Below are 57,671 nucleotides of genomic sequence, written 5' to 3'. Positions count from 1 at the left end.
GCGCGTACCCACAATAGCGAGAAAGACTATGGCTCAGTTTGCAGTAATCGGATTAGGACGTTTTGGCGTAACCGCCTGTTTAGAACTTTCAAAACAAGGTCATACAGTGTGTGCCGCCGATATTAGCGAAAGCACCGTTAATCACTATGCCGACCAACTCAGTTTTACCGTGGTGGTTGATGCCAGTGATGAAACACAATTAGCACGGCTCGATTTACCCAGTTGCCAAGCCGTATTGGTGGCCATTGGCGAGAATATTGAAGCCAGTATTTTATGTGTATTGCACTTAAAAAACTTAGGCGTAAAGCAAATTTGGGTAAAAGCCTGTACCAAAAGCCACCATCAAATACTAAGTAAACTTGGCGTTGACCGCATAATTCACCCTGAAGAAGAAATGGGCGTGAGGGTTGCGCAAGCGCTTAACTACCCAATGGTTAATCAATATTTCCCGCTTAACCAATCCACGTTTATTGTTGAACTAGGCATTGATCTGCAGCTTTCAGGTCGCAAAATTGGCTGGCTGCTCAAAGAACGTAATAGCGATATTAAACCACTCACACTACGACGTGATGATTACTTCAATACAGAGCTGACTAACGACACCGAACTGCGTCACGGCGATAGTCTGGTGCTACTGGGCTCTAAAACTTACTTAACTAAATTAGCAAAACGGTTTCGTGCATTATGATCAACTGGCAAGCCAACGTTTATCCAAAACAATTTAGCGGTGTAAAGTGCCGTAAGCGGCAAAAAATAAACCCACCTTTAGTGCTTACTATCGGCTTTATTGTGTTAATTATGCTCGGCACGGGCTTGCTTATGCTACCAATGGCAAGCACCCAACCGATCAGCTGGCTCGATGCATTATTTACGGCAACCTCTGCGGTTACAGTAACAGGGCTGGTGGTCATCGACACAGGTACTGATCTGACTGTATTTGGTCAAAGCGTGGTCATGCTGCTGATTCAAATAGGTGGCATTGGCTTTATGACCGTGGCGGTGATTTCAATTTTAAGTTTAGGAAAAACCCTAGGCTTACAACAACGCTTACTCGCCAGCCGCGCTTTTGACACTAACGATTTAACCTCGGTGATCAAAGTTGCTAAGTATGTTTTAGTGTATTCATTAGTGATTGAGTCGGTGGCATTTTGCTTACTCTTTATTAGTTGGTTCGATGACTATGGCGCACTAAAAAGCGCCTATCACAGTCTGTTTTATACGATTTCGGCGTTCAATAATGCGGGCTTTGCATTAAGTGGCGATAGCTTATCGGCATTCAAGGGCGATATAACCGTAAACGTAGTGATCACCGCTTTGTTTATCATCGGTGGTTTAGGGTTTACTGTACTGATTGATATCTACAAACAAAAGCGCTGGTCATTATTATCGACCAATACCCGCCTGGTGTTAATTGCCACCTTAGTGCTCAACTGCATCGCATTTATATTGATTTTTTTCTTTGAACACGCCAATCCCGCGACATTAGCGCCGCTATCAACGTCTGAGCAAATATTAACGGCTTGGTTTCAAGCAGTGACTCCTCGTACCGCAGGGTTCAATACCCTACCGATTGATGGCTTGAGTCAAGATTCAACGCTTTTGACTATGCTGCTGATGGTAATTGGCGGTGGTTCAGTCAGTACGGCGAGCGGCATAAAACTAGGCACCTTTGTGATCCTAATTTTAGCGATGCGCAGCTATTTAAAACAGCAAACCACGGTCACCGTGTTTAACCGTCAGCTGAGCGACAAGTTAGTGATCAAGGCATTAAGCGTCATGATACTGTACTTATTTATCGCTTTTACCAGCATTATGATCATCACCAAGCTTGAACAAGGGTCGTTACTTGATATCACCTTTGAGACAATTTCGGCACTCAGTACCGTAGGCCTTTCGCGGGGTATAACTGGGGATTTAAGTGCGCCTAGTCAGCTCATCATCATACTGCTGATGCTGATAGGTCGGGTTGGGCCATTAACCTTTGCTTATTGTTTTGCTCGCCAGCACAGCCAACCTTTAACCTACCCGACTACCAGTATTCAAATTGGTTAAGTGTACAGTTTTGACACTTTTTAGTGTTAAACCTGTGAACTTGAAAAGCACTAAAATAAGTCTACAATAATGACATATAAATATGCCATTAATCATTACTTGAGAAATAAATTGAAAAAGTCAGATGCAATCAAAAAGCTATCAGAATTTGATAAACAAGGACGTTATATTTTTACAATGTCTGATTTTGCAAAGATTTTTTTTGATGATACTAATAGGAGCTTGAGAGCGGGGATTTCTCGACTCATCGATGATGGCTTTTTAATTAGAGTTGCAAATGGCATTTTTATTTACGCTCTTGCTCAGTCAAAAGGAAGTGATACGCTGGAGCTAATTGCAAAAACAATCCGCCGTGGTGAGTACAATTACGTTAGTTTAGAGTCTGCACTTTCAGAGTATGGAATTATTTCACAAATCCCCGTTGGCAGATTGACCATTATGACAACAGGACGCTCGGGTGAATATAAAACGCCTTTTGGTACAATTGAATTTACTCACACTAAGCGAGACCGTTTAGACATTCTAAAAAACACAATGAAAACAGATCGCTCTTTGAGATTTGCAACGAAAAATACTGCTCTAAGGGATTTAAAAAGAGTTGGCCGAAATACTCATTTAATTGCAGAGGAAGCATAAGATGAAAACTGAACAAGAGAACTTTGCGCAACTGGTAAATCTCGCTATGCAAACCACAAATGTTTCTCATATGCGGGCTGTTATAGAAAAAGAGTTATTGCATTACGACATCCTATTTGCTCTCGAAAGAGGTGGATTTCTTGATAAGCTGGTATTTCAAGGAGGTACTTCTTTAAGATTATGTTACGGCGGAAATCGCTTTAGTGAAGATTTAGATTTTGCTGGTGGTAAAGAATTCAATTCACTCATTTTAAAAGATATCAAAGCATGTATTGAAAAGTATATTGGCGAAAGATATGGCCTTGAGGTGACAGTTAAAGAACCGAAAGAGTTAAAAAAAGACCCTAAATACTCAGAATTAAAAATTGATAAGTGGCAAGTTGCAGTAGTAACTGCACCACAAAGAAAGGATTTACCCAAACAAAAAATTAAGTTAGAAGTTGCCAATATTCCGGCCTACACAAAGCAGCCTTTACCACTGAATGTGAACTATGATTTTCTGCCTGATGGATACAGCGATACACTGATCTTAGCTGAAACACTCGATGAGGTGATGGCTGACAAAATAATTTCATTACCAGCCACAACAAAGTATGTGCGACATCGAGACATTTGGGATCTTGCTTGGTTGCAACAGCAAGGGGCTCAATTAGATATTGAACTAGTTAAAAATAAAGTTGCTGACTATCAACTTGAGCAATATCAGTCCATGCTCTCTCATTTAATTGATAGGTTACCCGAACTTACCACGAGCCCTGAGTTTATCGGTGAAATGAAACGCTTTTTAGATACCGAAGTATTCGATAGAACTCTCGGTAAAGAAAAGTTTCAGTTGTACTTACAAAACACCCTGACAGAGTTATTCAAGACAGTTCTGTCAAAAATGTTTACCGAAGCTACAGAGCCTGATTTTAAAATGTAAGACCTTACTACAACTGCTGTAGCAAGGCTTTAATGTCACTGTATCGTTGTTGCTCGCAAAGGCCAAAACCTGAAAGCTGTCTGACTTTATTACGAGTAAATAAAGGCACGCTCATGCCCGCTAAAAACCGGCACTGAGTATCGATGCTGACATCACTAATCCCTTTAGAGGCTAAGTGCTGTTTAAGCTCAGCAACTTTGCTGGCAATCACATTTTGCTCAGGCATTTGATGCACTAGTGAGTAACTAAGTTTTACCTGCTGGCCTCTACACACTGAACAATGGCCACATTGCTGGGGTGCATGTTGGTCATCAAAATAGCGAGCTAAGTTATAACTTAAGCAGCTATCTAGCTCAAAAAAGCGTACTAAAGTGGCGATACGTTTAATTTCGGCCTGCTCTTTTTCGATAAAATATTGGTGAAGTTGCGGTGCTAAATCAGCGTGATTTATTACCGAATTATTCACCTCATACACTTGCGTGATACGTTTAGTTTCAAGGGCAATATGACCTTTCTCGGCCAAATAATCGAGCGCTGCAACCACACGTTTTCTATCAACTTGAGTGGCACGGGTTAACGCATCAAAATTAAGTGTGCCCCAAATTTTCTTAAACTCAGTATGTTTGAATACCTGTTGTAAAAACGCTTGTCGGTCAGCATCAAACTGGCTAAGTAGCTCGTTTTGATCCGTTAAAAACTTATATTTAAAATCGGCGTAATAGGCATATAAAGGCGTAATAGCCCCTTGCATTTCTAACTGCACTAGTAAGGTTTTTAATGCTAAAGCACGAATATTACTTTCGCTCGATAAGCTGTACTCTTGCATTTCCCACTGGTTGTTCGTTTGTTCGTTGCGAATGTTATTAATGACATAGTCAATCCCACTTTGCTCGGGAGTGTCGGCATAAACAAAGTTCTCAACGGTATTCAAGCCATCAAGGTTTGCTAGGGTAAAACAGTTTGACGGCGCACCATCTCGCCCTGCGCGGCCAATCTCTTGGCTATAGTTCTCAATCGATTTTGGCAAATCATAGTGGATCACAAAGCGAATATCAGACTTATCAACGCCCATCCCAAAAGCAATTGTTGCCACGACAATATTGATTTTACCCGCCATAAAATCATCTTGAATTTGCCAGCGTTTATCATCCTCAAGGCCTGCATGATAGGCCACTGCATTAAAGCCCGCTCTTGCCAAGCCTTCGGCCACTTGCTCAGCGGTATGCTGTAAGGTGACATAGACAATCCCTGCCCCTTGTTGGCTGGCTATAATACTTGCTAATTGCTGAGGTTTTTCTTGGCTTGCAACACTGAGCACTGATAAATCGAGGTTGCTTCGGTAAAAGCCTGTTTGCACCACACATTCTGGGGCAATAGCAAAACGCTCACACATATCGCGCTTTACTTTTTTAGTGGCGGTGGCGGTAAGTAGCAATACCAGTGGAATATTAAGCTCTTCACGATAGCGCGGCAGTTTTAGATAATCAGGCCTAAAGTTATGACCCCATTCAGATATACAGTGCGCTTCATCAACCACCAGCATCGAAATAGGCACTTGTTTAATAAATTCACGAAAGCGCTCATTCTTAAAACGCTCAACTGAGACCATTAAAATTTTCACCTTCCCTGCTCGCACATCACTCATTACCGTATGGCTTTGCTCACTGGTTTGGCTTGAATCAAGGCTTGCCGCGTAAATACCTTTGCTATTTAAAAAGCTGATTTGATCTTTCATCAGTGCCAATAATGGCGATACCACTAAGGTCAAGTTGGGTAAGTGCAATGCGGTTAATTGATAGCACAAAGATTTACCTGAGCCAGTTGGAAAAATTGCCAACGACGATTGCTGATTTAATAACTGCTCAATGGTTTGTTGCTGACCTTGGCGAAACTCATTAAAGCCAAAGTATTGATTCAACGAAGTGTGTAGTGGTGTAGTCATCCTGATCCCTCACTTTCATTCCCTTTTCAGGTAATGATAGGTCTCTTACTGCGAATTAGCCATGTTAACCCGTTTAACTCAATCTCCCAAGGCCATTGATATAACTAAGCGCACTATATTGTTCTTAACAGGTACTGACAAAACCAGTAAAAAGGCGCACAATGGGCGCGTTGCCATGGGGTATTGATGGATGGACTTGCAATACCTAAGCGCTTTTTCGCAAGAGTGTTTAGGTATTATACTTTTGAGGGCAACGTAATGATTAACCAACCTCCTAAAATCGTGATAATCGGTGGTGGCGCTGGTGGCTTAGAGCTAGCAACACAATTAGGACACAAACTCGGGAAAAAACGCCAAGCAGAGATACTTTTAATCGATAAAAACCGCAGCCATATTTGGAAGCCGTTACTTCATGAAGTAGCGACGGGGTCGATTGATGCCGATTTAGACGGCGTTGTATACTCAGCTCATGCAGCAAAACATCATTATAATTTTCAACTCGGCAGCTTTTGCCACTTAGATCAAACCAACAAAACTATCACTTTAAGTGAGTTAAAAGACGAACTTGGCCACCGAATTTTACCCGAGCGCCAAGTCAGTTATGACTACCTTGTACTTGCTATAGGCAGTGTCAGTAACGACTTTAATACCCCTGGCGTTAACAAGCACTGTTTTTACCTTGATTCAAACCAGCAAGCTGAACGCTTTCAGCATGCTCTACTCGATAACTTCACCCGTTTACATCAAGATGACGACCCACAACATTCTTTAACCATTGCCATAGTGGGAGGTGGTGCAACCGGGGTTGAGCTGTCGGCAGAGCTTTATCATGTGTCAGACATGCTAAAAATGTATGGCCTTAATAAAATGACCGCGAAACGCTTACACATTGATTTAATTGAAGCAGGGCCGCGAATTTTACCCGCTTTACCCGAGCGCATTGCAAACTCGGCTAAACGAGAGCTAGTTAAGTTAGGAGTAACAGTACGCGAAGGCACGCAAGTAAAAGAGGCCACAGAAAACAGCTTTATCACCAGAAACGATGAACATATCAAAGCCGACATTATGGTTTGGGCTGCGGGTGTAAAAGCCCCTGATTTCATTAAAGATATTGGTATCTTTGAGCTTACCCGCAATAACCAAATTAAGGTGAACCAATATCTGCAAAGTAGCGTAAACGACAATATCTTTGTGATTGGTGATTGCTGTGCATTTACTCAAGAAGATGGCACACAAGTGCCACCCAGAGCGCAATCGGCTCATCAAATGGCACAATGTGTTGAAAAAAATCTAATAGCCACACTCAAAGGCCAGCCACTCAGTGCTTTTACCTACAGTGATCATGGCTCTTTAGTTAACTTGTCACGCTACAGCACGGTAGGCAGTTTAATGGGCAACCTAACCAGTAATAGCTTTTTTATAGAGGGTAAAATAGCGCGATTTATGTATATTTCGCTCTATCGTATGCATCAACGTGCTATCCATGGCAGTGCAAAAACTTTTGCACTGTGGATCAGCGAAAAAGTACTCCGCGTTGTTAGGCCAAAAATGAAACTGCATTAAGCTACGGCATAAAGCCGGCAAATTAGTTGTTTGTCGGCTATTTATGCACTTCGTCCCTAGGTAATTGACATCACTCTACAAAGTCATACACTTCAAGCAAGATAGCTCCATGGATTGAAGATGAAAAAAGGTATTTCGCTAACCGTTTTTGCAGTGCTTTGTGCCTGTGGGGCCTACCTGATATTAGATAAACCCACACCCATCGAAGCGATAAGCAATGAAGTCTCGACATCTTCTGCTACTGTCGCTGAACAAAAAAAGGCTACGAGCCTCTTTAAACCATCAAATCAGCCTAATACCAAAGCAACAGAGCTGGCTAAACTCAAGCTAGCCAAACGCCAGTGTAAGCAACAAAGTTTAAAAGCCACTCAAGCTGCAGCTGATCACAGTCAAATAGAAGCAGCGATTAAACAAGCACTAAAAGACGGCGACTCCCTTGAAGATATTTTAAGTTATTCAGAGCTGGTGAAAATATCTTACCGTTCATTTAATACCTTAGTTATTAACGCCATCAAACAAAATGCAGAACAGCAATTTCAATATGCCTTATCAGTTGGCATATTAAAAAACTGGCAAGGGCTTGAGGTCATTGATTATTTTGATATAGATACAATCAATCAACTAACGGCAATTGATGGACCCCTTAGTCAAAATACTGGCTCAATGATGTTTAATGTGCCATTACCTGAGCAAGTAAACAAAACAGCATTGTACAAACTATTGGATAACAACGATGATTTTAATACCTATTTAAAAACGCCGTTTAAAATCGGCCCATCAAGGCTCATTTCACCATCTATTTTGTTTCTTGTTAATGCTCATGCGCTTAGTTTAACTGAGTTTGAAAACGCAATATCTAGTAAAGAGTTTACTGTTAACGACATTGCTGTGGCTTTAAAAAGCAACTTACCTAATGATTACCTAGCAGCGCTCATCTCTCAAACAGCACAGCTAAACGGCTCGCCTACAGCAATGAGTGATGACTTTATCGATGAACAACTGTATTTAAACCTTGCTGATGTAGCCGTTAGTGAATTTAACGTACCAATTTTAAAGTTATTAGGTGAGCGAGGTATTGAGCCCACTAATCAGCCAAATGTATTTACAGCGATGGATATTGCCATTGTAAACCTAAAAGGCAGCTCAAATAGCGAAGTGCAGCCACTAGAGAGCAAACACATAGAAACACTAAGTTATCTAAAAAATAAAGGTTATCGAGCTCACGGCGAGCTTGTACGCGACACACCGAACGATAGACTACTGATGCTTAAATCTTCATTCTTACCGAGTAGCCTTTTATTTGCTGGCGACCAAGTTGCTAATGATGCTTTTTCTCAGTTTATAGATTTAAAGCTAATCCCAAATAACCTAGCATTTAAACGTAAAGAAAAAGATAACTCTGCAATATCAAAAGCACTCAGCGCCTATGAACTACAAAAACAGCAAGCCAAAAAAATAACTCCTGAGTGTGAAACGATCGATCAGCGGATTTATTCGCTAGAAGCGATAAAAACACGCTCTCAAGCACTCAAAGAATTAGAAACTCTCGAAGCGCAACAAGGCTTACTTACCCTCGACACCCTTCAAGCCATCGACCCTGTACAGGTTCATAATTGGCAATTTTTGCATTTAAATGATTATAAATATCAAACCTCAACGCAGTACCAAACCTACAAAGAAGCAATTATTGAAAAAGACTTTAATACCATTGCCAGTATCACCCAAACAGCAAAACTGAGTACCCACCAGACAAATATGTTGCTTGCAGCAACAATAGAAAACGCTCAACAATTGACGTCTATTTGGCAAAACAGAGTCGACCCAACTGCACCTAAGAATCTTTATGTTTTTACTAAATTGCCATTAGCACAATGGCAAATATTGGCAGATAACGGCTTTGATTTTTCATTAAAAGACATGCAAAACAACGACATGTATTTTTATGCAAGCATGCATTCAAGTGCAGCTGTTAAGTTTTTAATGAGCCTTGCAGTTGCGCATGATTTTTCTAAACCTGGGCTTGATATTCTCGACCAAGCACTGGAGCAAAGCTATAACACACAAACCCTCGCTGACTATATGCCAAGCGCATTAAAACTTGTTGATCAATATGAGCCTAACCACTTTCGTCGTGCCGAGCGTCTAAAAGTTTTTGTTCCTGATGTTTATGAAGAGCTTATTAAACTTGCGCCAAAACTTGCACCCAAAAATGGCACTGTAATGAATAACTATCTGTACAGCGCTTATTAAGCTCCTTACCTATTTGAGCCGTAAATTAACCTATCTGTTTTGAGCTTCGCCGCGTATAATGCCCACTTTTTGTGGGGCGCAAAAATTGAATATTATTACACTAAGCGTTTTATCGCTTGCTATGTCGACTGATGCTTTTGCAGCTTCAATCACCAAAGGCAGTACACTTAAAAATCCTCGTGTTCTGAGTGCAATCAAGCTTGGTTTATTGTTTGGCTGTATCGAAGCTATCGCACCGATTGTTGGCTGGCTGATTGGCAGTGCCGGTGCAGATTACGTTGAAGCCTTTGATCACTGGATTGCCTTTGTGTTGTTAGTGGGTTTGGGTATTCATATGTTGCTTGAGAGTCGTAAAGAAGATGACGACGATGAAGAGGAACTTGCACCGAATACCAAGCGCTCTTTCATTGCCACACTACTAACTGCCGTTGGCACCAGTATAGATGCTATGACAGTAGGTATCAGCCTTGCTTTCATGAAAGTGAATATTTACTTAGCTGCCGCCATGATAGGCCTAGCAACCACAATTATGGTTACCATCGGCGCGCTACTTGGTAACGTAATGAGTGGCTGGGTAGGCAAAAAAGCCGAAGCAATTGGCGGTGTTGCACTTATTTTTATCGGCTGTGGCATCCTATACAGCCATACCGTGACTTAAACTAATAGCTTATCAAACTCTTCTTTGGGCATGGGCTTATAAAAATAGTACCCCTGCCCAAGTTCACAGCCTAAATCGATCAACTTATTTAGGTGCTGTTTTTCTTCTACTCCCTCGGCAACAATTAATAGACTTAATGAATGAGCTAAGCTTGTTATTGTCTTGACTATATCCATACTCTGCGAATCAACCATCATGTCTCTAACAAATGATTGATCTACTTTTAAAACATCGACCGGAAAAAGCTTTAAATATGAAAGACTGGAATAACCCGTTCCAAAATCATCAATCGCAATAGTCAGGCCAAGCACCGCTAAATCATTCAGCATACTCTTAGTTACTTCAAAATCTTCCATTAACGCACTTTCTGTAACTTCTAATTCGAGCAATTCACTCGGTAAGCCCGACATTTGGAGAGTTTGCGCCACAAAGTTACAAAAGTTTTTATCCGTAAACTGCTTTGCTGAAATATTGACAGCAACCTTGATACGAAAGCCTTTATCTAACCACTCCTTTGCTGCGTAACAACTTTGCTTTAAAACTGACTCACCAAGAGCGTTAATAAGTCCAGTCTCTTCAGCTAAAGGAATAAATTCAACTGGCAATATAATTTGATTATTAGTATCTCGTAACCGAACAAGTGCTTCAACACCGACTATTTTTTGTGAACCCAGTGCGACCTTGGGTTGATAATAAACTTCTATCTTGTCGTTTTCTATCGAAGTACGAATCAGTTTTTCAACACTTTGGCGCTGTTTAAACTGATGCTCTAAATCATCTGAGTAATAACAAAAGCGATTACGTCCTTGTTCTTTCGCTTTATACATAGCGGCATCAGCATGAGTCATCATATCTTCTGCTGTCACTGATTCTCTAGGATAAATGCTAATACCTACACTCACTGACAAAATATAAGGTTGTTCATCAATTTTGAATGGTTCACTCATTGTATTAATGATGTCAGTAGCAATCACATCAATAATTGATGTTAGCTTTATTTCAGGGATTAATATCGCAAATTCATCACCGCCGATCCGCGCTAATGTGTAGTTTAAATCAATTAAAGATTCTAATCGCTTCGCAACAAGTTTAATTATTAAATCACCTTGTTGATGACCAAGTGTGTCATTCAAGTATTTAAAATGATCAATATCAATTAAAATTAAAGCAACTTGTTGCTCCTTGCTCTTGGCTACTTTGCAAGCATGGGAGACTCTATCATAAAGCAAGACTCGATTAGGCAAGTCGGTTAGTAAGTCATGATTAGCAAGGTGACTCATTTTAACTGCCATTGCCACTGACTCACTAACATCGTGAAAAACGATGATCCCACCACTGACACGACCATCATCATCACGAATTGGCGCAGCAGAATCTTCGACTCGATAAACACGGTTATCTAATGCTGTTAATTGGGTATTTAACGACATAGCAACAATACGATTTTCTCGCAAAGCAAGTAGGATAGGATTAACTAGGTTTTGTCCTGAATACGCATCAGTCAACTTCATCACGTCATCAATATGTTTTGCCTGAGCCTGCTGTGCTGAATAACCCGTTAGCTTTTCAGCAATGGGATTCATAAACGTAATATGGGCTTCGTTATCTGTTGCGATAACCGCATCACCAATCGAGTTGAGCATTACTCGCAATCGCTCAGACTCAGCAGCTAATAACTTTTTAGTGCGCTTAATTGATGTAATATCCGTAAGCGTCAATATAACGCCTACCGCTTGTCCTTCATGAAATTGTAAATTAATTTGTGCCCTAACATGCTCAATATTATCGCTCGGATCGACAAACGGTACATTTAACACTTCCTGCGGCTTTTGCTCTTCTAAACAGTTATGCAAAGCAAGGTATAGATCATCAGGAAGAATATCTTTAGCTCTTTGGCCAATCATCTCATTGCCACTTACGGCAAACCACTGACAAGTCATGTCATTATTAAAAAGGTTTAGCTCTTGCACTGACCAATAAGAAATAAATACCGGAACTTGAGCTATTAGTGCCGCAACGTCATCTTTTGCAGTATTTATTTGCGCTTCCTGTTGCTTCATTTTTAGATGATTTACTATTCTCAACCGACATAGATTTAAGTCGACAGGCTTATGAATTAAATCAACCCCACCATTCTCAAAACTCTGATATTCAAATATTTGTTCATTATGCGAGGTGACAAAAATAACGATTGATAGGGCTGTTAGTGGGTTTTGTTTAATTGCTTTGCATACTTCGAAGCCATTCATATTTGGCATTTCAATATCAAGTAAAATAATATCGGGCCTGAATGAAAATGCTACGCCTAAGGCTTCAACTCCTGACGCACATCCAATAACTTCACCTAAATCACCAAGAGCCTCAGTCATCACCAATAGGCTTGTAGGTTCATCATCAACAACGAGTATTTTACTCTGCCGATTATTTAGATGAGAAAAAAGCAAGACTATGACCTCAATTAATGTAACTAAAAAAACTCTAGTCCTATCTCATCAGTAGCGCCAATAAAAAATATAATTTTCCATTCTTTAGTTGTAGAAATTCTAAAAATTCAGTCTATGCTTAATCAACACTCAGGGAGAAGATAATTTGCAATCTAATGAAGTAAATAACAACAAACTGATTGATGATTCCATCATTTTGATAGTCGATGACGAGCCAATCAATGCGACTGTCATTGAAGGCCTACTAGCATCACATTTTAAAACCCACACGATTAATTGTGGTGAAGAAGTGATGTCTGTTTGTGACTCTATTAAACCCGATCTAATATTGTTAGATGTCATGTTAGGGTCTATGAGTGGTCTTGATGTGTGTAAAGAGCTAAAAGCTCACCCTTCTTATAAAGATATTCCGGTTATATTCATCACTGCAATTATGGATCAAGAAGATCAAAACCAATGCTGGCAAGCCGGCGCTGTGGATTTTGTAGCTAAGCCAGTCTATGGTGTAACCCTTCTAAACAGAGTGACTGCACACCTGACATTAAAGAAACAAGCAGATCTTTTAAAACAACAGACACAGCAAGACAGCCTAACGGGATTAAAAAACCGCCGTTCTTTAAATACGACTCTGACGCAAAATCTATTACTTGCGAAACGTCATAGTCAGGCACTATCTGTGCTGATGATCGATATAGACTGGTTTAAACAGTACAACGATCAGCTTGGACATCAACAAGGCGACAACTGCTTAATAAAAGTAGCTACAGAAATCAAAAATAGTATTAACCGACCAACAGACACAACTATTCGCTACGGTGGTGAAGAATTCCTCTGTATTTTACCTGATACCGATATTCAAGGAGCACAGTTTATTGCTCATAAGCTATTGGCCAACATTAAAAATCTAGCTATTAAACACCCAACTACAGAGTCAGGAATAGTCTCGATAAGCGTGGGAAGCGCAACACTGTCAGATGATAAAAATTTTACTCCAGAAAATTTAATCAACAGTGCAGATACAGCGCTATATCAGGCTAAACAACAAGGAAGAAATCGCTGCGTTTGTATTATCGCAACCAGTGAATAATTTAAATTTTTGTAGATTTTTTCAAAATGACATAACTATACAGGCAAATAAAAAATGAACAGTGAGATGTCAGGGAAGCAGCAAACAACAAACTCGAAAAGCGAAAGTTTAGAATTGAACCATTGGAATAAAAAAGCGGCACTTTACCGACTCATGAACAATGAGGTCTTGCTCATTAGAGTAAGCAAAATGTTTTTAGATAGTTCTCATGTCAAATTAGCGTCACTATCTCAGTCCATACAGAACAGAGACTTTAAAACAACTACATCAGCCAGTTATTCACTTAAAGGAGCCTGCGGCGATTTAGGTGCTACAAGATTAGATCAACACCTAAGCGAATTAATTGTATTAATCGCCAATGAGCGTCACCCTTTTGAGGAGATACAATCGAAATTATTTGAAATAAAAAAAGACTACCAAGTATTACTGACAATCTTACAAAAATACACCTCTTGATAAACCACTTAGTTTTAATTTAGCAACCACGTTAGCGTAGCATCAAAAATGCTTGTCTAGGTGAATCTTTGTCTTCAAATTTTCATAAAGTGGGAGTATGTTTATACAAACCACTAAAGGAATGACGCTATGACCGCTAAAACGCTGATTTTCAACTTTGATGGCACAGGCAGTGAGCCTCGTGATGCTGAACAATTCAGCGCCGCACATTTCAAAGAAGACGCCAGTATTTCTAATATTCTTAAACTTCATTTATTGTTTGGCGGCGCACTCAATAGCGAACCCGCAACACCATTTCCAACTCAACTTAGCTTTTATTATCAAGGTATAGGCACCCAAGGTAGTCGCTTTCGACGTTTATTCAATCAAGCCCTTGCGCCAAGAGGTGATGATGTTGCCAGCATTTTAAACCGGGCTATGGGCGACTTTAAAAGCTATTACAATGTAGGCGACAAGGTACTTCTAACTGGTTTTAGCCGCGGTGCTGCTCTTGCTAGGCGCTTTGCCAAATGTTTAGAGCCACTTATCAGTGATGATGTGTACTTATGTGTATTCGATACCGTTGCATCAATAGGCTTTTCGAAAGTAACAAAAGCAACCCGCGGTGCTGAGCATGTCATTTTTGAAAACTACACACTAGCAAGCAATATAAAAGCTGCCCTTCATTGCGTGGCACTTGATGAAAAACGCCGTGCATTTGAACCCACACTTATAAACAGTGCACCGCATGTGCAAGAGATCTGGTTTGCAGGCGCCCATTCTGATGTGGGTGGCGGCTATTATCGTGATGGCTTAGCAGACATTTGTCTGCGCTATGCGATTGAGTGGCTGATTGAACAAACCGTTGCATTAAACTTACTTACCAGCGCGGATATCAATTACAACACTCTGCTCCCAGAAGAGCATCGTAACCTCATTGCACAAGATGATGTAACCGTTACCCCAGATCCGCTGGCTCTTAGTCATCAGCAAAACTATTTTTGGTTTAACCCGTTGTTCAAACTGGTAGATCGCGAATGCTGTGTATTGGTTGATAACGAACAAAGCACGCTCGCACCAACCATTCATTACACAGTAGCAGAGCGCATTAATCGCCTAACGAGCTATCGTCCGGAGTCGTTAAAAAGCCTTCATTACGATGTACTTTATAGCGATGAAACCCGCTTGAAATTTAAAGGCTTAAGCCCACATATTGCGCTTGATAAACAAAATATGACGGTGTTGGGCATAGACGAAAGTAAAGATGTGTTTGTGTATGGCGCTGAAAAGTACAATCACACAGGCTTAATGTTAGAGCAAGGTGGCACGTACCGATTTACGCCTTACCCAGAGCAAACTTGGTATGACGACGGCATTAGTTGCGGACCTGCAGGTTGGCACCGCGACAATATCCAACTTGGGGTGAAAGAAATCCCAATGGCCGTGCTTGAACCGTTTAGACGTTTACCCCACGCACAATGGTTTGCGCTAATTGGTGCTATCGATAACAACGACGATCATTTATTTGAAATTGCTGAGGGTGCTGATATTCGTATTGCTAAATCAGGTGAGTTTTGTCCTTTTGCCAACGACCTAAACCGCTTTTATGGGGCAAATGCGGGGCGCATTAAATTGCGTGTGACTCGTTTAGGATAATTTAGTGATTAGGCTAGCTTAGTGCTTAACATAGCGAGCGATAATCTCGGTTATCGCTTGCTGGTTGTTTATAATTGCTGAGTTTATAGCTGCTCTGTCTTCTGCTAAAAGGGTTGTTTCACTCAGCATAAAATAAACGCTATCATTATTGACAATATACGGATGCAACTCGATCCCCTGCTGGTTATTTTTTTGAATTAAATATAAACCGGCTAATTCATCATCAACAAAAAAATCGACCCGCTTAGCAACCAACATAGCTAGCCGCTGGCGCAAAGAGGGTACAGTAACGAGTAGCTCTTTATACTTTGGTTCTTCTTTTAAATGAGTAAAGTCAGATCCAAAGTAGCTCCCGCTGTTAGTTAAAATAACTTGCTGATGTTCGAGCAAACCTTGCAAGTCTAAAGACTCTAACCGGCCATGAGGATACCAAAACAAGCGCATTACTTCATTTCGGTAAGGCTCTGAAAAGAAACTAAAAGAGTCACGCTCTGTGCTATAACTTGCGGCAGGTAGTAAATCGACTTTACCGTGTTTAAGCTCTGTAAACCCGCGTTTAGATGAAGGCATGACGACGTATGTTGCACAAAACCCTGCCTCATTTAGTACTAAGTTGACCACATCGATATCAATGCCGGTGAGTTCACCGTTTTGCGTAAACACATAAGGCGCCCACTGCTGACTAATTCCCACTTTTAAGGTTTTATCGCAGCTAAATACCGAGTTACTAAATACAAAAACGGTAAGTAAAAACAACGCACTTAACCTCATTTATCCACCTTAGCTTAAATACTTACAGATCATATTATTCAAGTATGGTTGATAATGCCTGAAAGATCAGTGTATGAAATGAGAAACAGAAAGTTAGTAAGTTTTAAGGGGAAAGTTCCGAAATGCGAGGTGGCAGCCCGTAGGACTGGCTTTAGCCGGGAAATGTCTTAAGTTAGCGAGTTTCAAGGGGAAAGAGTAAAGTTAAGAGATTCGAGGTGCGAGATACGAGTCTGTAGCAGAGTTTTTACATCACGCCCTAGCGCCTAAACCCCAGCGCCTATGTTTTCCCCCGTAGGCGTGAAACTTGTTTCGCGCGTCTGAAGATAAGAAATTTGAAAAGGTTTACATGGATTATATTGGGTTTCACTCCGTTCTACCCAACCTACTTCCCCCACAAAAAAGCAGCCATGCGGCTGCTTTAAAGGGAAATCACATTTTAATGATGGGCATTAAATGTGGTTATTACACTTAAAGTGCTTTCCATACTTCCGCGACGCCTGGCTCGTCTCCTTGAGTCCACCATTTCGCTTCGTATTTATTACCTTGGTGAGTGACTTGGTCACCACCGTTGTAGATACCCGCAGCTTGCCACACAACATCACCATTACCGTCGGTTGGTTGTGAGCTAGCTTCCCATGGGCCACCTAAATCAGGGCGGTCACCTTGTGTCCACCATTTAGCTGTGTACTCAACGCCGTTATAAATCACCGTATCACCACCAACATAAGTCGCTGCTGCATCCCATGTGGTTTCACCATCTGGCGGAGTTGTTGTACCAGAATCTGTCACGGTAACATTAAAGCTCACTGCTGTAGCAGTTTGACCATCGCTTACTGAAACCGACACAACATAACTTGTATCTGCATCAACGCTGCCCGCTTGTAAGCTCACATCAGCACCTGAGCCCACTAACGTTAAGCCTGCTGGCACACTCCAGTTGTATGAAAGTGCATCGCCATCAGCATCAGATGCCGAAACCGCCACAGCCACACTCGCGTCTTCTGCCACTGTTTTATCAGTAATTGCTGCAACCACTGGTGCTTGGTTCTCGCCTGTCGTTGGTGCAACTACATTCACTGTAACGTTACGGCTTACACTTGCCTCGCCATCGCTCACACTCACAGCAACCGTGTATTGCGTATCAGCAGTCACTGATGGCGCTGTGATAACTAGGGTATTTGAATTTTCACCGCTTACTGTTAACGCACTGTCAGCTGTCCAGCTAAAGCTTAGCGGATCGTTATCCGCATCTGTTGCTGATGCAGACACAGATACACTTTCGCCAGAGTTAACAGATACTGCGCTTGATACAGATAGAACCGGCGCTCTATTGCTAGGCTCAGTTACTGTGCCACCAAGCGCTTCGTGCATAGCGTTAAGAATATCGCCATTATCAGCGTCAATTTCCCATGCAAACAGACCACCTAGATTATATTGATTAACATAAGCACCTTTTGCCAAAACAGAACGACGGTTATCGTATGTAATTAATTTACCGTTACTGCGGTTCCATACATAAGCGGCTTCGGCTTGTTCGTCATAACCTGTTTCAAACCCATTGATGCCATTTTCTGCAGCGCCCAGCATGTAAGTTTTGATGCCTTTATAATCAATTACACCATCTTCCCATACGCCTTGCGCTGTAGTGCTTTTAAGTTTGCCGTTGCCCGGTGCTGTCATAGGGTTATCAGCGATAGTGGCATTTTCTGGATAAACGCCTTCCCAGCCACGGCCATACATAGCGGCACCTACCACGATTTTCTTCGATGGTACGTTTTGCGCAAGTAGATTTTGCACTGCGTTATCAGTTGTGTAAGCAGGGCCTTTATATGGAACGCCTTCTTCATCGACACCTGTGCCATCACACTGACCAACACGGAAATGCGATGAACAATAAAGCGCAGCCTGATGGCCAGTTACATTACTCCATGCACCATAATAGTCGTAGCTCATTAAGAAAATGTAATCCATATATTGTTGAGCTTGTGAGTAGTCGACATCTTCAATTTTGTCGTAACCCGCACCAATCGCTGATGTTAATTCATACTCACGGCCTGTCTCGGCTTCAAGCTTATCAAGCATCGCTCGCAGCTCTTGCATTAACGCAACGTATGCAGGGCCGTCAGCAACTGGGTCGCCTAAATTTGGATTAGCACCCTGACCACCCGGGTATTCCCAGTCAATATCAACACCGTCGTAGAACTTCCACGTTCTTAAAAACTCTTCCATTGATGCCACAAACGTGTCGCGATTTGCTTTATCGGTAAAATAAGCAAATGGGTCTGATAAAGTCCAACCACCCACTGATGGTAAAATTTTCAGATCAGGGTAACGCTGCTTTAACGCCATTAACTGCGAATACGTACCACGAATTGGGTCATTACTATCAACACCTGGTAGCGCTTTTTGAATCGCAGCCCATGGGTCGTGGATCACCACTTCAAAATCTTGCGAGCCTGCACACGCCGTATTTAGTGCGTTTTTAGGGCCCCCTGTTAACGAGTCATTAGGTCCACAAATTGGAATAAACCCATACAAGATATGACTGAGGTTTTGTGCTGGTATATTGGTTACGTCGAAATCGCGACCATAAATACCCCATTCAACAAAGTAGGCACCGGTTACAAGGCCATCTTTAGTGCCAATATCTTGGTTGTTTGGATCATAATCCATCGGCAATGGCGCTAAGTGACCGCCATCTGTATCGGCAATAACAATTGGCTTACCTTCACTGCGAGCACAGGTGGTACCGCCTTCACATAGTTCTACATATAATGTGTGACGACCTGCTTTATCATACGGGAAGCTAATAACACCACTTTTAGTGCCTGCTGCCAGCGAGCCTTCATTAACCAGCATATCATCGAAATACACTTTGTAGCTGTCGCCGCCGTCACCACTCCATGCGTTCCATTCAATGCTGATAGTGACTTCATCAACGCGGTTCACCAAGCTCTTGTATGAGCCTGTACCTTCAAGATCAACCTCAACAAATGAGTACTCTTGTGGTTCCCAAATAATGGTCGGTGTTGATGGTGCTGCATTTGCTGCACTTGCAAAGAGTGCAACACCAATGGCTGCGCTTAATTGTTTTATATTCATGATTCTCTCTTATCTGTTTTTATATAGCGTTACGCTGTTATTGATAAAGTTTGAACTACAAAACTTTAGATTTCTGTCCATACTTGGCTGGCACCCGGTACATCTCCTTGGGTCCACCACTGCGCTCGGTAGCGCTGTCCTTGATAGGTTACTTCGTCGCCGCCTTGATAGGCTTTGCCGCTGTTCCATTCGATTGATGCACTGCCAGATTCAAGCTGCCATGCATCACTACTGTCTGGTTGTGCGCCTTGGTTCCACCATTTCGCACTGTAAACTCCGCCGTTAAAACTCACTTTATCGCCCGTGTTGTATTGGCTTGTGCTATTCCAAGCAGGCACGCTCGGATCAACAGGATCAGGGTCGACAACAGTGCTATTAAGCACAGTCACGGTAAAACTTACTTGGCTTGTGAGCTCGCCATCTGACACAGATACACTTACGGTGTAACTTGCATCAGCATCCACAGCGGGGGCGTTTAACGTGATGTTGGCATCGCTACCCGTAAAGCTCAGTGGTGCCGGTACATCCCAGCTATAAGTTAAGGTGCTTTGCTGATCATCAAAGGCGTGCAGGTGTATCGCTGTGCTGCTCTCTTCTTCGAATTGAAGGTCATCTGGTTGATGAATAATTGGCGCGGTATTGTCAGGAGCCGCTTGTACGCTTAGTGCAAAGCTGTAGTTTGCATTCGTTGTAAAGACCTGATTAGTCATTAAATCAGACGCATCAAAGGCAATATCTCCGGCGCTATTTTGCACGCCAATATTAACTAAGTGCGCGTAATTAAGGTTTAACAGCGCTGCAAATTCAGCCTGCCAATTAGCTTGATTATCTGCTGTGATCTGCATTTGTTGAGTAAGTAACTCTTGGCCATTTTCATCAAATAACCGAGCTGACACACTACCGCCAACCTCAGCGTCTTGTCCTTGACGAACAAAGTAGCTGATTGCTGTCCAATCGCTTGGCTTTGTTGGGGTCGCATCGCTAACGATATTGATATCGCTACAGTTGTAGAAGCCTTCGCCACCGGCATCATCTCGTTGCCAACGCGTATATAATATGGCATCGCCACTGCGCCCTTGTGGAATAGACACGCTCATTTCATAGTAACGGTCGTTGTTAGCGTCAATGCTAAAATCAAGATTGCCGTACTCTTCAACAAGCTCTAGATCATCCCAAGTAAGCACTTGAGTCGCACTATCAAAGCCCGGTTTTGTTAAATAAAACTGCCAAAAACTCGGGTTATGCGGCGTACTCGCTAAAAAGCGCACTAAAATATCGCCATTTGCATTAGGAATAACCTCACTGCGTTGCCAATGCGCTGAAGGTAAATCCATACCGCGTTTTTCTGGGTCGCCTGCGGCACATAATCGGCCATCAGGTACACTTTGTTTTACTGCTTCAAGGTCTGTGTAGTTAACCGTATTTGCCGAGTATTCAATGTCTTGCACAAACTGCACATGTCCTGCTTCAACAAACGCTGCGCGACAAGCAAGATTAGGGATCCCTGTGCCATCAGCAGGCCACCAGTACCCGCCATCGGCATTACAAAATGCTTGGCGTGCCTTCGGGCTTTCTAAGAATCCGTGGGCATTCACATGGCTTGATGCACAGGCAAGCAGCATGCTGGTTGCCACTGCCGATAAAGACAATGCCTTTGATTTCATTACTTTCATTGTTGTTCTCGCTGTAGAAATGCGGAGCAAAGTCCTTGCTCCGCTTAGTTGGTTAAAGCGTGCAACTCACCGTCCAGTCAGCAGATGTGCCTGGCTCTGTGCTCGTCCACCACTTTGCTTCGTAAATCACGTTGTTGTGATTCATTAGGTCGCCGCCAACAGCATGGCTTGGATTACCAGCCCAATCAGTTTGCGGCCAATTTGGATACACAGGGATACTTGCTACATCAACACCATTACAACTTCCCTCGCCACCCGTATCACCACCGGTGTCACCGCCAGTATCACCACTGCCAGCTGTGCCATCTGGTAGCATTGGGTATTCGTATTTGAAGGCATAGGTTTTGCCATTTTTCTTAATGGTGAAGTTAGTTGGCCCCGTAATTGGCATGTAGTACATAACTTGCGCCTCAACGGTTTCACCTGTGTTAAATGACTTTTCGATACCGCCCCACTCATTCACTAAGGTGATTGAAAAACGATGGAACTCATTTTCAAAGCCGCCGATATTATCGCCAGCCGCATTAGAGCCATTTGCTTCAACAGCCATACCGAGCTTTTCTTGTGCATTCCAATTTGATTTGAAAATTGCCGAGGTAGAAACTGGCACATCAAAGCTGATTTTCGCGCCGCTTAAGTCGATATCTGAGTTATTGGTGAATGCGAATGTAGGTGCGATTGGGTAGTTATCATCACCAATTGGGAAGTCTTTCACTGTAAAGCTTACGTCAACCGCTTCGCTTGGCAGGGTGAAATCGACATTGCCTTGATGAGTATTGTAAGCCACACCACTTTGGTTAAATTTATCGTAAGCAAGTGTGGTTAAGCTTGAGCCCATGAAGTACTCACCTTTCGCTGAGTCATAATCATAGTCACCGGCAAGCTCCCAGAACATGATGCCGCCAAGACCATTGTTGATAACATAATCAACTTTAGTTGCCATTGATTGCTCATCTTCAATTGATAAGAATACCTTTTTCTCTGCATTCCAAAGCCATGGAGCAACCGCTACATCATCGTAAAAACGTGTATAAGTACCCGTTAATACATCATCTGCATCGGTTTCTGGCGTTAGACCATAGATTTCAAGGTAAGAAGGGTTAATGCCATTTTCAAGATTTTTCGCATGCCACAGTGGGTTAGAACCTGCAGGCATTTCTTCACCAACATCGTTCTTATCGTGCCATAGGTTATCAATGCCGAGTGCGCCATTACCGCATTGATTTTTCTCACCAACGCCAGTCCCTTTCGCACATTTTGATTGATCTGGTAGCGCTGCTTGGCCCCATAAACCATTAGTACCACCGGATACATCTTTAAAGCCACGGGTATAATATGGAATACCAATATTGATTCGACCTGCAGAGACCGCACCGCGGAAGTAACGAACAGCCCAATCCGTATTTAAGTAGCCAATACCTTCAAACTCAGCGGTGGTATAAACGCCCCATTGCGCTAATTCAGAATCAAGACCGGTATCAAACAAGGCTGCGTTATGGCCTACATGTGAATTCCATGCACCATGTAAGTCATAAGACATAATGTTAACGTAGTCGAGATACTTCACGCTTTGGAATGTTTCCATGCCACGTAATAAGTAACCTGAAGATGGCGAAGCAATCGTTAGTAAGTAATGTTTACCTGCCTTTTCACCTGCAATATCAAGCTCTTCACGTAGTTTTTGCATCAATACACGATAAGAGGCGTTAAGACCTGCGCGACGAGCATTAGAGATAGGAAAATCATCAGGGTGGCCTGAGTCATTCATTGACGATGGGTATTCGTAATCAATATCGACACCATCAAAACCGTAGGTTTCAATAAACTCAACGGCACTTTTCGCAAAGGCATCAATCCCCGCTTGGTTCACTGAGCCATCGGCATTGGTTGTCATCGTGTAGAAACCACCGCTGTTTACGCGAGTACCGTCTTCACCAAAATAACCACCTGTTTCAGCCCAGCCACCTACAGAGATTAAGGTTTTTACATCTGGGTGTTGTTTTTTGAATTTATTGAGTAAGTTAAAGTGACCTGTGTAACTAAAGCTTGGATCCATTTCAGCGCCTGTAACGCCCGGCCAAGTCATGTTTGTCGCTGGGTTGCCAGCTGCATTTGGATCACCTATCGAGACCTTGTTATTACCATCAACATGCGCAAAGGCATAGTTGATATGGGTGATCTTGTCCCAAGGAATATCGTTAACTAAGTAGCTTGGCTGACCATTGGCACCATTTCGCCAACTCGTAAAATAACCAATAACGCGGCGTGGATGATCTGGGCCCATTTTCTCGCGGCCATTTGCATCATACACGCTACAATATGGGGTATTTACACCCGGCGTTTGGTATAAACCTTGCGGTTTACAATCTGTGCCTGGCTCTGTTGCTTCAACAACATTCACAACTTTGCTTTGTGTATCCGTCGCGCCTTCGTTATCGGTCACCGTTAAGGTAAATGAAAATTGCCCAAGTGCTGGAGCCTGCCACGTGTAACTTGAAGAAGCAGCACTTGCTTGATGAACTTCAGTGCTGTTTTCAGTTAGCGATAACCCAGTCACTTGACCATCGCTATCAGTGCCAGAAAGCGCAAACACCACACTGTCACCCACCGTTACTTGTGACGGCAGTGAGCTAAATTCAATGCTTGCCACCGGTGCTTGGTTGACCGGCTCAACGTCATCAGACACATTCACTGAATGTGCAACCGCTGTAGAGGTTAACCCTAAATCATCCGTTGCGACCGCGCTGATTACATGGCTGCCTTGGGTTGCTTGCCAGCTCGCTGAATAAGGTGCGCTTGTCACAACACTCAGCGAAGTACCATCAACAAAAAACTCTACACTTGCCACACTACCATCAGGATCAGCAGCGATCGCACTTATGACAACGCTGTCACTTATGGTAAATAAAGAACCCTCTGCGGGTGTTAAGCTGCTAATTTGAGGTGCTTTATTTTCATTGACAACGCTGTCACAAACACCCAATAAACGCCACTCTTGATCGACACCAGAAGTCTCCACAGGGTTGGTTTGCGTCCACCATTTGGCTTCATAAGCGCTACCTTGTGCTTGAACCTGATCACCACCAACATGTGTTTGCCCTTGTTGCCACACTTCTAAGTTGCTGCAATCAATCGCAGCCTGTGCTGTAAAGCCGTATAAACCTAGTGACAGCGCACTCAGTTTAAAGGCATTTTTTATTAATTTATGCGAGCTCATTCGCTCCCTCCGCCCAAAGTTTCAATAACATTTATTTTACAAATCCAACTTTAAAGTAACACAAAGCACTGTTACGTCAAGCTTGCATTTACCCACAAAAGGTAAAATAAACACACTTTTTGATGCAAAATTTAAATATAGGCACTAAAAAAGAATTAATTATTTTTATTGAAAAGCAAAAACGAGGATGATTCTACAGAGTAAAAATGAACATGAAATTAACAATATTTTAACCACAAAAGTACGGTTTATCTGGTTTGCGCACAAAATAGTCAGAGGTTATGTGAGGTAAAACAAAAATAATTACCGTATCGATTCTGGGTATATAACGAATAAATTAGTTTTTAGGTAAAAATTTCTATTAAAATTGGGTGAAATTTATTCTTAACACGAATTTTAGTCATAAAAAAAGCAAACACTCAGTGTTTGCTTTTCACAAAAATCCTATTTGATCACAACTTAATTAAGCAGCGATTAAATAGGACTCTCGTCCTGCATGTTTAGCCTTACGTTGATATGCACCTTTACCTTTTTTAGGTTTCTCTACTTTTGCTGTGAACAGCTTAGATGTCACCATTGCGGCGTACACATTGTCGTTGATTACACCACGACCAGTATCAACTTGGCCTTGTGCGCGTTGTTTCTTTTTGCTCATTTTTTACTCCTATTAAACGTGCTGCGAGTATATACCTAGCCTAGCGCTACGCAAGTATTTTTAATAAAAAAACGATGATTTTTTACCCCTTATTTTGTCTTACTCGTTTTGACTAAACACCATTCCTTGTTGTCATTTTACTGACTAAATTCGCTTTTTGATTGCATTCACTACCTAACTACTGGCAAAACTAGCGAAACCAACCATAGTTAATTAAAAACAAACAGGATTACGATGACTGACTTTCTCTTAATCGCCTATATTTTCCTTATTGCAGGCATTATTGCCGTGCCTATTGCCAGCAAACTGGGGTTAGGTTCAGTACTTGGCTACTTACTCGCTGGTATTGTTATTGGGCCAACACTGACATTTTTAAATGTTGATGTGATTGCCATCCAGCATTTTGCTGAATTTGGTGTGGTAATGATGCTGTTCATTGTTGGCTTAGAGCTTGAACCCAAAGCGCTTTGGTCAATGCGAAAACAGCTTATTGGCCTTGGTGGCGGACAGGTGGTTTTATCAGCTGCCGCCTTTACGGGTATTGGTTTAGCATTTGGTCATGCTTGGCAAACAGCACTTACAATAGGCTTAATTTTATCACTTTCATCGACCGCGATTGTGCTGCAAACGCTTTCAGAGCGCGGGCTATTAAAGTCAGATGGTGGTCAAGCCTCATTTAGCGTATTACTTACTCAAGACATAGCCGTTATTCCTATGCTTGCGTTTATTCCCTTGCTTGCTTTACCTGAACTAGCGCCAGCCATTGCAGATACAGCCCATACAAGTGAAGACACTCATGCTAGTTTAAGCTTGGTGGCGGGTCTTGAGAGCTGGCAAGCAGCGCTGGTTACTTTAGGTATGATAGCGCTCGTTGTTTTTGGTGGTAACTACTTAACCGCACCCATTTTTAGATTTGTAGCACAAGCACGGCTTCGCGAATTATTTACTGCAACAGCCCTATTCTTTGTTATTGGTATCGCTTTGATGATGTCGTTAGTAGGCTTATCACCTGCACTTGGTACTTTTTTAGCGGGTGTTGTGCTTGCAAATTCACCTTATAAACACGAACTCGAAAGTAATATCGATCCCTTTAAAGGGCTGTTGCTAGGATTATTCTTTATCACCGTTGGCGCTAGTATCAATTTTCAATTACTCGCAGATAACCTAGCTACCATTGTGCTCTTAACCAGTGCATTGATTGTAACAAAAACAGCTGTACTGCTTATTTTAGGTCGTATTTTTGGTCTTAGAGGCGCCGCACTCTGGTTGCTAGCACTGGGGCTTGCTCAAGCTGGTGAGTTTGGTTTTGTACTACTTGCTTACAGTGTCTCTAATAATGTATTGGCAGACAACATCGCCGACCAACTTTTACTGGTTGTTACTTTATCCATGCTACTTTCACCTGGGTTATATATCCTTTATCAGCGTGTGATAGCACCCCGTTTCATTTGTGAGCAACCAGGAAAAGAAACAGACGAGTTTCCCGATGATAGCCATGTGATCATTGCAGGCTCAGGCAGAATGGGTGGGCTGGTTGACCGTATTTTACAAGCTGGCGGCTATAAAACGACTGTGATTGATTACAACTACAAGCAACTCGAAGCCTTAGAGCGTGTTGGTATTCGTAATTTCTTTGGTGATGCAACTCGACCAGACTTACTCAGTGCTGCAGGCATTGAAGATGCAAAACTGCTGGTTGTTGCGCTTGATGATGCCGAACAAATCACTAAATTAGTTCGTTATGCGATGCAAAATTACCCGCATTTACATGTGGTTGCCCGCGCTGTAGACCGCCATCATGTATACGATTTATGGGCTTACGGTTGTCGAGATATTATTCGCGAAACATACGACAGTACCATGCGTATGGGCCGCTCAGCTTTTGAAGCACTCGGTATTGAGCAAGAGAAAGCCCAAGAGATGGTCGATATTTTCAGTGAGTTCGATAAAGAAATGCTACGCGAAGCCGCCGATGTCTACGAAATCGGCGTGCCATTCGAAGAAAACCATGCCTATATCGAGCGGATCAACAAAATATTCGATGAAAAAGAACCCGAAATAAAACAACAAATGCGCGAGATTTGCGACCGAGTGGTTAATGGTTCGAAATAGCAAAAATATTACAATTATGGAGGAGGTGTTTTCACTTCCTCTTTTTCTTCTCATTAACTTCTCTTTGTGAAAATAATTTTAATCACAGACAACAAAAAGGCGCTTCGCGGTACACAGAGAAAACAAAAACTCTCAAAGAGGCTGCGCATTGAATAGGATAAAACGCGATATGAAATCGCTGCTACAAATTTGATGTCGTTCGTAGGAATGGCTTCAGCTATGAACTCTCAAACACCACACCTTTGTAAAACGACTAGACGTAGGCGTGAAATTTATTTCGCGCGCCATGCAAGCATAACGCCTACGTAGCAGCGGCTTTATGCCGCGACATTGGTGATGGATGCGAATTATAAGGTGCGAGATTAAAATCGCAGCTACAAGTTCGTTTCTCGTAACTTACCTGAATGTGAAGATATTAAATAATGTAATAAGGAGTATTACAGCATGGAAAGGCTTAATAAAAAGGAAAAGCTGCTATCAATTTTGTTCGGATTGGCAGCAATTATTAATTTAACTGTCGGTGTTTATTCGCTTATATTACAAGGCCTAGACTGGTTAGAGTTCATTAGTTGTCTAGCAATTTCACTTATAATTTTAGCGGGTAGCTTAAACCCAAAGCTATTCTTTAAACCGGTAAAAAAATTATTTTCACCACGCTTCACTTTAGAGCCAATAATTAATTCGACTTTCTACTACACAATTATAGTTGCAGGTTGGATTTTGTTATTTGGAAGCATTCTACTAAATAGATTTTGGAGTGCTTAAATGAAGATGAAAACTCAAAAAAGCGAAATAAAACGCGATATGAAATCGCTGCTACAGACTCGCATCTCGTATCTCGTATCTCGAAACTCGCAAACTTTCCCCTTGCAACTCTCTAATTAAAGACAAATGTCGGACACTACAATTAAGCAAAAAAATAGCGCCGTAAGGCGCTATTTAAGTTTCATATCAACTTAGGAATTAAAAACTAAAACTTAATTTTGCGTAGTAGGTCATACCATCAAAACCATAAGGTAGTGCTCGAACAGGGTATTTGAATGCTTTATTCGTTATAAAATCAAGCGCTTCATCTTCACCTAGCTCGTCTGGCGTTACATCAAAGATATTATCAATACCCGCCGATAGCATGAGTTCGTCAGTTAGCTGATAGCCCATGTTAACATCAACTAATACCGCCGATTCTACCGTACTTGTGTCTTTAAATTCACCGGTAGGTGATAACTCATCAGGCAAACCAATGTGGTCATTACCAAAGTATTTAACGTCTGTTTCACCATAGTAGTTAAAGCGTAGCATGCTGTTGAAATCGCCACGATCGTATTCAAACGTTAGCGTTGCACGCTCACCTGGTTGACCGTCTGTTAAGAAACTACGTTGTAAATCATCAAGGGCGATTGATTCAGGAATACCCTCAGGTGCATTTACATCATCAATTTCAGTTTCGTTAATGTTACCCGCGAAGGTTGCTGAGAAATTACCGTCGTATAAATCAGTGCGGTACGAAGCAATAATATCAACCCCTTTAGTGGTTGAATCGACTGAGTTTGAGAAGTAGTTGGCTTGCTGTGCCCCTGTTGCATTAAGCGCAGCCACGGCCTCGGCACTAAATGCCACATCGTCCGCCGACATTAAGCTGCCAAGGGTAATTCTGTCTTTGATCTCTACATGATAAAAATCAACAGTTAATGATAAATCGCTGGTTACGTTATAAACAAAACCTGCACTTAAGTTTTCAGAGCTTTCAAGGCCTAGACTATCAACGCCAAGTGCTGATGGGAAATCAGAGCCCGCAGTTGCTGTGAATGATTGCAATAACACACCACCAGCACCTAGGTTTGTAGTGTAAGCAGTGTACGCACTTTGTTGCAATGATGGCGCTCTAAAGCCAGACGAAATCGCACCACGCACGGCAAAGTCATCGGTAATTTCATAGCGCGTTGCTAGCTTACCAATGATGTCATCACCGGCATCAGAGAAGTATTCATAACGAAGCGCTGTACTTACTTGCCATGCATCCGTGATCAACGTTTCGGCATTCACATAAAATGCATAGCTGTGACGACTCTCTTTATTTGACGCTTCAGGGCGTAAACCGTTATAAGCTTGGAAACCACACTCAGCAAATACGCTGCTGTCGTTTACCGCTGGGAATGAAGTATCTGAATTAGCTAAACCACACGCATAAGACGCTTCTTCGCCCGGCACGATTTCATAATTTTCTTTACGGTATTCGGCTCCCACTGATACATATAAAGGCTCACTGCGGCCAATATCAACAATACCATTCAGGTCTGCATTTACTGTTGTTTGATCAAACCTAAAGCCACCTGAGTAGCCACCATTAGGGCCTGCATTTGCAACAATATCAGCATCGCTTGCATCAGGGTTATTCGCTACATATTCAGCAGCATACGAGGCGTTTAGGGTGTTTTTTGACGTGAAATCATAGCTGTTTTCACCATATACGGCAGATACGTCATAGCTCCAATCTGGATTTAACTCACCGCGTAAACCAAGTGAAAACGAAATATCTTCGGCTTCGTTATCGATGCGAGGTAAAAAGCCATCGCCATATACTTGCACCACGTTCTTCGCTGCTTGGTCAAAGTTACGATAAAAACCATTACCTAGCGCAGTACGGTTTGAGTATCCACCAAATGAGTAAAGCTCAGTCTCACCAAATGGTAACGCCATGTTATAAAACACAGACGTAAACTCACTATCTGCGTTACCTTGCCCCCAACGAACCTCGTCAGACAGCGTACCTGCTGGTACATCAACTGAGCCACCAGTATCACGCTGGGCGCGGTTGGTGCCATCAGCATCACGGTATTCTAAAGAAAAGTTAATGAAGCCGCCTTCATCACCTAAATCAAAACCCCGGTTTAAACCCATTGAAATAGTGTCACCATCGCCTTCACCTGTACTACCCGCTTGCACATAGCCCGTTGTTACACCAGTTGAATCGTTTAACGATAAGTTGATAACACCAGCAATCGCATCTGAGCCATATTGCGCCGCAGCACCATCACGAAGTACTTCAACGCCTTTTAAAGCGGTAAGCGGAATCGCGTTCATATCGGTACCTGCAGCACCGGCACCTACAGTACCATTTAAGCCAAAAATAGATTGGTTATGACGGCGCTTACCATTGATAAGCACTAACGTTTGGTCAGGCTGTAAACCACGAAGAGTCGCTGGTCTAAATAAGTCAGAGCCATCTGACACTTGCGTGCGTGAAAAGTTAAATGAAGGAGCCGTCGCTTGCAGACTTTGGCCGAGCTCAGTAAAACCACCTTTGTTTAGGTCATCAGCATCAATTAAATCAACGGGTGATGTTGATTCGGTAGCCGTACGATTAGCAACCCGTGAGCCTAATACAGAGATTTGTTCGATGTTTTTATCTGCTTTGGCAGCAGGTGCTTGCTCAGCTGCCTGCACTGAAGTCGCAGAAACAGCCACACTGACCGCAACGGCCAGCATACTTAAAGAATGTGTTGTCATGTGTATCCTGTTGATATTCTGGCTTTCCTTAAAACAAAAGACGCCCCTTTTGGAGAAATTTAGAAAAGCACTAAGCACGTATTATTGATTTTAAAATCACAAGTTTGAAAGCTAACTCAAGCCTGCGAGTTAACCTTTACAAAACATCCTATCAACAAATCCACAAAATGAAAGAAAAAAGAGGTACGACTTAGGTATAAATATTTCTATTTATAGTATTAATAGAGTTTCAGTGGTGGGAATTATTCACTTTACAGCAGAAATAAGCAAAATAATGCAACTATCAGCTTATCTCTACTGAGGTGAGGAGTATTTACTTATCTTGTTCCAACATTGCCAGCTTTTCATCTTCAAGCATTAACGCCATAGTGGCAATTTCAGATAAACTCTCGTCTAGTGCGTTAAAGAAGGTCACAAACCCTTCGCCTAGTTTATCTGGTTCAGGGTGGTTTGCTAGCGCCTGATCCCACATTGCAAAGGTGGTAAGCAAATCGAGAGTTGCTTCAAAATTATCAATAAACAATTGACCATCTTCGCTTTCATTTTCTTGTTGACCATCCGCTTGCAGTAAAAATTGTAAATCGCTGTGCCAAATTTCTTGATTCACGATATAAGCTGCAATATAGCCGCTACAAAAATCTTGCAGTGCTTGGCTTGGCTCATTGCTGTTTACTTCATTTGGATATAATTCGGCTAAAATCTTCTTTTGTTCAACTTGTGCTTCGGTCACATTATCGAGCAGCTCAATCATTGCATCGCGTGGCTCAGAATCCGTCATTAAGGTGTTGAATACCGCTTCATCATTATCAGCAATGTAATTGGCAAGCTCTGACTCTCCAAAAAACTCTGAACAGGCTAACAAACCAGACATATAGCCAAGCACTTGATCCAAACTCACTTGATTTGTTGCACTTTGACTGGCGAGATAGTTGTTAAAAACATCTGAACTTTGTTGATTGAGCATAACGTGCCTTTTCAATAATTTTAAATGGGTTTAGCTCTACACTAGCGAATCCACAAATTTTTGCAACAACTGAAATATTGTCAACTAGTTACCTGACTCAAAACAGGAAATACGCAACTCATTCTTGTGCCAATTCCTTGCGAGCTTTGAATATCAATTCGACCTTTATGTTCATGCACAATAGCATACACCATCGTCATACCCATGCCGGTACCTTCTCCTACTGGTTTAGTAGTGAAAAAAGGATCATATATTTTAGCGATGGTCTCTGCTGACATACCAATGCCATTATCTTCAATGTCAATATATATGTGTTGCTCTAGCTCATAAACATTGATAGTAATTTTTGTTTGAGAGTCTTGATTATCGCAAGCTTGTTTAGCATTAATTAAAAGATTAACAATTACTTGGCTAATAGCAGCTAGATTACACCAGCTTTGGGATATTGGGCTATATTGCGATTGCAAATGACAATTTCTTAATTGATTAGTAAGAAGTTTCACCGCACTTGTCACTGCATCTGTCATATCAGCAAACTGCATATCCTGACTTTTAGGGCGAGAAAAATTCAACAAGTTCGACACTATTTTACTAATCCGTTGCAAACCTTGTTCTGTATCATCAATTAAATCAGGTAAATCATCAACAACAAACGCAAAAGAGTGTACTTGGTTTAGATCCACCAGCTGTTGATGAAAAGCCTCTTTGTCTATGTGATTTTCACTAAACTCGCCACATAATTTCAGTAGCTTGCTGAAGAAACCACAGTAGCTTTTCAAACTATCAAGGTTACTCATACTATAAGCAAGCGGGTTATTAATTTCATGTGCGACTCCAGCACACAATGTGCCTAAAGTTGCCATTTTTTCAGCTTGAATAAACATAGCTTGATGATGCTCTAAATCAGCAACTTTTTGTTCAAGCTCACTATTAACAGCTACCAGAATCCGGCTTTTATCGGCAAGCAATTGTTCGGCCTCTTCTCTGGCCGCTTTCTCTAATAAATAAGCTTGTTTAAAATCATCCATTTTAATCTCAAACTGTGTTTGTCTCTTTTAAAACCTAGCACAAGGCTTAATTTAAGGCTATGTTATTGATTAACGATGATTCATAGTAAAATGGCATGGCAGAGCAAATTAGCAAACAACATATTCAGGTTTTATGCATTGATGATGATGAAATAGTGCTGCGAACTCTTTTGCGGTTATTATCAGCTAACAATATCACCGTAAAAGCCTGCTCAGATCCCAAAGATGGACTTAAAACTCTAGCTAATTATAGTTTTGATGTAATTATCTGCGACATGCGTATGCCAAGCATGAATGGGGCTGAGTTTTTCGCACAGGCACTCACCATTGCTCCTGAACCACAGCGCATTTTACTAACCGGTTACTCAGATATAGAAAACACGATTGCTGCAGTCAATATCGGTAAAATTCATACTTACATACAAAAACCATGGCAAAACGAATTACTACTAAGCAATATAAATGATGCGATAGAAAAAACATCTTTGAAACGCCAGAATCAACAGTTAGAACAAAAAATTAAAGCGCAAAACAGCCAACTAAAAGAGCTAAACAACAACCTTGAGCAAATGGTAGAAAAGCGCACACAACAAATCCGTAAAGTATTAAAACAACTTGAAACAGTAAATGAACGAGAGAAGCATGAGCATCGCGCTACTTTTGAGATTTTATATAACTTTATAAATGCCAACCCTTACCTAGATGGAACACAAGCTCAAAATATTGCTGCTACCTGTAAACAACTAGCCACGCGCCTTGGTCTAGACAATCAACTTATAGAAATGACAGAAATGGCAGGATACTTATCACAAATAGGTCTACTTGCAATGGAGCCAGAGCTTTATAAAAAACCAACTAAAGAGCTCACTGAAACACAACGAAAACTATTTTATACGCACCCAAGTACAGCACAATTAATGCTCATGCCTGCGCCTCACTTAAGTGATGTATCTGAAGCAATTTATTACCAATTTGAACACTATAATGGGACAGGAAAACCGAAAGGGTTAAAAGGGAATGAGATTCCAAAAGCCGCGATGATATTAGCTGTAGCCCGTGATTTTTGGCAAGCCGTTGCACAACTTTCAAGCTCAGAGAGCAGTAATTTTGAAAGGGCTCGCGATCAATTACAGCTCTATAGCGGAACATACTACCACCCAAAAATTTTAGAAATATTTAATAGCTTAGAAATTAACTGTGCGAGTGTTCAAAATGTTGGCACTATGAAAATTCTTTCAGCACAAAACCTTAAAAATGGCATGGTGCTTGGTCACGCGCTCAGAAATTACGACGGTATTTTACTGTTGCCAAAAGGGCATGTATTTGGCCCTAAATCGATTAATAAACTGCAACAACTAGAATCGAAAAAACCGAACCCTTTCAGGATCATGATCAAAAATTAGCGAATAAAGTGATCACATAGTCAGCTTACTTCGTTACAATGTGATTTATATTACGATTACTTCATACAGGAGCACTCAGTGTCGCGATTTTCCGCCATTACCGATAAGCCGCACGACGGCCGATTCAACAAAAAAACGGGCATTTTACTGACCAACTTAGGGAGCCCAGACGCCCCTACTACCGCGGCACTTAGAACATATTTACGCGAGTTTTTATCAGACCCACGAATTGTCGAGATCCCGCGTTTCATTTGGATGATCATCCTTTATTGCTTTGTACTTACGTTACGCCCAAAACGTTCAGCAGCACTTTATAAAAGTATCTGGACTGAAAACGGCTCACCGCTTACTCATATTACCCGAGAGCAAAGCAAAAAGTTAGCAGCCCTTTTAAAAGACAAAGGACACCACGACACCGAAGTAGTTATGGCCATGCGCTACGGTAACCCTTCAATTGAAGCAGGCCTTGAAGCGCTGCGCGAAAAAGGTATCACTCGCGTGATTGTGCTGCCTATGTACCCACAATATTCAAGCACGACCATTGGCTCAACATTTGATGCAGTATCAAATGTGCTTCGCAAGTGGCGCTGGGTGCCAGAGCTGCATTTTATTAATGGTTATCACGACAACCCGACTTACATTGATGCTCTAGCCGCTAGCATTAGCGAAGATCTAAATGCCCATGGCACGCCACAAAAGTTGGTGTTTTCGTACCATGGTACACCTAAACTGTTTTTAGAAAACGGCGACCCTTACTACTGTTTTTGTATGCAAACCACCCGTTTAGTGGCTGAGAAACTTGGCTTTGAAAAAGACTTTGCTGTAACAACCTTTCAAAGCCGTTTTGGTAAAGCTGAATGGTTGAAGCCATACACAGACGCAACCCTTGAAAGCTACCCTGCTGAAGGCATTAAAGACGTTGCAATTTTAAGCCCTGCGTTTAGTGCCGACTGTTTAGAGACATTAGAAGAGCTCGAAGGCGAAAACCGCGAAAACTTTGAGCATGCAGGCGGTGAAAAGTACCGCTACATTCCAGCATTGAATACCCGCGATGACCATATCAATGCAATGTTTGAAGTGATAAAACCACTACTTAAATAACAAAAGGCCCTAGCTATTATATAAAGTAACTAGGGCCTTTTTTATTATTGAAGCGTGTCACTAATCTTTGCGTGTCATAACCAAAGTCACCGTACCTGCAACAATTCCCCAAAATGCAGAACCAACCGAGAACAAAGTTAGATTAGACGCTGTGACCAAAAAGGTCACGATAGCGGCTTCGGTATAATACGCCTCAGTTAAAGCTTGCTGTAAGCTACTGGCAATAGTGGCAAATAGTGCGATACCCGCCAACGCCAAAATCAATGCCTGTGGCAAGCTTGCTACCAAACCAACCAAGGTTGCCGCGAGGAGCGCCATAATAATGTAAAACACCCCACCAGCAATGCTTGCCCAATAACGTTTTCTTGGATCTTTATCAGCCTCAGGGCTCATACAAATGGCAGCGGTGATAGCCGCTAGATTAATGGCATAGCCACCAAATGGTGCAATAAATACATTTAATAGCCCGGTTACATTTAACGCTGCCGACACAGGGGCTTTATAGTGATGCGCTTTTAATACAGCAATACCCGGTAAGTTTTGCGACGTCATAGTCACAATAAACAGCGGTAAACCAACACTTATCATGGCGTTTAAATCAAACTCAGGTGCAATGTAAGCAAACTCGCTCATTTTCCACTGCCAGCTAGAGGTATCAATTTGCCCAGTTACACCTGCTATTAAAAATCCCGCCACAACCACAGCGAGCATAGCAAAGCGTGGAAAGTAACGTTTTCCACATAAATAAACAGCCACCATTAACCCAATCACTAAAGGCAGCTCGTTCATAAAGTTGAACACATCAATACCAAAATTCACCAACACGCCTGCAAGCATTGCACAGGCCAGTTGACTTGGGATCTTATTCATCATTTTTTCGAACACGCCAGTAATGCCAGACAAAAACACCAGCGCAGCGGAGAACATAAACGCGCCAACAGCTTGATTTAAGCTATACCCTTGGGCACTTGAAATAAGGAGTGCCGCTCCGGTTGTTGACCACGCGATAAGAATAGGCACCTTGTAGTAGTAAGACAACGCAATTGAGCTGACGCCCATCGCAAGACCAAGCATTAATACCCAGCTAGCAACCAAATCAGGTGTGCCACCTAACACCATAACGACCTGATAAATAAGTGCAATTGAGCTAGTAAAACCAATAATAACGGCCACTAACCCCGCAGTTGCTCGACTGATGAGCTGACTCATGTACACACACTCCTTGCAATTAAAAATCTACCATATCCTATGATTTGCCAGATGGCACTGTACACTTTTGTAGTATTTTAAGATTAATTTACTATACAGAAGAGGCATTTACTGCAATGCCAAACATTAACAAAATTTAATTTTCTCTCCACCTTCAAGCAATCCTTACTTAGTTAAACTGCAAACACTGACTAATTTAAGGACCAATCATGACAAAACTAATCAATCAAAATCGCCTATCTATTATTTCGTTAGCAACAATCAGTGCACTACTTTCAGGCTGTGGCAGTAGTAGTAAGAGTGAGGAACCGGTACAAAATACTCTCACTTTGCCAAGCTTATTAGTCGGTGAGGTAAGTGCGATATCAAGTAACAGTATTACAGTTAACCAACATCAAATAGCCACAAATAATGCTGACATTGAGGTGGATGACAACCACGCATTAATCAGCGATCTAAAAGTGGGTATGATGGTTGAAGTTGAAACAAATGGTAAAGAAGCAACTCAGATTGATTATGATCCAAGTTTTAAAGGGCCTGTTAGTATCAATGAACAAGGCGCTACAATTGCGGGCTTCAAGTTAAATAATTTAAATACCGAAAACCTTTCAAATGGTAGCCTGGTTGAATTAAGCGGTTATAACAATAGCCATAGTGAATTCACGGTTACCTACCAACAACCATTATCTAACAGCGCAGAATTAGAACTCGAAGGTTTCATAACAGATCTAAACACTGCCTCTTATACTTTTAAACTAGGTGATTTAACTGTTCAATATCAACAGGCAGACATCGACGGCGCATTAGAAAACAATCAATTCGTTGAAGTAGAGGGCCGCTTAGAAGGTAACTTATTAATGGCACAAGAGGTTGACGCTGAACATAACTTTACAGCTGATGACGATCTAGATACAGCGCTTTTTGGTACAATTACCTTCATCAACAATGACGCTTCCTTGGTTACCCTGAACAATCAATGGCAAGTGAGTATTACCGATCAAACTAAATTTGAAGATACCACTCGCGCTACATTAACCATAGGAGATACGATAGAAGTAGATGCCATCTGGCAGCAAGCTAATAATTGGTTTTTAGCCCACGAAATAGATCTGGAGAAAAGCCACACTTCGCCTAATTTAAGCAGTAATTTTAGTGTTTCTGGCTTTGCCAATTACAGCAATGGCAACATTATTATCAATGGCATCAGCTTGAAAATCACAAATAGAACCGTTTTTGAAGATGGGTTAACAGCAGATACTCTTTCAGGTGAATGGTTAGAGCTTGAAGGTCTTATTGATGGACAGAGCTATATTGTCAGTGAAATCGAACGTGATAACAGCAATGAACCTCTTGAATTAAAAGGCATAGTAACAGTAACTGAATCGCAACAGGCTAGTTTATTCGGCTACATCAGTGAAGATAACAGCTTAGCGAGTTTTACAGAACAATATGTTGATCTAGAATGCCAGTGGGTACAAGATAACATTGTACGTGCATGTAAGCTTGATGATTAACAACAAAATACAACAATGGCAGCACTAAACGTGCTGCCAAACTAATGTCGAAATATTATGAAAAAAATAGTTTTAACTTGCCTATGCTTAATTTCTGGCCTTGCTTTTGCTGCAAGTTCAGCCATTTTTAATATGCTAGATTCAAGCACAGCCCCTGCCCCGACTGAAGTTTTATATAACATAGAACAACACTATGCGAAAAATGCCGTTATTGTTGAGTTTGAACTGGAAATTGAAAATGGTCAAAGCGTATTCGAAGTCACTTTATATGAAGCTAAAAAACAACGATTTATCGAATTACTTTTAGACAGTGCGGGAAAGGTAATAGAGCTTGAGTATGAAGCTCCGGAGCTTGATGAACAAGAAGAAATAGCAGCTGCTAATTTGATGAGCCGTAAAGGTTACACATTACATGGTTTAGTAACTCAACTAGATAGTGAGCCAACACACTACCTAATTGAAGCCCAATTAGAGCAAGACATGGGTATCACATACATTGTCGCCACATTCGTAACCAGCAAAGGGCGTCACAAAAAAGCGATTGATCTTGAGACGGGTAAGAACTTACCTTTGCTTCGTTGGGGCAATTAATGAAACTATTATTAGTTGAAGACGATCAGCAAAATCGCGAGTTTTTATACAAGGCTTTTATTGAGCAAGGCTACACATTAGATTGCGCAGAAGATGGTCAACAAGGGCTTATGCTAGCGACGTGTGAACATTACGACGCGATTATTCTAGATCGTATGCTTCCTAAGCTTGATGGTTTACAGGTATTGTTAGCATTAAGAGCAACCGGCAAAACAACGCCAGTATTAATACTATCAGCACTAGATAAAGTAGACGACAGAGTGACAGGTTTAAAAGCCGGCGGTGATGATTATCTAACAAAACCCTTCTCTTTTTCTGAATTAGCTATTCGAGTCGAAAACTTAATAAAACGGCATACCTTTCATGCCCCACTGAGCACTAAAATTAGTCTTGCCAATTTATCGCTCGACTACAGTAATCAACGAGTTGAAGTAAACACTAAAACTGTTAATTTACAGCCCAAAGAATTTAAATTGCTTAGGTATTTATTAGATCACCAAGACAAATTAGTCACCCGTACCTTATTGTTTGAATCGGTATGGGAATATCATTTTGATCCTGGCACCAACGTTATTGACGTGCATATTGCGAGGCTTCGTAAAAAGCTCACAGAAGCGTCCGCGCAATTAGAAATCGAAACAGTTCGCGGTGTCGGCTACCGCTTAAAAGCTAGTGAGAGTTAATGTACGAAAATAACCTACGTTTGTTCGACCCAAGAAAAAGCTCAGTTTGGCGTTTAACATTGGCCTTTGCAGCAATTACCGCTGTTACTTTATTACTCGCGATTACTTTAATCTACCAACTGTTACTTGGCGAGCAAAGCCGTCAAGTTGAACGGCGCCTTGATGCCGAAAAAACACGTATCGAAGCGCTCGCCTCCGAATTTGACAAGCAAAGCTTTTTTCAACAGCTGGATGTTTTCAGAAGCGAAGGTGATATTTTAATTTTTTGGCAGAGTGATTATGAACAAAGCCAGCAGCTAAGCTTTTTACCCGATAATATCCCCTCACTCCCCGAAACAGTTGTTTTTCCTGTTCTTGATACCGGACGAGGTCAAATACGCCTACTCACAACAGGCAAAGTTAAAACCGTTTATGGCAATATCGTGCTCGCCACTGCCACAGAGCATTTACAACGTTTAATTATCGATTTCAAATCAATCGCTAGTTGGACTTTTATCTTAGCAATAGCGTTAACAGGCTTGTTTGGTTACCTATTTTCTCGTCGACACTTGCGTCGTGTAAACTACTTCAATGCAACAGCCGAACAAGTTCAAAATGGCAACTTAAGCGCGCGTTTATCCCATAAAGATAAAGGTGATGAATTTGATCGTTTAGCAGCTCACATCAATACAATGCTCGATGCAGTAGAGGAAAATTTCGCTTTGGTACAGGGAATTACCGATAATATCGCTCATGATCTAAAAACCCCACTGACACGATTAAAACTTAATTTAGAGCAGCGTTTACAAAAGCTGCCAGAAATGGGCTACGAGCTTGAACAGCTCAATAGTATCATTAACACCTTTGACGCCATGCTAAAGCTCACACGTTTAGAACATGGACAGTTTCCGCTACAGCTCGAAACAATTGATAGTAGTCAACTTGCCAATGATATTAGTGAAATTCTACAACCCAGTGCCGAACAAAACGGTCAATCAATTGATGTCGCTATTTCTTCACCTTGGCAATTAAGCGGTGATCGAAACCTGTTGTTTCAAGCAATTTTTAACCTAGTCGAAAATGCTATAAAGTACGCTGGTAAGGGCGCAACGATTAAAATAATAATTGCTGAAAAAAGTATATCAGTTGTCGACAATGGTAAGGGTGTCAACGAACATGATTTACAACAGCTCACAAAACGCTTTTATCGCAGCGATCCGGCGCGTCAAAAAGAAGGGTTTGGTTTAGGCCTTGCAACCGTACAAGCAATTTGCAACCGCCATTCACTCAACTTATTTCTAAGTTCAGAAAATGGCTTTTGTGCAAAAATAACCGAAGATTAAGCTGCGCTCTCAGCTGCTTTTTCTTGCACTTCTGGTTTTGTGGGTTTATCAAAAATACCTAAACGAATGCGAATAAAGTGCAAAATCTCTTTGGCTACGTCAATACCCAACGCACCTTCTAAGCCTTCAAAGCCTGGACTTGAGTTTGCTTCACAAATTTTAAAGTGCTGCTCATCAAACAATAAATCGATGCCTGCTACATCAAGGTTGAGTACGTTCGCTGTTTGGGTTGCAAGCCATTCGATTTCTGGCGTAATAGGAAATGACTTACCAGTGCCACCTGCACTAACATTGGCTTTAAAGTTTTTACCCTGTGAGTTACGTTCCATACACGCAACAGCACGGCCACCGATAGTAAGTACTCGCAAATCACGGCCATGACTGGACTTAACAAACTGCTGTAAAATGATGTTTGCTTGTGGATTTGCAGCCTCAATCAGCTGCATTAAGTCATCAAACTCTTCTTTTGATTTTGATAAAAATACACCACTCCCCTGCGAGCCCGATAAGGTTTTAATAACCACAGGAAAGCCAATTTGCTTTTCAACCAAATCAATATTCACCGGAAATTTAACCAACATGGTATTTGGCGTGGGTAAATTACACTCTGCAAGAATTTGCTGTGCAAATAATTTGTCTTTTACTGTTTCGATGGATTGCGAACTGTTAACACAGTACACACCTAAACGTTCAAGGTGGCGAATAATCGCTAGCGCAAAATAAGTTGTACTTGCCCCCATGCGAGGGATAACAAAATCGGGGAACTCAACTGACTTACCATCAATTAAAATACTTTTACCGTCTTCACGGGTAATAGTCAGGTCAAATTGATCAGGCGAATAAACTTGTAAATCTATGCCCTCTTCTTCGGCTGCAGCAAGTAAACGTTCTACTTCATAGGTTTCTTGTTTTAACAAGCCTTGGCTATCTTTATAAATGATCCACCCGCGCATGCTTGGTACCTCTGGTCTTTGAGTTTCGGTGACAAAAAAACGCGGATTATGCTGAGCATTCAAAGCCGAGTAAAACAAATTAATTTTATCGACACGATAATAAAAACCACTACTTAGTGATTAACCATTGACCGGGTTGTTAACTTAAGGTAAAAACTAACAATGAATTAACATAAAAACCCGTAAGAGAAACATGTGAACAGGACGCTTGCATTAATCTTCATTCTGCCACTTACAGCATTTGCACTGAATGAATGGCACATTCAAAGTGATGGTTTTAAAACAAAACCAAGCACACAGCAGTTTGTTGCCTCTTACAAAGCGCAGGCCGACCAAATAGCCCCACAGCCCATTGTGAACTTAACTGCGCCGCTTAATCAGCTATCTAATCATGCGCACGATTATCTATATAAACAAGGCCGTTTGCCTGACCAATTAGCAAACACCGCATTCAGCGAATTTGATTTAGACACCCTAAAAACCTTACAACCCGGCGATCACTTTATTTTAGTGATCGACGAATACCTCAGTTACACCGTCGAAATTAGTAACATTATTGAAGCCAGCAATGGCGATAGAAGTGTATTTGGCAAAGTCAATGATCATGCTAAAGCAGGCCATCAAGCCGTGATGACCCTCACAGAAAACACCCTACAAGGCCAATTTGATGCCGGTAATCAAAGCTACAAGTTTCAAAGCCATGGTGAGTACGGGTGGGTAACGAAGTTGTAGGTAACGGGTGTGAGTCTGTAGCTGCGATTTGACATCGCCTCCAAGAACCTAAATCCTAGCGCCCAGTGCCTAATGTATTAATTCGTAGGCGTGAAACTTGTTTCGCGCGAAATAAATTTAACGCCTACGGTATCGTATTTAGCCTTAGTAATGTGCTGGCACAAACTAACTCAAAGCTTACTGCTTCATAGCCGGCCATAAACTTTCACCGTCGCTGTCGATTGGGCTTAAAATCTCAAGGCCAAGAATTTTGGCGATCAGCGGGTACACATCTAAATTACTTACTTCGTCTAAACGAAGGCCTTGTTTAAAGGCGGGGCCAGTGGCGATAAAGGTTGCGGCCATATCTTCGCTGTAAGCGTAACCATGAGTGCCTAGGTAACCGGCCATTTTGCTGTCGGTAAACACACGAGGTGCGTCGGTTTGTAAAATAATATCGCCAACGCGCGGGCCTTTATTATAGTGATAATCACGCTTTTGCTGCTCGCTTAGTACGACGTAACGACCATCTGCGGCTTTAGCAAGCTTTTTGCTGAACCCGTTGATGTCTGCTTTGCTATCTGGTTTTGCATAATATAAAACCCGAGGGCCAGTGTTTTGCACTATGAAGTTTTCATCTTGCGGCAAGCTATCAATTTTAATGCTAAGGCTTGGATCAACAGACGTCATTCCGTGATCAGACACAATCACCAAGTTAATGTTTTCATCAAGCGCTTTTAAACGGCTCGATAAATCAGCCATTAAACTATCGAGCTTTTGCACTGCGTCATAAGTCTCTTTGGCATCTGGGCCAAACTCATGCCCCATGCTATCCACCAGCGAAAAGTAGCTTATAACCAAACGTGGACGCTGCGCTTTTGGTAAGCTCAACCACTGAATAATTTGATCAACACGCTTTTGGTAATCACTGTGTTTTGAATAATGATAAAAGTAATCAGGCAACATACCGTTAAAGCGCGCATCTGATTCAGGCCAAAAATAGGTTGCGGCTTTTAAGCCCTGCATTTGCGCTAGGTTCCAAAGCGGAATACCACTCACCCAAGTGCTATCGTCTTTCCCTTTCCCCATTTTGTAACAGTCGTTGCGCTCAGTATCACAAAAGCGGTTCTCGACAATGCCATGATTAACCGGCAACAAGCCGGTAATAATCGACAAATGATTCGGGAAGGTTTTGGTCGGGTAAACAGGACGCATTTTGCTAGCTCGTACGCCCTGCTCACTGATTGCTTTTAAGTGTTTTGCATGGTGTTTTTCAATATAATCCCAACGAAAGCCATCTATCGAAATAAGGACCACAGATTGCTCTTGCTCCGCTTTTACAGCCGAGCTAAACATTAATATACCCGCTAAAACTAATTGCCAAATACGCATGCGAAACCCTTTTAGTTCAATTTGTTAATTTGCTCAGAAACGTTACCAAACTGTTTTGAAAATTTTGTGATCATGCTCTCAAGCTTTTTCACACTACGCTTTAAACGTGAGCCGTTTATTAGGCTATAAATAAAGCCCCAAACGCCAGTAACCACACTTAATACAATAAACACAGCAACCGGAAGCCCATCTAAATGTTCGACCACTTGCGGGTAATTATTGAGTAAATCAATCCCGGCCTCTGGTACGAGTGTATTTATCAACGGGTAAAAATCTTGAGCATCAAAGTACCACGCTAGCCCTATTGACGTAAGGCCAAGCAGTACCATACGGTTAAAACCATGTACCATACCAAAGCTACGTACTGATGTGTTGCCATAGGCAATGTCTTTACTCACATTAACCGCATACTCTCGGTAATACTTATAATAACGCTTTGTGTCTACACTGCTGTAGGCGTAATACACCCAATCGCCGATATCAACTGAGCCCAATAAATCTTCACCGGCTTTAAAAACAAACGGCTCACCTGTGGCCGTTTCAAGCATAATTTCGCCTTTTAAAGTCGTGCTACGATTGCGATATACCTCTACGCGCTCTTTTACATCGCTACCCACATACATGCCACCTCGATAGGTGGTTGTTGTTTCAGTGGTGGTTACTGTTTCACGTGTTTCATTGGCATGTGCGCTTTGCTCTTTTTCTAATACTTTACCAAGCACAGCACGATGACGAATAGTGCCTTTTTCGTTACGTGCCCAAACATTTTTATGCACGTAATCGTTTTCATACGCAAGACTATATTCATCCATAATGGCATGCTCAAGCTCAGCGATACTAGTTGGTTTGGTTATAGTTGGCTCTAACGCTTTTTGAATGCTAATAGCTTGCTCATCATCTTTTGCAAGCGACTGTTCGTTTGCAGCAATCGCTTCAACATGTTGCTTAGCACCACAGCAATAGCAATGTGCCGCATCTTGGCTGATACGCTGCTGACACGAGATACAAATAACATCTGACTTACTCGGCGTTCTTGCCAGCATGTTATAACCCAATTGATTTAGGGTGGTCGATAGCATCACATCTGTTGCCGCTAAAATCGCATCATACTTTGCTTCTTGTTTGGCTTTGGCTTTTTTATGGTAGTTTTGCTCTGCCATAAACACCCCAATTGCCACAGGCAATGACGCAAGTAGCGCAGGCAAAAACTCAAGCTTTGCAGCGAACAACATGATTAAGAATGTAATAACACTTAGAACCAGCCACAATATCGTTCCACCAGTGTAGTTTCGGCTAATGGTTTTGTCCCAGCTGCGATATTGCTGATCGGCAAAATGCACAATCACAACTGGCATAAAACGGTCATTTTTAACTACCCGCCTAGCATTGCCATCAGCAATGCGATAATTAAGCGTTAACGGTGTTTCCTGAAAAGCAGTGATCACATTACCCTTTTGTAGGTTAGCAATTACATCTTTTTCTGCATCAACACTAAACTCATGAATAATGCCGTCTTTGTCTTCTACTTCTAGCCACCAATAACCATATAACATGTTGTCGTTATTGGTTTTATAGCGGCGCTTATAGTAATACATTGACTTCACAACACCTGTGATCGTACCCGCTTGTGGCGCATAGTTTTTTACATCAACCAGTAAATCAGGGTTGAGTTCCTCAACCGTGTGCATTTGTCTTTTTTGCTCAAGTGCTTCTCCACAATCACAACAGTGGAGGTCGGTGGCATACACCGTATTTTGGCAATGTTGCATTTTCATTCCTTGCTAATTACTTGCTTAAATCAATGGTTAATGTGTGTTCACCAGCATCAACTTGGTGCCAACGTCGATACGTTTTATATCCAGGCGCCGATACTTGAATATCATAAGCACCCGTTTTTAACGTCATGCCAGGACGATACTTCGGGCCGATATTCATGATACGAATTGTGGCATTCGCCGCATTCGTGGAGATTGTTAACTTAGTTTTTTGCTCAACCATGTATTGTCTGCGCTGCTGTTGTTCTGCACTTAAGTTGGCATCGCCATGACGCAAAATATCAACCTTAGCTAAAGCATGGCTCACTGGACTAAAACTCTCGTAAATATGCAGTTTTTCTTCAAATTCTAAGCCTAGAGGATGCAGCAAAGGCTGGGCATGCAAAGTCCAACGAATCGCATAACTAAACACCGGATTGCTCGATTCATCGACCTTGTCTAAAAAGTAGTTAACAGGGCTTTGGTCGTCTTCAGTAAAGGTGTTATGCACAAACATTACTGGCACTATCAAAATCAGCGCTGGCATAATCAGCTTTTGCAAAACAGATACAGCAGTGGTTGGTTGCTTTTCTTGCTGAGGTTTAATCAATTGCCATAGTTTTAACGGCAGCTTGCTAAAGGTTAAGCAAATCAAAAACAGTGACAACGACATCGAAATAGGCGGAATAATCACCGAACGGAGTGCTTGTTTACCGTACTCAGCATACTCGCCACCATCTGCAAATTTACCTTCTGAGCTATTAAGCATAGCTAGGTATTTGTCGGTGCGTTTTGCAATGTTTGGATCTAATACCTTGTCTTTGAAGTTCTTTTTATTCCAATCTGCGCGAATGTTTTTTACGTATAAATCGCCCATTCTGTCGGCAATTTTAGCTTGAATTTGCGGGTGTAACTGAAACGCAACCCAGCTTAAGTTTGGCTCTAAGCTCATACCACGTTTACGCATTTCGCTTTGCCAATGTGCATTCGCTTCGTTGGTAACTTTGGTTGCGACTGCATTAGCAAACGCTTGGCGTTGATTCACATTCCAATTGCTTTCAAGTTGTAAACCTTTACTAGCAAAGTGTGCTCTAAGCTTGTTTTGCGTTGTTTCGTGAGTACGAAACGCCACTAAGTTTTCAACCGTAAACGGGTAACCTGTCTCGCTAACAAACATCTTATGAAAGTTCGGATGCTGTAAAAAGCGTAACTGATAATGATCGGGATCATCGGTGTATTTGTAGCGTTTATCCTTAAGACCACCATCGCCACCTGTTGCTAAACTTGCCGCTTGCAGAGCTGTATAAACACCGCCAGTGAGCACCCCCATCAAAATAGTGCCTGCGGCATTTTCTGCAGCCGAGATTTCTTCTTCGATAAGCCAGTAATCAGGCTCTATATAGCCAATACCCGCTTTTAAAATAGTGCTTCGGTAGTCTGCTGCTTCGCGCTCATAGCAGCGATTACGGCGATCTTTTTCGCTGCTCTTATCATAACGCTCACGGCATTTAGCGATACTGTGATGGTAATCATAAATCTTAGGGCCATACTTTTGCGCTCGTGCCGATGCTTTGGCAATGTGGGCTTTTTGTGCTTGCTGATACTTGCTCCAGCCACTGTTGATCTCTTGCTCAACTTGCTGCCAATAACCTTGTTCACGTTCACCTATTCCAGCCAAAGTGTTGTTATACTTTTTACTGCCATCAGCATAGGCTTTGTATTTAACCACCAGCTCATCATATAGCTGGCTGTAGTTTTTATAATGTTTATCAAAATCTTGATACGCTTTCTTCTGCACAAAAGCAGCGATGATCTTACGTTTATCTTGCTCTAAATTATCTGAAAGTGCGGCATCGCTATACAGTAAGCCACCAAATAGCGCCAAAAAGGTTAAGTTCTCTGAACTATGTAATTGCTCAGGGTTATAATCGAGATCATTCACTTTAATCGAGTTAATTGCTAGAGCATCACGCAGTGCTGCACTGTACGTAGCAAACTGACGTTGCTCTGCTGTAGAGGGCTCAATCAAGGTCTTTTCAATTACATACTTCTGGCCAAAAAACACCACTGGCCAAACTAAACACAGTAAAGCGATAAACGAGATAAGTCCGCGGCCAACTTTAGCAACCATGGCTTTAGGTAAAAAGTCAGCTAACAGCAGCGCAACACCTACTCCAGACACTGCTCGGCCATAAATTTCAAGGTGTTCAAGATCTTCTGCTGAAGGAGTGCCTAACCCTACTAATGACACTAATTGGGCATTAAAAATTGCTTCGGGTAATAAATATAAAGTAGCTAAAACAAGTAGCAAGCAGCGCCACCAAAACGGCTTTATTAAATCAGTCATAGTTTTGTTCTTATTGTTTTTTACGTAGTTCTAGTTCAACAGCAGGATCTGTTTCTAGGCTAAAGTCTTCATCGGCTTGGCGAGTCCCTATTTCTAAATTAGGCGCTGAAGGAGTCGATGTTACTTTGGGAATATAAGTTTGTGCTTGCGTTGATTTAAGCGTGCCGCCCACCGCAGGATAAAGCTGATTAGCTTTATAAGCATACAGCTCATCTAAGCGTTCTAAATCAAGGTCTGCAGGCATACTAGCAATTAACTTAGCTTCTGGGTCATCGCTAAAAAACGGCCGCATTTTTGGCAACTCGAACACAGAACAAAAACCATATACGGTGTCGTCCATGATCACCGAGTCTGGACGCAGCGAACGTGACTGCGCTAATAAGCTGCGCTCATGATAGTCGTGACCATTAATTGAATATGTAGCAATCATAATGCCGCGCGCTTTAGCAACTGGTTTCAAGCGAGCTGCACTTTGCTTGTAATGACGAATATCAAGCACATAGCCAAAGTTACGTTTTAGCTGCTTTGCCAATTTATCAAGCTTAACAGGGCTGTCGTAACGCTTTTCACGATGGTAACGATTTCCAAGTGCTTGCAAGCTTTCAAGTTCTTCTTTGTTACGCTCATAAATAGGATCGCTCCCAGCACCGCGTTTTAGATCACTTGCTAGCTTATTCATTGAGGCTTTTGCCGGTGATTGAATAAATGCCAAATAAATGTCTGGGTTAATGTCGCGCATACGAGTAAGGTTGCGCATTTCTAAGCTACTAAAAAAGTAGTTTCCGCCGCCAACAAACTCATATGCCAAGTAATCAAGCATTTTTAAATCGTTAACTGAGGCCTTTGATTTTATTTCGATATTCAGTTTTTGATGGGGTTTACGATAGCGTGCAAACGTAGCTGCTAGCTCTCTAAATGATGGCGGCATTTTATCGGTAAGTAGCCCAGTATCTTGATTACGATGACGTAAATAGCCCCACTCTTTTTTGTAGTTCATCGACTCAATTTTACGACGCTTATTATCAACCGTGCCTGTTTCGCGGCCGGTGCGAGCATCATGATGCACAACCCACACATCGTCACGGGTAATACGCACGTCAATTTCAACAACATCAAAGTTGTTGTCGATAGCATCAATTACTGCGTTAAGCGAGTTTTCGGCGTAGCGAATTGAGCCACGGTGACTTTGTAAATTAAAGTTACTGCATTGCCTCGTTGTAGCGTAATTGATATTACCTAGCTGACTTTCGTAAAAACCACGGGCGCGAAGTGCATCCTGTTTGGCCTTAATGGCATTTTTTTCGACTACTGTTAAGGTGTTTTCAGTACTTGTTTCAGGGGTACTTTTACAAGCAGTTAAACCAATACAATACAAAAGAATACTGGCTAGCAGCCATGTTTTTTTAGACAGAGTTTGCATCATTGCTATACAGCCAAAAGGCTTTCCTTTCTAATTCAAGATAATGAAGAAGTGCGTGAAACTGAATAATATATGAATAAAGGACTTAATTTAAAGTAATAACTTTAATAAAAATGAATATTTTAATTTAAGATACAAGCTGTTAGATTAAATTTAATAACTAGCAAAGTTTTGCTAACAACATATAAAAGCCCGATTTTTACCGCTTTGTGGGAACGAAAAATGATCGATTTTGGTAAAAAAATTACCCCAGCACGCGAAATGCGTTCTACCAATAATTTACACACTGCGCTTGAAAGTGATCGGGGTCGTATTATTAACAGTGCAGCAATTCGCCGCTTACAACAAAAAACCCAAGTATTTCCACTTGAGCGCAATGCTGCAGTGCGTTCACGGCTGACTCACTCACTTGAAGTGCAACAGGTAGGCCGCTTTATTGTGCAAACCATTTTTAATAAGCTCAGTGATGCAAAGCAAAAAGAATATGGCCTAGCAGGACTTGAGCGGCCACTAGAAAGCCTCGTTGAAATGGCCTGCCTAATGCACGATATTGGCAACCCACCGTTTGGTCACTTTGGCGAAGCAGCCATTAATCAGTGGTTCGAGAAACACTTAGACTCACTAACCCCAGAGCGCTGTAAAGGCATTGGCATCAGCGTGATTTTTAAACACTTAGCCCAAGATATAAAAAGCTTTGAAGGTAATGCCCAAGGTATTCGTATAATTCATTCATTACTTTCACTAAATTTAACCTACAGCCAAAGTGCCGGAATTTTAAAATATACCCGCCCGGCCAGCATGGCAAAAAAAGACAGCCCACAAGATAAAAACTACTTGATGAAAAAAGTGGGTTACTATTTTAGCGAAAAGCCTTTTGTTGAAGCACTGCAAAATGAGTTAGAGATTGAACAATATTGCCGCCATCCTGCAAGCTACATTATGGAAGCCGCTGACGATATTTCGTATTGTTTAGCCGACATAGAAGATGCGGTCGAAAAAGGCATTATTAGTGTCGAGTCGCTTTGCGACAAGCTAAAAGAGCAATACACCCGCACACTCACAAACCTAACCATAGACGATACCAAACACAGCGACTTTGCCGAAAAAGCCATTGATTATGCGTTAAGTAAAGCGCAAGAGCAGCCATACAATTTTAACAGCGAATTTTTTATTTACCTGCGTGTGACCTTGCTACACCCATTAGTAAGCTACGCAGCAGAACGGTTTATCAGCAACATAGAAGCCATTTACCATGGTGATTTTAATCAAGCGTTATTAGAAGATCGTAGCCATCTGCACGCTGTCACGCTCACCTTAAAACAAGTGGCATTAAAGCACGTTTTTTGCCACAAAGAGGTAGAGCGCTTAGAGCTGCAAGGTTATCGAATCATTAGCGGTTTACTTGATTGCTACAAGCCCTTACTTGCCCTTGACGCCGATGCTTTTAAACGGGTTTTAAAAGGCGATCAACACTACTTAATTGAAACTCGTCTGGTGAAAAAACTATCTAATAAACATTTAAATAGCTATCAAAAAGCCATTGATGCCCTAAAAGCCGAACCGGATCATTTTACCGCCTACGAGTTCTATTATCGCTGCCGATTAATTCAAGATTACATAAGCGGAATGACCGACCAATTTGCTTATGACGAATACCGAGCGCTCATGGTGATCGATTGACTTTGCTATTTCGCTGAAATTATTTAATGAATGTGGATAAATTGCCCTACTGGGCTTAGAATTAACTCATTGTTTGGGTAACCAGATAAACCTTACTGGTCAGGAAACTATGCCAATTATAAAAACAACTTTATTACTATTACTTGCAAGTCTGAGCTTTACATCAAAAGCACAGTACAACGAAGCTATGTGTATTTTGTTAAAGCAACAAATGCATGAGTATCGTAACAACACTAGCAACAAAAATTATCGTTCAGCTGCCAGAAATTACGAAAAAAATTGCCAAAATCCTACCCCACTCAATAATGGTTCAAACCTTAAAGTTCAGCAACAGCCAACACAACCCGTTGAACCAGTAATTCAGAGTAATAGCACCCGCTCAACTCAACATTCAGGAGCAATACAAGGTACGCCTGAAGAACCAACACAGCCTACAGTTGAGCAAGCATCAGAGATTATTGAGCCGCAACAGCCTGCAGAACAATTACAAATAGAGCCAGAACCACTAGAAACGCAAAATACACAGCTAACACCACCAGTGCAGCAAACAGAAGAGCCCGCTGACGTTGATCGCATTATAATCTCTGATACCCCGACAGAAACTGTGGCCGAGCCTGTAACCTCTCCTGTGATGGAACAACAGCTTGATAACCCAGCGCCTGACAGTTCGCAAAACAGTGAAACTACAGATGTAAGAAAAGCTGTCGAGGCAGAACCTGTTGAGCCAGCATTTACACCGGAGCCTGCTGCTCCTTATGAAAGTGAAAATAGTTCTTCAAGCTCATTATTAATGCCAAGTTTAATTGTCTTGCTAGTACTACTTATTGCAGGCTTAGTGATTGTTCGTATTCGTCAAAATAAAAATACTGATGCAGACTCAGAGCTTGAGCAAAGCTTAATGCAAGCTAAGGCCCTAAAAGCAGCGGCCCAAGCGCAAGCTTCAGCAGAAAAAGAAGCCGAAGAACTTCAAGCTGCAACGGCTGCCGTACTAAATGAAAACTCAGAGCAGTCACAGCAAGACACTGATTCATTACCTGACTTCACAAATGAATTAACCGAAAAAAATGATAACGACGATCTCGCTGAACTAATGCACTTTAGTGCACAGCATGATAGTGAAAAGCCACAAACCCCATCTACACAAACAGCTGATGATTTTGCTGACGCCAAGCAATTTAATGATCTTGAACTTGGTTACGACGATAAAGACGTAAACGACTCTGATGATGACTTCTTAGATGAGCAACGAGGCCTAGAGCAAGAGCTAAAATTAGCGAGCCTTGCTTCATCTTACAGCATCAATGAAGAAACAACTCCAAAAGCAGAGGAATCTAAACAAGATGAATCTGAACTAGAAGAACCGAGAGATTCCGCTTCGTCATCATTCGGCTTTGATGAGTACACAACTAAAGAACCAATTGCCGAGGACGAGCCAGTTTTAACTGAGATAGAAGCACTAGAAAAACCTGAAATTGATGAGCTTGAGAAGCCAGAGATTGACGAGCCAAGCTTTACGAGTTCTTCATCATTTGGTTTTGATGAGTATTCAACAAAAGAACCTATTGCTGACGATGAACCTGTTTTAACTGAGATAGAAGCGATAGAAAAACCAGAAATTGATGAACTTGAGAAACCAGAGTTTGACGAGCCTAGCTTTACGAGTTCGTCATCGTTTGGTTTTGATGAGTATAAAGCTAAAGAGCCTATTGCTGACGATGAACCAGTTTTAACTGAGATAGAAGAGCTAGAAAAACCTGAAATCGATGAGCTTGAAAAACCAGAGTTTGACGAGCCAAGCTTTACGAGTTCGTCATCGTTTGGTTTTGATGAATACTCAACAAAAGAGCCTATTGCTGACGACGAGCCGTCTAGAGATGACGTGCCTGAATATGACTTATCGTCATTGATGGGTGATGATTTATCGTTTGCTGATCATTTTGCTGAAGATAAACAAACAGTCACGGCTCCAAGCACAACAGACGATCACGACGACATTAGCGATGATGATTTAGCAAAAGCCTTACAAGCGCTTGAACAAGAGCTACAGGACGAACCTGCGTCATTTAGCCCTGAAGAACCAACAAAACCTGCTGAAGATACGGTTGATTTGTCTGTCGAACTGAGTAACGACGATATGCTAGAACAGATGGCTAGTGACTCTGATGAAGCTGATAAAGAAACAAATTTAGAGACCGAGCAACAAGATGATAAGCCGTATAATCCATTTGCGAACTTATCGCTTGATCCTACGTGGGATCCTAATTCTGACGAAAAGCCTGTGATAAAAAGTAAAACCAAACAGCCAAAATCACAAGCTCTTATTGATGCAGAAGAACGCGCTAAACAGCTTAAAACAGATGAGTGATTAAGTAACGAGAAACGAACCTGTAGCAGATTTTACACCGCGTCCTAGCGCCTAAAGCCCAGTGCCTATTGTTTCCCCCGTAGGACTGGCTTTAGCCGGGAATGGTTTGAGTAAATAACGAGAAGTGAGTTTCGAGAGACGAATTTGTAGCAGCGATTTCATATCGCGTCCTTGCGCCTAAAGCCCAGTGCCTGTGCTTGCATGGCGCGCGAAATAAATTTCACGCCTACTGTATACTCACTTCACCACAGGTCGTGGGCGCATCAACCAATGAAATATAAAAATCAGCCCAAAAAACACTGATACCGCTAAAACACATAATACAATTATATTGGTCGGTAAGAAGGAATCTGTTGTGTTGCTGTAGCGCTTTAATTGCTGTTGCGCACTCAGTTTTGCTCGTTCTGTTTTACTTGGCAGCACAAACTCATGAAACGAATCTGTCAGCTTAGCTTCAGAACGCGCGATTTGTGTATTCTTTTGCTGCCAGAGCGTATCAAATTTCTGAAATTGAAACTGTTTATTGTCAATACACCAATCTAGATATTTAAGCTCAAGAGGCTGATTAAAGCAGCGTGTTGGCATCACGTAAAAACGTTGCCACGCAGCTTGTTTTTCTAAATAAGCTTTTTGAGACAACGGTTTAGCTAGTTGGTTTTCAAGTAAACTAATATCAGGATTAAAAAGCGCAGCTTTACGGTCAGCTATTTGTTCATTGGTAAAACATGTTTCAGCAAATCGAGCAGATAAGTTCTGAATTTGCTGTTTATAAATTTCTATTTTATCAAGTACATGAGACTTTCTTAACGCAGATTGCAATTCAGCGCGCTCAGTTTGAATACTTTTGCACTCATTAGAAAGGATTGGCTCTTTCGCCCGTGTAGATACAGCTACTAGCAATAGCACTGTAAGCATTAAAGTCCGTTTAAACATGAATTTACGTCACTGTAAAATTTAGAGGTACAGACTAACAGCTTCAAATAAAACTGCAACAAATCTGCGCTAAATTCACCTGAAAGACTGATAAATTGCTAGTTCGATTTATGTTCTCACAAAGTGAAAGAGCAATAACAAATCTGAATATTAATTCTTGCCAAAGTAAAACTGTTTATCATCCAATGCATATTGCTCAAGTAACCACACTTTAAACAGCTGCATAACCAATACATAGGCAAAGAACAAACAGTCTCAGCCAAACTGTTTGCAAAACGCCCAATGGCCGCGTGTTTAACCCGCGAAAAAGCTAAACAAATTCTGCATATGCTGTAACCATTTCAACCTTGTAAACTAGGCTACGAATAGCAGTACTTCCCCAGTAGCCTAGTTTTTTACCTGTCGGTGTGAAACTTGTTTTGTACTTTGAGAGTATGAAATTTGAAAGGTTTAAATGGGTTTCTCTATGTAGTGCAAAGCGCCTCGGTGCTCCCTAAAGTTCAAATATTTTTATTCACAAAGAGAAGTGAATGAGAAAACAATGAGATACAGCCAATTAGTTAATTGCCTCTAAAGCGCAGCGCCTCGGTGTACTCAGTGGTTCAATACCTTTATTCACTAAGAGAACTGAATGAGAAAACAATGAGATACAACCAATTAGTTATTTTCCTCTAAAGCGCAGCGCCTCATAATCTCTTTGTGAAATTACCTTTCCTATGTAGCGCGCAGCGCCTCGGTGCACTCAGCGGTTCAATACCTTTATTCACAAAGAGAACTGAACGAGAAGACAATGAGATACAACCAATTAATGCTCTTCTCTAAAGCGCAGCGCCTCTTAATCCTCTTTGTGCATATTAAACTAAAGCTCTTCCACTTTCTCTACCTCAACTGGCTCTGCCAACGCATTTTCATAAAATGCGAACACCGCTTGGGTATAAGGCTGAGCATAATGCTCATCAAGGGCGGCTTGCGATTCAAACTGCTCAACTAAAAACAAACAACGCTGCTCTTTGCTCGCAAACAACTCAAAACGATTACAACCAGGTTCTGCGCGAGTGGCTGCTAATATGCCCTGTAAACGCCCTTTACAGTCATCAAATAATGCTGCCTTTGGGGTAATTTTTGCCACGATATTAATCATACTGACTCCTTACTATATAACTTTAAAACCAATGCCCTAATTGGCGGGGCAACCGTAAAAGCCACCACAAACGCAGCAGGCCATGCATTAGCAAACGCCTTCATCCAACTTAGAAAAAATGTATCGCTCAGCCCTAAGTTGACATAAGTGACCCATGCCGAAAGTAAAAACGACATTAAAAACGAAAATGCCGCAGTAAAAGTAAAATGAATTTTCATATGTCCTCCTTGGCGTTACTATATTTGTACAGGCCAAGTGGCAACAGTCACGAAAATGCAAACTAAGATTGAGGGAGTCGTATGCTGGATGATCTGCATTTATTTATTGAAATAGCGCGCCGTAAAAGCATGAGCCAAACAGCAAAAGATTTAGGACTGAATCTTTCAACTCTATCAAGGCGCATTCAGGCATTAGAAGAAAAACTCGCCGAGCCATTACTGCAACGCACAGCCCGCGGCATTGTGTTAACCGCCAAAGGTGAATCACTGTATAACGAGTTAGGCGAGCAGGTGCTTGCTCTTAACAGCCAGCTTGAGCAACTAAATGACTCGCCCGCCGCTAAAGAGTTTTACCTGTTGTGCCCACAAAACATCATTGCGGGCCCACTGATGGGGGCAGTTAATCAGTTTGCGATGGCAAACCCTGCGCTAAACCTCCACATTTACCCAAGTAATGCCAACAGCCAACTAAGCCAAAAACGTTTTGACTTAGCCATTCGCATCGGCGATCAACAAGACTCAAGCTACTTTCAAAAGCGCCTAGGCATGATCGCAATAAAGCTGATTAAAAAGAAAGATGCCCCAACATCAAGGCTGATATTGCCCTATTCAGAATCACAACTCCCCAGCGGTTTGCTTAACAAATTAAAAACCGAGTATGAACATATAAGCTTTTGTTTTGACATTACAATCGCCAGAAAAATGGTTGAAGCAGGCTATGGCATTGGCTTATTACCCATGAGCGAAATTTGCTGTATAAACGACACCAGCAACTTTAGTTATATCGACTCCCCCCACGATATTCCCGCAAGGCCAATTTACGCCCTCTGGCCACATTCACGCACACCATCAGCGAATGCCCAGTTGTTGATAGAGCAACTCCAAACCAGTATTGCAAACTCACCGAGTTTACAAGGAGAGGTGTTGAAACTGTAGTTGCGAGGCATCGTAGGTCGGGCTTTAGCCCGTCAAATAACTCAATCTTTAAACCAACGATAAAGACCAAACACAAACAACATGGCCGCAATGCCAGCCAAGGCTAATTGCCAAATTTTAAGGTCATTCAACTTTGTCACTTGCGGACCAACACTCTCATTTAAAGGAATTGAAGCTTGTTTAACGGGTGCTTCGATTATCGGGCTGTTTATCGCAACTTGGCTTGTGGTTTTATTTGCATTAATTTCTGTAATGGTTGGCTTTACTGTAATAACAATATCTTTATGGCTTGCTTTTGAATTACCGCTCCAAGCCGATTCAAATAGCGCCTTTTGCTCAGCTTTATTTTCGCTACACCATACAAAATCAGCTTGCTGAATTTTCTTCGCTCTACAACGTTTTGGTAATTGATAAAATTGCCCCCAAGCTTGGCGCTTTTTATCGTCATTATATGAATTTGAATACACCGTAGAGTTATGTACTTTGGTGTTTAAAAGTGCGGTAGGGTTAGAGCGATACGTATAATTACCGCCATTACCAGAACTTCTTTTTGGGTGTTTACAGTGTCTCGCCAGCAGCGTAAAAAGCTCATCTAAACGTTGATTCCAACGTTCACCTTGCCTAGCCGTGTAGCTACGATTCATTCTCTTACGAATGCCCTCGCGTTCAGCCTCAATGTTATCGCAGCGGCTTTTTGAATATTGCTCTTCAGCAACCGTGTTGAAACTCGCAAGCAAAGTAGCGAGTAATAAAATCCATTTCTTCATAACATTACATCTGTGTAATTTGGTAAGCCACATTGTACCAAAATTAGGGCGAGGAAAAAGTGACCTTTTAACGATTTATTTAAGTTATGTCGCGTTGGCGACGGCAACCAAAGAGAAGTAAACGCCAATCTCTGAGATGCATTTAATTATCTAAAATCCATCATTAAGTTTAATATTTTAATTTTGCATTTCGATGGTACCCTATACGCATACATGGCAGAATGGATTTCTCATGATTTTAAAAGATAAAGCACCTTCAACCTCACTATCAATCAAGATTAAAGCTGGGGACAAGCAAGAGCTAGATGTCGCATTTTATTTGCGCCGAGCATTCAAAGATCACCCACAAGTATTCGTATTTAATGATGTTAAATTTAAGCACAATAACGAATCAGCGCAGATAGACCACTTAATTGTTTATACATATGGGGGCGTTGTTTCCTAAAAGTTTGAACTATCTTGCCAGCCTGTGATCAGATCATCTATATCCTACTAGCCCGTGCAACAACAATGAGCAAAATCACAAACTGGTCTCACTATAATCAAGCCCTCGTTAA

The 57,671-nt window shown here is 41.7% G+C and carries 42 protein-coding genes and 1 pseudogene; 23 read left to right on the top strand and 20 right to left on the bottom strand.

Annotation, left to right across the window (positions count from 1 at the left end; genetic code table 11):
• The first annotated feature begins 28 nt into the window (after positions 1-28).
• The 4 genes from L1266_RS15490 to L1266_RS15475 all read left to right on the top strand — a co-directional run bounded on the left by L1266_RS15490 (position 29) and on the right by L1266_RS15475 (position 3,610).
• On the top strand, positions 29-688 hold the full coding sequence (locus L1266_RS15490) for a potassium channel family protein (protein WP_054553462.1): 660 nt from the start codon (positions 29-31) through the stop codon (positions 686-688).
• Positions 685-2,052 (top strand): TrkH family potassium uptake protein, encoded by a 1,368-nt coding sequence (locus tag L1266_RS15485; RefSeq protein ID WP_235377856.1) that lies wholly within the window; start codon positions 685-687, stop codon positions 2,050-2,052. The genes L1266_RS15490 and L1266_RS15485 overlap by 4 nt, the downstream gene beginning before the upstream one ends.
• A gap of 111 nt (positions 2,053-2,163) precedes the next feature.
• Entirely contained in the window at positions 2,164-2,688 is a 525-nt protein-coding gene (gene abiEi, locus L1266_RS15480) for a type IV toxin-antitoxin system AbiEi family antitoxin (protein ID WP_054553624.1), read from the top strand.
• Between the two features lies 1 nt (position 2,689).
• The gene (locus tag L1266_RS15475; RefSeq protein WP_235377855.1) at positions 2,690-3,610 is read left to right on the top strand and encodes a nucleotidyl transferase AbiEii/AbiGii toxin family protein; all 921 of its coding nucleotides are present in this window, start codon (positions 2,690-2,692) and stop codon (positions 3,608-3,610) included.
• Between the two features lie 7 nt (positions 3,611-3,617).
• On the opposite strand, the gene L1266_RS15470 is transcribed toward L1266_RS15475, so the two are convergent.
• Complete coding sequence (locus tag L1266_RS15470; RefSeq protein ID WP_235377854.1) at positions 3,618-5,552, bottom strand: RecQ family ATP-dependent DNA helicase; 1,935 nt, start codon at positions 5,550-5,552, stop codon at positions 3,618-3,620.
• A gap of 258 nt (positions 5,553-5,810) precedes the next feature.
• Here L1266_RS15470 and L1266_RS15465 point away from each other — a divergent pair, with 258 nt between their 5' ends.
• From L1266_RS15465 to L1266_RS15455, 3 genes are all read left to right on the top strand, one after another.
• On the top strand, positions 5,811-7,115 hold the full coding sequence (locus L1266_RS15465) for an NAD(P)/FAD-dependent oxidoreductase (protein ID WP_235377853.1): 1,305 nt from the start codon (positions 5,811-5,813) through the stop codon (positions 7,113-7,115).
• Between the two features lie 120 nt (positions 7,116-7,235).
• The gene (locus tag L1266_RS15460) at positions 7,236-9,365 is read left to right on the top strand and encodes a hypothetical protein (protein WP_235377852.1); all 2,130 of its coding nucleotides are present in this window, start codon (positions 7,236-7,238) and stop codon (positions 9,363-9,365) included.
• 85 nt (positions 9,366-9,450) lie between these two features.
• Positions 9,451-10,023 (top strand): manganese efflux pump MntP, encoded by a 573-nt coding sequence (locus L1266_RS15455; RefSeq protein WP_138619787.1) that lies wholly within the window; start codon positions 9,451-9,453, stop codon positions 10,021-10,023.
• On the opposite strand, the gene L1266_RS15450 is transcribed toward L1266_RS15455, so the two are convergent.
• Positions 10,020-12,467 carry an EAL domain-containing protein gene (locus tag L1266_RS15450; protein WP_235377851.1) on the bottom strand — a complete coding sequence of 816 codons (2,448 nt, stop codon included), beginning with the start codon at positions 12,465-12,467 and terminating at the stop codon, positions 10,020-10,022. The two genes, L1266_RS15455 and L1266_RS15450, sit on opposite strands and share 4 nt — an antisense overlap.
• Before the next feature lie 145 nt (positions 12,468-12,612).
• Here L1266_RS15450 and L1266_RS15445 point away from each other — a divergent pair, with 145 nt between their 5' ends.
• The 3 genes from L1266_RS15445 (at position 12,613) to L1266_RS15435 (ending at position 15,645) form a co-directional block, all read left to right on the top strand.
• Positions 12,613-13,554: a GGDEF domain-containing response regulator gene (locus L1266_RS15445; RefSeq protein ID WP_054553456.1), complete on the top strand. Its 942-nt coding sequence runs from the start codon at positions 12,613-12,615 to the stop codon at positions 13,552-13,554.
• 54 nt (positions 13,555-13,608) lie between these two features.
• The gene (locus tag L1266_RS15440; protein WP_054553455.1) at positions 13,609-14,010 is read left to right on the top strand and encodes an Hpt domain-containing protein; all 402 of its coding nucleotides are present in this window, start codon (positions 13,609-13,611) and stop codon (positions 14,008-14,010) included.
• Positions 14,011-14,139: 129 nt separating this feature from the next.
• Positions 14,140-15,645, top strand: a complete 1,506-nt coding sequence (locus tag L1266_RS15435) for a phospholipase effector Tle1 domain-containing protein (protein ID WP_235377850.1) — start codon at positions 14,140-14,142, stop codon at positions 15,643-15,645.
• A gap of 18 nt (positions 15,646-15,663) precedes the next feature.
• On the opposite strand, the gene L1266_RS15430 is transcribed toward L1266_RS15435, so the two are convergent.
• The 5 genes from L1266_RS15430 to arfA all read right to left on the bottom strand — a co-directional run bounded on the left by L1266_RS15430 (position 15,664) and on the right by arfA (position 25,063).
• Positions 15,664-16,416: a substrate-binding periplasmic protein gene (locus tag L1266_RS15430; protein WP_235377849.1), complete on the bottom strand. Its 753-nt coding sequence runs from the start codon at positions 16,414-16,416 to the stop codon at positions 15,664-15,666.
• Between the two features lie 468 nt (positions 16,417-16,884).
• Positions 16,885-19,518: a glycosyl hydrolase family 18 protein gene (locus L1266_RS15425; RefSeq protein ID WP_235377848.1), complete on the bottom strand. Its 2,634-nt coding sequence runs from the start codon at positions 19,516-19,518 to the stop codon at positions 16,885-16,887.
• A gap of 65 nt (positions 19,519-19,583) precedes the next feature.
• Positions 19,584-21,182: a lytic polysaccharide monooxygenase gene (locus L1266_RS15420; RefSeq protein ID WP_328260551.1), complete on the bottom strand. Its 1,599-nt coding sequence runs from the start codon at positions 21,180-21,182 to the stop codon at positions 19,584-19,586.
• A 61-nt stretch (positions 21,183-21,243) separates the two neighbouring features.
• On the bottom strand, positions 21,244-24,408 hold the full coding sequence (locus L1266_RS15415; protein ID WP_235377846.1) for a glycosyl hydrolase family 18 protein: 3,165 nt from the start codon (positions 24,406-24,408) through the stop codon (positions 21,244-21,246).
• Between the two features lie 463 nt (positions 24,409-24,871).
• The gene (arfA, locus tag L1266_RS15410) at positions 24,872-25,063 is read right to left on the bottom strand and encodes an alternative ribosome rescue factor ArfA (RefSeq protein ID WP_054553449.1); all 192 of its coding nucleotides are present in this window, start codon (positions 25,061-25,063) and stop codon (positions 24,872-24,874) included.
• Positions 25,064-25,297: 234 nt separating this feature from the next.
• Between arfA and L1266_RS15405 the strand changes: the two genes are divergently transcribed.
• Both L1266_RS15405 and L1266_RS15400 read left to right on the top strand, forming a co-directional pair.
• A complete protein-coding gene (locus L1266_RS15405; protein ID WP_054553448.1) occupies positions 25,298-27,175 on the top strand; it encodes a monovalent cation:proton antiporter-2 (CPA2) family protein in 1,878 nt (625 codons plus the stop codon).
• A gap of 444 nt (positions 27,176-27,619) precedes the next feature.
• Positions 27,620-27,940 (top strand): hypothetical protein, encoded by a 321-nt coding sequence (locus L1266_RS15400; RefSeq protein ID WP_235377845.1) that lies wholly within the window; start codon positions 27,620-27,622, stop codon positions 27,938-27,940.
• 198 nt (positions 27,941-28,138) lie between these two features.
• Here the strand turns inward: L1266_RS15400 and L1266_RS15395 are convergent, their stop codons facing one another.
• The 3 genes from L1266_RS15395 to L1266_RS15385 form a co-directional block, all read right to left on the bottom strand.
• Positions 28,139-30,682 carry a TonB-dependent receptor plug domain-containing protein gene (locus L1266_RS15395; RefSeq protein ID WP_235377844.1) on the bottom strand — a complete coding sequence of 848 codons (2,544 nt, stop codon included), beginning with the start codon at positions 30,680-30,682 and terminating at the stop codon, positions 28,139-28,141.
• Positions 30,683-30,995: 313 nt separating this feature from the next.
• Complete coding sequence (locus L1266_RS15390) at positions 30,996-31,646, bottom strand: UPF0149 family protein (protein WP_138599362.1); 651 nt, start codon at positions 31,644-31,646, stop codon at positions 30,996-30,998.
• Between the two features lie 80 nt (positions 31,647-31,726).
• Entirely contained in the window at positions 31,727-32,674 is a 948-nt protein-coding gene (locus tag L1266_RS15385) for a sensor histidine kinase (RefSeq protein WP_235377843.1), read from the bottom strand.
• 95 nt (positions 32,675-32,769) lie between these two features.
• Here L1266_RS15385 and L1266_RS15380 point away from each other — a divergent pair, with 95 nt between their 5' ends.
• Both L1266_RS15380 and hemH read left to right on the top strand, forming a co-directional pair.
• Positions 32,770-34,077, top strand: coding sequence for an HD domain-containing phosphohydrolase (locus L1266_RS15380; protein ID WP_138599364.1), 1,308 nt, complete (start codon positions 32,770-32,772; stop codon positions 34,075-34,077).
• 78 nt (positions 34,078-34,155) lie between these two features.
• Positions 34,156-35,178, top strand: a complete 1,023-nt coding sequence (gene hemH, locus L1266_RS15375; RefSeq protein WP_235377842.1) for a ferrochelatase — start codon at positions 34,156-34,158, stop codon at positions 35,176-35,178.
• A gap of 60 nt (positions 35,179-35,238) precedes the next feature.
• Here hemH and L1266_RS15370 read toward each other — a convergent pair whose 3' ends face one another.
• Positions 35,239-36,387, bottom strand: coding sequence for a benzoate/H(+) symporter BenE family transporter (locus tag L1266_RS15370; RefSeq protein WP_054553441.1), 1,149 nt, complete (start codon positions 36,385-36,387; stop codon positions 35,239-35,241).
• A gap of 209 nt (positions 36,388-36,596) precedes the next feature.
• On the opposite strand from L1266_RS15370, the gene L1266_RS15365 reads away from it, so the two are divergent.
• Genes L1266_RS15365 through L1266_RS15350 form a run of 4 tightly spaced genes read left to right on the top strand, consistent with a single transcriptional unit; the run spans position 36,597 to position 40,497 of the window.
• Positions 36,597-37,901 carry a DUF5666 domain-containing protein gene (locus L1266_RS15365; RefSeq protein ID WP_138619794.1) on the top strand — a complete coding sequence of 435 codons (1,305 nt, stop codon included), beginning with the start codon at positions 36,597-36,599 and terminating at the stop codon, positions 37,899-37,901.
• Between the two features lie 57 nt (positions 37,902-37,958).
• Entirely contained in the window at positions 37,959-38,492 is a 534-nt protein-coding gene (locus tag L1266_RS15360) for a hypothetical protein (protein ID WP_235377841.1), read from the top strand.
• Positions 38,492-39,175: a response regulator transcription factor gene (locus tag L1266_RS15355; RefSeq protein ID WP_054553438.1), complete on the top strand. Its 684-nt coding sequence runs from the start codon at positions 38,492-38,494 to the stop codon at positions 39,173-39,175. The genes L1266_RS15360 and L1266_RS15355 overlap by 1 nt, the downstream gene beginning before the upstream one ends.
• Positions 39,175-40,497, top strand: coding sequence for an ATP-binding protein (locus L1266_RS15350; protein WP_138599368.1), 1,323 nt, complete (start codon positions 39,175-39,177; stop codon positions 40,495-40,497). Before L1266_RS15355 ends, L1266_RS15350 begins: the two co-directional genes overlap by 1 nt.
• Here L1266_RS15350 and L1266_RS15345 read toward each other — a convergent pair.
• Positions 40,494-41,450 carry an ATP-grasp domain-containing protein gene (locus L1266_RS15345; RefSeq protein ID WP_235377840.1) on the bottom strand — a complete coding sequence of 319 codons (957 nt, stop codon included), beginning with the start codon at positions 41,448-41,450 and terminating at the stop codon, positions 40,494-40,496. The two genes, L1266_RS15350 and L1266_RS15345, sit on opposite strands and share 4 nt — an antisense overlap.
• Positions 41,451-41,645: 195 nt before the next feature.
• Between L1266_RS15345 and L1266_RS15340 the strand changes: the two genes are divergently transcribed.
• Positions 41,646-42,182: a hypothetical protein gene (locus L1266_RS15340; protein WP_138619797.1), complete on the top strand. Its 537-nt coding sequence runs from the start codon at positions 41,646-41,648 to the stop codon at positions 42,180-42,182.
• A 177-nt stretch (positions 42,183-42,359) separates the two neighbouring features.
• On the opposite strand, the gene L1266_RS15335 is transcribed toward L1266_RS15340, so the two are convergent.
• Genes L1266_RS15335 through L1266_RS15320 form a run of 4 tightly spaced genes read right to left on the bottom strand, consistent with a single transcriptional unit; the run spans position 42,360 to position 49,077 of the window.
• On the bottom strand, positions 42,360-43,553 hold the full coding sequence (locus tag L1266_RS15335; protein ID WP_166338313.1) for an alkaline phosphatase family protein: 1,194 nt from the start codon (positions 43,551-43,553) through the stop codon (positions 42,360-42,362).
• 11 nt (positions 43,554-43,564) lie between these two features.
• Complete coding sequence (locus L1266_RS15330) at positions 43,565-45,322, bottom strand: hypothetical protein (protein WP_235377839.1); 1,758 nt, start codon at positions 45,320-45,322, stop codon at positions 43,565-43,567.
• A gap of 16 nt (positions 45,323-45,338) precedes the next feature.
• Complete coding sequence (locus tag L1266_RS15325; RefSeq protein WP_235377838.1) at positions 45,339-47,654, bottom strand: carboxypeptidase-like regulatory domain-containing protein; 2,316 nt, start codon at positions 47,652-47,654, stop codon at positions 45,339-45,341.
• 10 nt (positions 47,655-47,664) lie between these two features.
• A complete protein-coding gene (locus L1266_RS15320) occupies positions 47,665-49,077 on the bottom strand; it encodes a glycerophosphodiester phosphodiesterase (RefSeq protein WP_235377837.1) in 1,413 nt (470 codons plus the stop codon).
• A 219-nt stretch (positions 49,078-49,296) separates the two neighbouring features.
• On the opposite strand from L1266_RS15320, the gene dgt reads away from it, so the two are divergent.
• On the top strand, positions 49,297-50,754 hold the full coding sequence (gene dgt, locus L1266_RS15315) for a dGTPase (RefSeq protein ID WP_166338309.1): 1,458 nt from the start codon (positions 49,297-49,299) through the stop codon (positions 50,752-50,754).
• A gap of 109 nt (positions 50,755-50,863) precedes the next feature.
• Positions 50,864-53,119, top strand: a complete 2,256-nt coding sequence (locus L1266_RS15310) for a hypothetical protein (RefSeq protein WP_235377836.1) — start codon at positions 50,864-50,866, stop codon at positions 53,117-53,119.
• Between the two features lie 237 nt (positions 53,120-53,356).
• On the opposite strand, the gene L1266_RS15305 is transcribed toward L1266_RS15310, so the two are convergent.
• The 3 genes from L1266_RS15305 to L1266_RS15295 all read right to left on the bottom strand — a co-directional run bounded on the left by L1266_RS15305 (position 53,357) and on the right by L1266_RS15295 (position 55,411).
• On the bottom strand, positions 53,357-54,052 hold the full coding sequence (locus tag L1266_RS15305) for a hypothetical protein (RefSeq protein WP_138618960.1): 696 nt from the start codon (positions 54,050-54,052) through the stop codon (positions 53,357-53,359).
• A gap of 859 nt (positions 54,053-54,911) precedes the next feature.
• Complete coding sequence (locus tag L1266_RS15300; protein ID WP_054553427.1) at positions 54,912-55,193, bottom strand: putative quinol monooxygenase; 282 nt, start codon at positions 55,191-55,193, stop codon at positions 54,912-54,914.
• Positions 55,190-55,411, bottom strand: coding sequence for a DUF2798 domain-containing protein (locus tag L1266_RS15295; protein WP_054563225.1), 222 nt, complete (start codon positions 55,409-55,411; stop codon positions 55,190-55,192). Before L1266_RS15295 ends, L1266_RS15300 begins: the two co-directional genes overlap by 4 nt.
• 81 nt (positions 55,412-55,492) lie before the next feature.
• Here L1266_RS15295 and L1266_RS15290 point away from each other — a divergent pair, with 81 nt between their 5' ends.
• A complete protein-coding gene (locus L1266_RS15290) occupies positions 55,493-56,347 on the top strand; it encodes a LysR family transcriptional regulator (RefSeq protein WP_235377835.1) in 855 nt (284 codons plus the stop codon).
• A 41-nt stretch (positions 56,348-56,388) separates the two neighbouring features.
• Here the strand turns inward: L1266_RS15290 and L1266_RS15285 are convergent, their stop codons facing one another.
• Entirely contained in the window at positions 56,389-57,114 is a 726-nt protein-coding gene (locus L1266_RS15285) for a hypothetical protein (protein ID WP_235377834.1), read from the bottom strand.
• 232 nt (positions 57,115-57,346) lie between these two features.
• Here L1266_RS15285 and L1266_RS15280 point away from each other — a divergent pair.
• Positions 57,347-57,553, top strand: a pseudogene (locus L1266_RS15280) (nuclease-related domain-containing protein); the annotation flags it as partial.
• Positions 57,554-57,671 lie beyond the last annotated feature (118 nt).

This window comes from Pseudoalteromonas sp. Cn5-37 (assembly GCF_021532495.1).
GTDB lineage: Bacteria > Pseudomonadota > Gammaproteobacteria > Enterobacterales > Alteromonadaceae > Pseudoalteromonas > Pseudoalteromonas simplex.
The sequence above is the reverse complement of the archived record's forward strand: the minus strand, read 5'-3'. Positions and strand labels throughout refer to the sequence as shown.

Excerpts from the sequence above, each read along its gene's own strand:
- L1266_RS15430 (WP_235377849.1), bottom strand. The coding sequence starts at position 16,416 with ATGAGGTTAAGTGCGTTGTTTTTACTTACCGTTTTTGTATTTAGTAAC.
- L1266_RS15475 (WP_235377855.1), top strand. The coding sequence starts at position 2,690 with ATGAAAACTGAACAAGAGAACTTTGCGCAACTGGTAAATCTCGCTATG.
- L1266_RS15440 (WP_054553455.1), top strand. The coding sequence starts at position 13,609 with ATGAACAGTGAGATGTCAGGGAAGCAGCAAACAACAAACTCGAAAAGC.
- L1266_RS15290 (WP_235377835.1), top strand. The coding sequence starts at position 55,493 with ATGCTGGATGATCTGCATTTATTTATTGAAATAGCGCGCCGTAAAAGC.
- L1266_RS15345 (WP_235377840.1), bottom strand. The coding sequence starts at position 41,450 with ATGCGCGGGTGGATCATTTATAAAGATAGCCAAGGCTTGTTAAAACAA.
- L1266_RS15370 (WP_054553441.1), bottom strand. The coding sequence starts at position 36,387 with ATGAGTCAGCTCATCAGTCGAGCAACTGCGGGGTTAGTGGCCGTTATT.
- L1266_RS15300 (WP_054553427.1), bottom strand. The coding sequence starts at position 55,193 with ATGATTAATATCGTGGCAAAAATTACCCCAAAGGCAGCATTATTTGAT.
- L1266_RS15460 (WP_235377852.1), top strand. The coding sequence starts at position 7,236 with ATGAAAAAAGGTATTTCGCTAACCGTTTTTGCAGTGCTTTGTGCCTGT.
- L1266_RS15435 (WP_235377850.1), top strand. The coding sequence starts at position 14,140 with ATGACCGCTAAAACGCTGATTTTCAACTTTGATGGCACAGGCAGTGAG.
- L1266_RS15395 (WP_235377844.1), bottom strand. The coding sequence starts at position 30,682 with ATGACAACACATTCTTTAAGTATGCTGGCCGTTGCGGTCAGTGTGGCT.
- L1266_RS15360 (WP_235377841.1), top strand. The coding sequence starts at position 37,959 with ATGAAAAAAATAGTTTTAACTTGCCTATGCTTAATTTCTGGCCTTGCT.
- L1266_RS15365 (WP_138619794.1), top strand. The coding sequence starts at position 36,597 with ATGACAAAACTAATCAATCAAAATCGCCTATCTATTATTTCGTTAGCA.
- L1266_RS15305 (WP_138618960.1), bottom strand. The coding sequence starts at position 54,052 with ATGTTTAAACGGACTTTAATGCTTACAGTGCTATTGCTAGTAGCTGTA.
- L1266_RS15285 (WP_235377834.1), bottom strand. The coding sequence starts at position 57,114 with ATGAAGAAATGGATTTTATTACTCGCTACTTTGCTTGCGAGTTTCAAC.
- L1266_RS15380 (WP_138599364.1), top strand. The coding sequence starts at position 32,770 with ATGGCAGAGCAAATTAGCAAACAACATATTCAGGTTTTATGCATTGAT.
- dgt (WP_166338309.1), top strand. The coding sequence starts at position 49,297 with ATGATCGATTTTGGTAAAAAAATTACCCCAGCACGCGAAATGCGTTCT.
- L1266_RS15310 (WP_235377836.1), top strand. The coding sequence starts at position 50,864 with ATGCCAATTATAAAAACAACTTTATTACTATTACTTGCAAGTCTGAGC.
- L1266_RS15385 (WP_235377843.1), bottom strand. The coding sequence starts at position 32,674 with ATGGATGATTTTAAACAAGCTTATTTATTAGAGAAAGCGGCCAGAGAA.
- L1266_RS15405 (WP_054553448.1), top strand. The coding sequence starts at position 25,298 with ATGACTGACTTTCTCTTAATCGCCTATATTTTCCTTATTGCAGGCATT.
- L1266_RS15490 (WP_054553462.1), top strand. The coding sequence starts at position 29 with ATGGCTCAGTTTGCAGTAATCGGATTAGGACGTTTTGGCGTAACCGCC.
- L1266_RS15465 (WP_235377853.1), top strand. The coding sequence starts at position 5,811 with ATGATTAACCAACCTCCTAAAATCGTGATAATCGGTGGTGGCGCTGGT.
- L1266_RS15335 (WP_166338313.1), bottom strand. The coding sequence starts at position 43,553 with ATGCGTATTTGGCAATTAGTTTTAGCGGGTATATTAATGTTTAGCTCG.
- L1266_RS15350 (WP_138599368.1), top strand. The coding sequence starts at position 39,175 with ATGTACGAAAATAACCTACGTTTGTTCGACCCAAGAAAAAGCTCAGTT.
- L1266_RS15425 (WP_235377848.1), bottom strand. The coding sequence starts at position 19,518 with ATGAATATAAAACAATTAAGCGCAGCCATTGGTGTTGCACTCTTTGCA.
- L1266_RS15320 (WP_235377837.1), bottom strand. The coding sequence starts at position 49,077 with ATGATGCAAACTCTGTCTAAAAAAACATGGCTGCTAGCCAGTATTCTT.
- L1266_RS15390 (WP_138599362.1), bottom strand. The coding sequence starts at position 31,646 with ATGCTCAATCAACAAAGTTCAGATGTTTTTAACAACTATCTCGCCAGT.
- L1266_RS15325 (WP_235377838.1), bottom strand. The coding sequence starts at position 47,654 with ATGACTGATTTAATAAAGCCGTTTTGGTGGCGCTGCTTGCTACTTGTT.
- L1266_RS15470 (WP_235377854.1), bottom strand. The coding sequence starts at position 5,552 with ATGACTACACCACTACACACTTCGTTGAATCAATACTTTGGCTTTAAT.
- arfA (WP_054553449.1), bottom strand. The coding sequence starts at position 25,063 with ATGAGCAAAAAGAAACAACGCGCACAAGGCCAAGTTGATACTGGTCGT.
- L1266_RS15330 (WP_235377839.1), bottom strand. The coding sequence starts at position 45,322 with ATGCAACATTGCCAAAATACGGTGTATGCCACCGACCTCCACTGTTGT.
- L1266_RS15295 (WP_054563225.1), bottom strand. The coding sequence starts at position 55,411 with ATGAAAATTCATTTTACTTTTACTGCGGCATTTTCGTTTTTAATGTCG.
- L1266_RS15420 (WP_328260551.1), bottom strand. The coding sequence starts at position 21,182 with ATGAAATCAAAGGCATTGTCTTTATCGGCAGTGGCAACCAGCATGCTG.
- L1266_RS15355 (WP_054553438.1), top strand. The coding sequence starts at position 38,492 with ATGAAACTATTATTAGTTGAAGACGATCAGCAAAATCGCGAGTTTTTA.
- L1266_RS15485 (WP_235377856.1), top strand. The coding sequence starts at position 685 with ATGATCAACTGGCAAGCCAACGTTTATCCAAAACAATTTAGCGGTGTA.
- L1266_RS15400 (WP_235377845.1), top strand. The coding sequence starts at position 27,620 with ATGGAAAGGCTTAATAAAAAGGAAAAGCTGCTATCAATTTTGTTCGGA.
- L1266_RS15415 (WP_235377846.1), bottom strand. The coding sequence starts at position 24,408 with ATGAGCTCGCATAAATTAATAAAAAATGCCTTTAAACTGAGTGCGCTG.